Source organism: Adlercreutzia equolifaciens DSM 19450, assembly GCF_000478885.1.
GTDB lineage: Bacteria > Actinomycetota > Coriobacteriia > Coriobacteriales > Eggerthellaceae > Adlercreutzia > Adlercreutzia equolifaciens.
In genome coordinates, this window is record NC_022567.1 from 1 (window position 1) to 57,671 (window position 57,671).

Consider the following 57,671-nt stretch of genomic DNA (forward strand, 5'->3'; position numbering starts at 1 on the left):
ATGGATAGCGAGACGCTCAACGAACAATGGGCGCGCATTTGCGCCCAGGTCAAAAGCTACCAGGATATCGACCCCTCCCAGGTTTCCGCCTTTTTCTCGCGGCTCGTTCCCCAAGCCATGAGCGATTCCTTTCTCATGCTCACCGCCGACAACGACTTTATAAAGACATGGGTCGAGCAGCATTACACCGAGGTGATCGTGCGCGCGCTGCGCGATCTCACCGGCGTCGTATTCGCGGTGGCCATTGCCGTCGATCCTACTCAAGAGCAGCGCAAAAGCGCTGCCGTGGCACAACCCTCCCCAGCGGCTCCCCTTTCGGCACCCTCACAACCGATGCCGGCACCAGCACCTGCGCAGCCAGCGGCAACGACGATGGAGCCTCTCCCCTCTCAGCCCATCGCGGCATCTGCTCCCCCACCGCCGGCCTATGGTGCTCCCCTGTCTCAGGCGGCCCCCTTCGAACCATCCGGCATGGTCGCTCATCCCTTGGTAGAGGACGTCGTGGTCGATCACTACGCGCCTCCCGCGCCCGCACCGCTCTCCCAGGAGCCGGTCGCCGAGCGGTCTTCGAATCCCTCGTCTTCCCTCACGTTCGAGAACTTCGTTATCGGGGAATCGAACCGCATGGCCTATTCCATGGCCGTCGAAGTTGCAGAGTCCCCCGGACGGCTTCCCCTTAACCCCCTGTTCATTTACGGGAAGAGCGGCTTGGGCAAAACACACCTCATGAGGGCCATTCAGAACTACATCGAGGAAACGCGTCCCTCGATGCGAACGGTCTATGTGGATGCTCAGGACTTTGTCTCGAAGTACTCAGAGGCCGGCGCCATCAAGGATCAGGAGAAGGTCAGCTTCCGCAACTTCCGCGCCTATTACGAGCAGGCGGACATCCTCCTCCTCGATGATGTCCAGCACCTTCAAGGCAAGAAGGAATCCATGAACATGCTTTTCCAGCTGTTCAACACGCTGACCAGCCAGGGCAAGCAGGTGGTGCTTTCCGCCGACCGCGCTCCCAAGAACATCCAATTCGACGAGCGTCTGAAATCTCGCTTCTACAGCGGCGGCACCATCGATATCCAGCCGCCGGAAGTGGAAACCAAACTCGGCATCGTCAAATCCTTCACCGACGAATTCAGCCGAAGCGAGGGCCTGGGGAACTTCACCCTCTCCGACGACATTCAAATGTACATCGCCGAGAACTCCGGATCCAACATCCGCGAGCTCAAGGGCGCCGTGAATACCGTCATCTATCGCATGATCTACTGCGATCGCAGCGATATCTCCATCGATGAAGTGCGCGAGCTTCTAGCCAACCATTTCACCGGCGGCATGTCACGAAGCTTGACCGTGGAGGACATCCAGCGGGAAGTGGAGAACTTCTTCAAGGTGAGCCATAGCGACATGGTAGGCCCCAAGCGATCCCAATCCATTGTGAGACCGCGACAGATCGCCATCTACCTGTGCCGACAACTGCTCGACCTCCCCTACGGCGATATCGGCAAGAAATTCAATCGCGACCATTCGACCGCCATCCACTCGGCAACCAGCATCGAAGAGCGTTTGAAGACCGATCGCGATACCCAGGAAGAGATTGAGGTGCTGCAGAAGATCATCTGCGAGCTGGACTAGTTTGTTCACAAACTCTTGATAAGAAGGGAAAACCTGCGCATAACAGGACGACTTTTCAACGACAACGGGAGACAGCAGAGGATGGCCGCTAGCGCATGGTTCACAAGCGCGCTCGATAACTCACCAAGCAGTAAGTACGCTAGCAAGCTCCTCACCTGCGGCTATGCCAGTTGTCGACTAATCCACTCGCCTTATTGAGACTACTATTTGGATTCTATTTTTAGAATGCCTCCTCAATGGGGACTACTTTTTAGTTCTGCACAGCCGTTACCGGTACTTCATGGTTTCGCCTCCCTACCGCAACCCCCTTCGCAGCCATCTTCCTTATTCTTCTGTTCGCCCCGTTGACAGTACTTTTTTGCGTTGTATAATTCAAAAGCTACTCTTTAAACCATGAAAGGGAAAGAAACAATGAAACGCACCTATCAACCGAACAAACGCAAGCGCGCCAAGTGCCATGGCTTCCGTGCCCGTATGGCTACCAAGGGTGGTCGCGCTGTTCTCGCTTCCCGTCGTGCTAAGGGGCGCAAGCGTCTCACCGTCTAGGAGATCTTTAGGTGCAGACTATTAAATCCAGCACTGAAATCTCCCAGCTCTTCTCTACGGGGCATCGTCTTCATACGCCATACTTTACCGTTATTGTAGGCGCGCAGGACGACAAGCAGAGCAATCATGAGCGACACGGCCATTCCGGTCGTGTCGCTTTTATTGCGGGGAAGAAGTTGGGGAATGCCGTTTGGAGGAACCGCGCCAAACGCCGCTTGCGAGCACTCTGCATGGAGATGGGTGGGCCGTGGGCCGGCTTTGACGTGATATTTCTGGCAAAATCGGGCCTCACTCGGGCTTCTTATAGTAAAGTGCTGAAAGCATGCGGAAATGTCGCTGAGCGCCTTGCCCAAGGCGAAGGGAAGAACACCGTTGAAGAAGCTGCTCGTACGCATTAAGAGGGTTCCGACTCTGGTTGCTATCGGTCTTATTGTGTTTTACCGAATGGCTCTTTCACCACTCCTTCCCCCCTCTTGTCGCTTCATTCCCACATGTTCTGAGTACGGACTCATCGCGTTCAAGCGGTATGGGTTTTGCAAAGGGTTCGTGCTCACTGCAAAGAGGATACTGCGATGCCGCCCTGGCGGTCCGTGTGGGTACGATCCCGTTCCCTGAGTCGCCGGTGCATTTGGAAAGGTAAGTTATGTGGGATATCTTTAAAGACTGGATCTTCGACATTATCCAGTTCTTCTATAACTTCTGCCATGACTGGGGCCTGGCGATCATCATTGTCACGATTATCTTCCGTATCATCGTCGCGCCCCTCATGCATAAGCAAGCGAAGTCCAATTATGCTATGCAGAAGGTGCAGCCGAAGATTCAGGCCCTGAAAGACCGTTTCCCCGATGATCCCACGCGCCAATCCCAGGAGATGCAGAAGATCTACGCGGAGATGAAGTTCAACCCGCTCGCTGGTTGTCTTCCGATGCTGCTTCAGATGCCGATCTTTATTGCTCTGTTCCAGGTGCTTCGCGAGATGGGCGATCGCATTGGTGAGGGCACGTACTCCTTCTACAACTTGGTGCCGAATCTCGTCACGACGCCCTCCCAGGCCTTCGGCGAGGGATTCGGAACATTTGTTCCCTATCTCATTCTCATGATTATCTTTGCTGGCGCCACCTTCCTTCCGATGGTTCTTCAGCAGTTGAAAACCGAAAACACCCAGCAGAAAAATCAGACGCTCATGATGGGCGCGATCATGTCTCTTATGATGCTTTGGATTTCCTGGGGTTCGCCGGCGGGCGTGTTGCTGTTCTGGGGCGCATCCTCCCTTATCGGTATCGGTCAGAATCAGTTGACGCTTGCGCGATGCCGTGCTGCTGATCGGCGTAAAGAGGAGGAAGAAGCTCTCGTTGTCAAGCCGATAGAGGTTAACGTCACGCGCAAAGAGAAGAAGAAGCGTCCCAAGAAAAAGCGCTAGACCTTACTGATTTTAGGGAGTGTTTCACATGAAACACTCCCTTTGTACGTTCCGCGGCATCATTTCAACCGCGGTGTTTAAGGTTAGGAGCCTGTAATGACTGAAGAGTTCGAGGACATGATTGAAGAGGTAGAAGACGAGGTGGTGGAGGATTCTCAGTCTTCTGCAGACCCCATTAATACCGAAGAGGTTGTTGAAGAGGACGAGCTTATCGTGACGGACGAGATGCTCGATACTATTGCTGACACTGCTATCGCGGCGCTCCAAGATATTCTCCAGTACTTCAATGTCGGCGAAGTGACTATTGATGAATACGAGGGCGACGAGGGCGAACTGATTCTTGATATCAGCGGCAAAGATATGGCTGTCCTTATTGGTCGCCATGGGAAAACTCTTGACGCGCTGCAATTCATTGTGTCGATGATAACGGTACGTACCATTGGCTTCCGTTATCCGGTTATTGTCGATGTTGAGGGCTACAAGAACCGCCAGCGCCAGAAACTCGAGTCGATTGCTCACAGCTCTGCTAATCGTGCTGCTTCTCAGCACCGTAAAGTTGGATTGCGCCCGATGACTCCCTATGAGCGCCGGATTATCCACATTGCCTTGAGAGACGATGATCGCGTCGAGACTGTTTCTGAAGGAGAGGGCCCTTCCCGTCATGTAGTCGTGGTTCCTCTGTAAAAACTGTTCGGATACTTTTAACGTGCTGATGGGACGCGCAAAGCACGTCCCATTTCCTTTATTATGGACACGTTCGCCTATGGGAAGGAGTTGAGATGGCAGAAGATCAGACGATGAGCTTGATGCAACGCTATCTTGATTCAATCCTTGAAGCAAATAAGGTCACGAATCTTACTCGCATTACTGATGGGGAGCAAGCGTGCCTCCTTCATATAGAGGATTCGCTGGTAGGTTTGCCAGAGGTCAATGAAGCTCCTGCTGGTCTCTATGGAGACCTTGGCTCGGGAGGTGGCTTCCCTGGAGTTCCTCTTGCGCTTGCAACAGGAAGAAAGACACTTCTCGTTGACTCGGTGAAGAAGAAAATGGCTATTGTTCAATCTGCCCTCGATGATCTTTCGTTGAGTGAGCAGATTTCTACATCAAGCGAGCGCATCGAGGATCTTCCTCTGGAGTACAAGGAGAAATTTGCTGTCCTCACAGCACGAGCTCTGTCTAAGCTCGTTTCTCTTATAGAGCTTGCTTCGCCCCTTTTGAAAAAAGGCGGTCGCTTAGTGTGCTATAAGGCCCAGCTGTCATCAGAGGAGCTTGAGGAAGCGCTTGCTGTGCAAGACCTTGTTGGTATGAAAATGATCTCTCAGCGTGAGATTTGCTTGAGCGATGGAGAGACTACAAGAACGATTGTGGTGTTTGAGAAAATCGGCAAGCCACGCATCAAGCTCCCTCGAAGAATTGGCTTGGCTCAGAAACAGCCACTTCGCCCTCGAAGCTGAATATAGTATGTGATCGTGTTTCACGTGAAACACGATCAATTTGAATCCTTCTGTCGAACATCGCCTGAACCGGCTTGAGGCGATGATATACTGTGCTCCAATCAAGGAAGGAGGTTCCTGTGGGATTCTTTGATGGTCTTAAACGAGACACAAAACAAGCCCGGACTGTCGAAGAGGTTGATCGACCTCAGACTCAGGAACAAGAAGTGGTAGTCGCTGAAGAGAAACTCGTTGACGATCCTGAAAATATTGAAGTGGTTGTCAGAGAGGTTGAGGATTACGCAGCTCCTGTGATTTCTCAAGAACCTTTGAAGAGCTATAAAGACAAGGAGCCGGTGCGTCATGTTGTCGGACAGACGAAGATCATCGCCATCATTAACCAAAAAGGTGGCGTAGGGAAGTCGACAACGGCAATCAACCTTGGAGCTGCACTGGGAGAGATGGGCAAACAGGTGCTTCTTGTCGATCTTGACCCTCAGGGAAATTGCTCCAGTGGCCTTGGCGTTGAGAAGAGTCTCATACAGCAGTGCATCTACGACGTTCTCCTTAATGATGTTCCTCTTGAAGAGGTAATTATTCCTGATATCGCCGAGGGGTTAGACATTGCTCCTGCTACGATTAATCTTGCGGGAGCGGAAGTTGAGCTGGTCTCGGAAATGGCGCGAGAGAATCGCCTCAAGGATGCTGTGGGCGGTATGCGGGGCAAATATGACTTCATTCTCATCGACTGCCCGCCTTCTTTGGGTCTTTTAACAGTCAATGCTCTCGTAGCGGCCGATAAATTGCTTATTCCTATCCAATGCGAGTTCTATGCTTTGGAAGGTGTGACAAAACTTCTCGAATCAATGAAGCGTGTCAAATCCCGCCTTAATCCTACTCTGGATATCTACGGCATTCTTCTTACTATGTACGATAGCCGTACAACGCTCTCGAAGCAGGTTGTCGATGAAGTGCGTGAGTATTTTGGGCGCTTGGTGTTTGCCACGCCTATTCCTCGCACGGTTAAATTGTCGGAAGCTCCGAGTTTTGGGCAGCCGATTACCCAATATGATCCCAAGGGAAGAGGCGCTCTTTCCTATATTGAATTAGCGAAGGAAGTGATTGCTCGTGGCTAAGCCCGAACGTCGTGGAGGACTCGGTCGAGGTCTGGGTTCCCTCCTCCCCGGTTCCTATGAATCACCTGCCCCTGTTTCCCCTGCGCCTGAGCGCCAGAGAGTGACAATTGAGGTAGATGAAGAGGCAGTGCGAGAGGCCCCTATTTCCACACGGCCCGTACGAACGATGGTTGAGCTGGAGGAAGAACCAGTAAAGGTCTCTGAACCCTTTGTGCGAGAAGCCATTATTGAGGAATCAAGGATTGAGGAGGTTCCTGTACGGGAAACTGATGAGGTGGAGATTGATAGAATCGCTCCTAATCCCGATCAGCCGAGAACCCAATTTAAAAAAGAGGAAATAGAAGAACTCGCTGCTTCTATTGAAAAAGATGGTCTGCTTCAACCTATTCTTGTAAGACAAATAGCCGATGGCACTTATCAGATCATCGCCGGTGAGCGCCGTTGGCAAGCCTCTAAGGCTGCTGGCCTTAAGAAGGTTCCCGTTCGTATAAAAGAGGTTGATGACGACCAGGCTCTCGAGCTTGCGTTGATCGAGAACATCCAGCGCTCTGATTTGAACCCGATAGAGGAGGCCTACGGATACCGTCGGTTGATGGAGCGGCGCTCGATGACTCAGGCAGAAGTGGCGCAGGCAGTTTCCAAGGGTCGTTCGACTGTCGCCAATGCACTTCGACTTCTTGATCTTCCTGAAGAGGCTCAGCAGCTTCTGTTTGAGGAAAAGATCACGGCGGGCCATGCTCGTGCCATTCTTTCAGTGCCCACAGCTGAAGGTCGTCTTTCCTTGACTCAGAAGATTATCGATAATGGTTTGAACGTGCGCGAAGCGGAGAATCTTGCTCGCCTTATGTCAGGCAAAAAGGACAGCTCTGCTTCAGCTCCCCGTGAACCGATGCCTGCGGTTTACAAGTCTGTGGCGAAGACCTTACGCGAGACACTGAAGACTAACGTGCGTGTGAAATCGTCCAAAGGAAAGAATAAAATCGAGATTGAATTCAAGGATGAGGAAGATTTGCGACGACTCTTCAGTGAGCTTGTTGGTGAGTAACTTCCAATAGCATTTAATAACTAAGAAAAGAGTCTGTTTCACGTGAAACAGACTCTTTTCTTTTGTTGAAAGAAGTCGTTATAGACCCTAGTATGAGGTAAGGGAAAGCACTTTACATAACATGCCATTAGTTATCTTTGTTTCACGTGAAACATGAGAAGAGAAAGACGAGTTAACGAAAGGTTTCTTGCGCCAACTTGTTTTTTAACTGACCACATGCTCCGTCGATATCAGCTCCGCGGGATTTTCTGAAACTTGTTTCCACACCATGGTGGCTCAGCGTCTCGACCCAATGCTTTGCAGTTGCTGGTGAGGCGGCTTGTAGAGGAGATCCTTCTACGGTGTTCACCGGGAGAAGGTTGACATGGCAGAGTAGCCCATCGCAGAAGTCGAGAAGTGCTTGAAGATCTTCTTCTGAATCGTTGACATCCTTGATGAGGAGATACTCGAAGGAGATACGACGGTTGGTCGACTGGGTGTATCTCTCCATAGCCTTTTTAAGATCCGAAAGAGGTTGCTTTGTCACTTTCGGCATAAGCTGATCACGCTTCTCCTGTAGAGCCGAATGAAGAGACACGGCGAGCGTGAATTGTTCTGGCTCTTGGGAGAGACGATCGATCCCATCTATGATGCCGCAAGTAGAGAGCGTGATATGTCTCGCTCCGATATTAAAATCGTCCCTGCTGTTTAGAATGTGCAAAGCAGCAAGAACTTCATCGTAGTTAAGGAAGGGTTCCCCCTGACCCATAACAACGACATTGCTTACCCGTTCTTGGAAATCCTCTTGGACGAGAGCCACTTGGGAGATGATTTCTGCAGCCGTGAGATTCCGTGTAAGGCCTTCGCGGCCAGTTGCACAGAACTGACAGGCCATAGGACATCCTACTTGAGAGGAAACGCATACTGATAGCCGATCAAGAGAGCCGTCTCGATGGTAGACGGGCATGCCCACCGTCTCAACTAATGAGCCGTCGGCCAGGGTCACAACATATTTGCGTGTCCCATCTAAGGAAACTTGTCGGTCAAAAATTTTTACCATCTCCAGCGGAAAAAACTCAGAAAGTTTCGCCCTGAGGTCTTTCGGAAGGTTGGACATGGCATCGAAAGAAGCCGCATGATGGCGGTGAACCCACTCGTGGATCTGTTTTGCGCGAAAGCGCGGGTATCCCCACGAGGTAACAAGATCCTCGAGTTCGGCTTCTGTAAGCTTTATCAGTTCGTTATTCATAGGTTCATTATAGACGGTGGCGTTGCTCTGATATACTGCCTCCAGAGATTTACCGTCTGGAAGGAATGCTCCATGGCAGCAGTAGTTGAACCCGCAAAATGCCGCGTCGCCCTCTTAGCTGGAGGAACCAGTGGGGAACGCGAAATTTCCCTTGCATCGGGCAAAGGTGCCGGGGAGGCGCTTCGTGAAGCGGGGTTTATTGTTCAGGAGTTGGATCCGGCGAAGAAGGATCATTTGAAAAAGCTCATTGAGGAGCCCTTCGACGTTGCCTTTCTCTGTCTTCACGGAAAAGGCGGCGAGGATGGCGTGCTCCAGGGATTTCTGGAAACGATCGGTCTTCCCTACACGGGACCAGGTGTGTGGTCAAGCGCGACGGCGATGAACAAGGCCCAATCCAAGCTCTTTTACCAGCGCGAAGGCATTGCTACCGCTCCCTATCAATATATCAAGAAAGGAGAGGAATATTCCGTTCATGAGCTTGCATTGGCTATGGGCGGAACCTGTGTCGTGAAACCGGCTACCGAAGGCAGCGCTTTGGGCATTTACATCGTGGAAGGCGAAGAAGCTATTGCTGATGCCATCGAGCGTGTGTTCGAAATTGACGAGCTTGTTGTCGTTGAGAAGTATATTCAAGGTACCGAGCTCACGGTTGCCGTGTTGGGAAGCAGGGATCCTTTCGCTTTACCTGTCATCGAGATTGTTCCTAAAGCTGACTTCTATGATTTTGAATCGAAATATGCGCCCGGCGGTTCGCAGCATATCTGCCCGGCACCTCTCGATGAGGAGAAAACCAAGCAAGTAATGGACGCCGCTGTCGGCGCCCATAAGGCATTGCAGTGCAGTGGCGTGTCGCGTTCCGATTTCATTCTCGACGAGGATGGCATCCCGTGGATTCTGGAGACCAATACCATCCCTGGCATGACGGCGACTTCGCTTCTTCCCGATGCGGCCCGGGCGGCAGGCATCAGCTTCCCTGAGTTATGCACGAAGCTCATTGAATATGCTTTCGAGGAGGGAGAGTAAGCGCTTGCGGCCGAGGGGCGACCAAGGTCGCCCCCTACGGTTACCGATTAGATAACTAAAACAAGTGTTCTCGTTTTAGAACACTCCGCAAGATTTCAGGCCGATGATGATGGCGGCAACGAGGGCAAGGAGAAAGGCCCAGCTGAGAATATAGCAACCTTTATTGCCCGTGCGTCCAGCCTCCACGAGGCCGTCGATGAACCCTCGGCGCGTTTTGAGCAGCGCCATGCCTCGTTGTTTCTCGGGGAGAGGCTCGCGCTCGCTCGGAAGCCATGTGCCGTTCGAATTGATGATCTCGTCGACAGCTGGCCCCTTCAACGCCAGCTTCGGGCGAATGCCCTTACCGATAAGCCCGCAGACGCCGTCGATGAACTGGTTGAATTCTTCTGCGTAATGGGGGCTGTACCCGACAACTGCGGCTTGTCCCCAATATTCACCTGGCTCAGGTGTTTCCGTGAAGGCGACAAAGGAGAGGATTCCCACGAGTTCCAGACCTTCCGCTGCAAACAGGCTCAGTTCGCGTGAGAAACTGTCGTCGAAGTAACCGATAGTTTCGTTGAACTTGTTGATAAGCCAAGCGCGATGGACACCCTCGTCCATAGTGAGATTGATGCGGTATCGGTCTCCCACGAGGGTGTTGGAACCCATAAGCACCGCCGCATCTTTCTTTGAGACCGTTCGAAATGTTTGATATGTACCGAAATACCGTTCCATGAATATTCTCTCCGCCCTGGCTGATACAATACCGTGAGTTGTCGAGAACACCATAACCGAGCCCGATGAATCAGGGAACACTCGCTAGGCCGAGGTTCCTTTTTTTCACCACCAAGGGCGCCGCGAAAGATAGGCTGCGCTATGTCACGTGACACCACCCCCCTCGAAAGACAGCTGAAGAACTTTATCAGCGACGGAACGCCGTCGGAGATTATCGCGCGCTACGAGTCGCTGCCCGAACGGGCCCAAAAGAGCGATTTTGGCCGGTTCGATAATAATGTCGTTGTTTTGGATACGGAAACCACGGGATTCTCTCTCGCCCATGATGAGTTGACGCAGATTGCAGCGGCACGGGTGGAAAACGGCGAGATTGTCGACTGGTTCGTTACCTTCGTGAACCCGGGAAAGCCCATTCCTGAGGATGTTGCCCATCTCACCGATATTCACGATGAGGATGTGGCTGACGCTCCCTCGGCGTCCGAGGCCCTAGCCGATCTGGCCGCTTTCGTAGGAGACGCCGTCGTCGTGGCCCATAATGCCGAGTTCGACCGCAATTTCACGACGAAGCATCCGACGGGCTATCCGCTGCTCGAGAACACTTGGGTCGATTCCCTCGATTTGTCCCGCATCGCGCTGCCCCGCATGAAATCCCATCGACTCATCGATCTCGTGAAGGCCTTCGGTGCTCCTCGGTCAACGCATCGGGCTGATGAAGATGTGGCGGCGACCTGTGCCCTCCTGCGTATTCTGCTTGCTGCTGTGGAAGCCATGCCGACTATGTTGCTGCGGGAAATCGCCTCTATGGCGGAACCGAACGATTGGCCAACGGTTGTGGTGTTCAAGTATTTTGCCGAGCGCGCGGTTGAGACGAGCGAGGAGAAACCGCTTCCTTTCTCGCTGCGCACCCTGCGTCGCGAACGTGTAGGAAAAACCGATCTAAGACCGCTCGTGGATGCCGATGAAATCGCCGCCGATCCAGGACGATCTCTCTTGCTCCCCACGGCCGATGCTGTGGCCCAAGCGTTCACCGCTGAGGGCGTAGTAGGTTCCCTGTACGAAGAGTACGAGCAGCGCGGCGAGCAAGTGGCTATGGCCGAGGCAGTGCGCAATGCGTTTGCCCGATCGCGCAATCTTATGGTGGAGGCAGGAACAGGCGTGGGCAAATCCATGGCCTATCTTTTGCCGGCAGCCATCATTGCCCGAGATAACGGTATTAATGTCGGCGTAGCTACTAAGACGAACGCTCTCCTCGACCAACTGGTCTATCATGAGCTTCCCGCTCTTTCGGAGGAGCTCGGTGCCGACCTCACCTATGCTGCTCTCAAGGGGTTCTCCCATTATCCCTGTCTGCACAAGGTGGAGCGCCTCGTTGTGGAAGGCCCCGGCATGCGCACCGTGGGGAAGGAGCAAAAACCTCAGGCTCCGGCCCTTGCCGCCTTGCTTTCCTTCATTGAGCAGACGGCTTACGACGACATCGACGGCCTGAAGATCGACTACCGCACGCTGCCGCGCTGGATGATCACCACCACGAGCCACGATTGCCTGCGTCGCAAATGCCCGTTCTTCGGCACGTCCTGCTTCGTCCACGGTTCGCGCCGCAAGGCCGAGGCCGCCAATATCGTCGTTACCAACCATAGCCTCCTGTTCTGCGATCTTGCCGCCGACGGAGGCTTGCTCCCGCCCATCCGCTATTGGGTGGTGGATGAGGCACACAGCGCCGAAAGCGAGGCACGGCGCGCATTTTCCCTTGAGTTGGCAGAGGAAGACATTCTCTCCCTCGCGCGCCGCGTAGCTTCCGAGGAATCTCGGCGCAACGTCTTCGTGCGGGCGGAGCGCACCGTTGTCATGCCGGGCAATGAATCCTCGACGACGCTGTTCTATGGGCTCACGGGGAAGGCGCGCCGTGCGGGCGCTGAATTCGGCGAAGCGGCCCAGGCGTTCTGCAAGGCGCTGCCCGACCTGTTCTTCTATGACACCAATAAGCGCTCGAAGGGCTACGAGACGGTGGATCTTTGGTTGAATGACGAGATTCGCCACGGCTCTCTCTTCCAAAACATTGCCCGTCTTGGTCGCGCCATGGCCGAGCGCGCCGAGAAGATGGTGACGGTTTGCCAGGAACTCGTGGGTTATTTGGAGGACGTTGAAGGCGCCGCCGTCATTCAGCGCGAAATTGCCTCCATTGCGATGGAGATGAAGGAGATCATTCAGAACGTCGAGGTCATCTGCACGCAATGTCCCGAGCGCTATGTGTATGCGGCGAGCTTAAGTCGCAAGACCGATCGTCCGCAGAACAAGCTGGAGGCCTTGCTCGTATCGGTGGGGGAGACGCTGAACGAGACCTTGTATGCGCGGACCCATTCGGTGGTTTATGCGTCGGCCACGCTGACCGTTGACGGCAGCTTCAACAGCTTCTCCCAGGCCATGGGGCTGAACGAGAGCGAGTTTTCCGTTGCCGACGAGCTGCTGCTTGCCTCAAGCTACGACTTCGACAATCAGATGGTTGTCTATGTTGTCAACGATATGCCCGAACCCAATGATCCGAGTTATCTCGGTGCTCTGCAGCGCCTGCTCATCGACGCTCACCGTGCCCAGAACGGGTCGATGCTCACCCTGTTCACGAATCGCCGCGAAATGGAGAAGTGCTTCGAAGAGGTGCAGCCGGCTCTGAAGGGAGACGATTTGCGCGTCGTGTGCCAGAAGTGGGGCGTGTCGGTGAAGGGCCTGCGCGATGACTTCCTCGCCGACGAGCATTTGTCCCTTTTCGCCCTAAAGAGCTTCTGGGAAGGATTCGATGCGCCGGGCGCCACGCTGAAGGGTGTCGTGATACCGAAATTGCCCTTCTCGAAGCCGACGGATCCCCTTTCTTGCGAACGGGCCGCTCGTGACGATGCCGCCTGGCGGCGCTATGTCCTGCCAGCGGCAGTGTTGGAAACGAAGCAGGCAGCAGGCCGTCTTATTCGCAAAGCTGATGACCGGGGCATTCTGATCCTTGCGGACAAGCGTCTTATTACGAAGGGCTACGGCAAGACGTTCCTGAGATCACTTCCCAGCCAGAATATCCGATTCCTATCGGCGGCTCAGATCGTCGACGAGATAGCAGCGCGCCGCTAGGGGAGCATTCTGGTTATGGCAGCGAAGAGGGCGCATCATCCGATGCACATAAAGCGGCGCACGCGGGGGTCTTCCAACGAGATTTCCTTCAGCGTGCTCGATGCCGCCCGTGAGGCTCGCGATGCCGAGGAGCGCGATCGGCGCGAGGGAGGCTCGGGCGGCCCTTCTCTTTTCACATTGGGGAAAGGGAAGAAGCCTCGGCCAACACCGGTCAAAGGGCAGTCCATCGTCTTGTCTGGCGAAGCTCCCGCATCTCCATCAGCCTCTTCTTCCGCTGTTGATAGAAAAATGAGGGGCATCGTGCCCGTGTTCGTGGTGGTGTGCGCCCTTTTGGTCATCACGCTGGTGGGCGGCCAAGCTCTTATGTCGATGAGGGAGCAGCAGAAGTCTCTGCTTGATACCCTGAATGATCAGGTCGACATCATCAAGAGCTGCGATGAATCCCTTCTTCCCTTTGACGAACTGGTTATTGAACAGTGCGATGCCAAGCGCCTTTCCCCCTCGGCGACGGGAGACGCCGCGCCTTCCGCAGAAGCGCTGAACGAGGGGTATCGTGCCGTTGTCGCGGAGATCGCCCCGATGAGAGCCCAGTTAGAGGACTCTATCGCATCCATGGAGACGCTGCAGTCGTCGCTGAGCGACAATGACGATAAGGAGGCGGCCTCTCAGGTGGTGACGGCCGCTCGCTCGCGCCTTAATATGCTGGATGCGGGGGTCAGTATCATCGAGGAGTCGATGATGGCGACAGAGGCGTTCCTCAAAGCCCGATCGGGGTGGAATGCCGTGATAAACGCCGATGCGGCTATTCGTGAAGCCACGGCGTTGGCTGAAGAGATGAGCAAGGAGAACATTCTTGCCTCGCAGGCTAAGGGCAACGAGGCTCTGGCGTTTTTGGCAGAGGCTCAACAGGATTTCTCTCAAGCCGAAGCGGCCTATCCCGGCCTCGATTTGTCGGCCTTTAAAGCCTACGTGGCTAAAAGAATAGAATCGCAGCAGGCAGCCCTTGCTGCCGACGAGGCCTATCTTTCCCGCAACAAGGAAGAGCTCGAGGCTCAGAACAGCCGCTATAACGCGTTGGAGGAGGAAGCGGCCGCCTTGGCCCAAAAACTCGGGGAAGATGACCCGGAGCAAATCGTTGCTCTTCGATTCTACGAGGAGATCGAGGCCGACCAGGGCGCCTATGAAGCCGAGCGCCTAAAAGCGGGAAATGCTGACGCCTTTCTTCGTGAATATCTCGGAACGGCCTCGTAATGGCGTATACTTACGATAATTATGTCCATAGAACCCTCTTCACCGAGGAAAGGCAACGTACATGGCCGAATTGAACGAACATGTCGCATATCTGTCTCAGGAGATCGGCCCCCGGCCGGCGGGTACTGAGGAAGAACAGCGTGCGGCTCTTTACATAAGTGAGCAATTTTCCGCCGAGGCCGGTCTGACGACTGCTATGGAAGACTTCCAGTGCAACCCCGACAGCTCGCTTCCTCGAACGCTGTGCAGTGGTGTGGCAGTATTGGTGACGCTGGTGGCAACGATTGTTGGGGCGCTGGCTGTTCCCGCCATCGTGGTGTCCCTCATCTGCGCTGCGTTGGCAGCTGCTGAGGTGTTCGATAAGCCGGTGCTTTCGCGGCTTTTGAACCGTGGTGTGAGTCAGAACGTCGTCGCGCGCTACCTGCCTGCGAAATCGCCGACGCGAGCGAGTCGGAGACGCAAGGTGATCGTGGTGGCGAACTACGATAGCGGTAAGGTGCGACGCGATTTGAACGGCGCGATGCCGGCGGTGCTCCCCATCCTTTATTGGGTTGAGCTGGCGATGCTGGTGGTCATGCCGCTGCTTTTGGCGATTCGAATGGTGCTCGCTCCCGACGGCACCGTGCTTGTGGTGTTCAACGTCCTTCTGGCTGTTGCCATGGTGATAGCGGTTTTGCCGGTTGCGTCGTTTCTGCTTGAGAAGTTCGCGAACTACAACGAGGGCGCAAACTGCAACGCCGCAGGAGTGGCAGTGCTTTTGGAAGTCGCCTCTCGCGTCGCTGCCGCTCGGGATCTTCCCGATGCGCCCGAGCCAACGGTTCATGGCGAGGCGGCCGCCGTGTCGGCGGGACTTGTTCCCGAGGGTGCGGAGATTGTCTACCATACGGGGAATACTTCCGAGGATTTGGGAACCTCCATGGAGTCGGCTGCCGAGCGCCTGGCGGCCGCCAAAGCTGCCGTAGCGGCGTTGTCGGGGAAACCGGTGTCTGCAACGCCTGCTGAGGTGGCAACAGAGGATGAATCTCCGGCGAAGGGAGAGGAAAACGGTACCGTGGAGGTTTCTCCGGAAGAGAGCTTAGCTCCATCCTCTGCCGTGGCCGTCGTCCCTGTTGCTGCTCCTGCCTACGTGGCGCCTGCTGAGCATCAAGTGCCTGAATGGTTCAAAAAGGGTCAGGAGCAAGCCAAGAAGCCTGCTAAGGAAAAGCCCGTGCAGCGGTCGCGGTATGCCACGGCTTTGGAGCGGGCCGAGGAAGAGATTAACGCGCGCGAAGAACACGAGCGTCGCAACCTCGACGAGCTTTCCGAGCGTATGCGTGTTATGCGCGCTTCAGTGCAGGCGGCTTCGGCAGCGGCTGGCGCAACACCCACCGAGATTATGGACAGTGTGGTTGCGGACGAGAGCTCCGATGAGATTTCTGCTTCGCCTTCTGCGTCGGCTGTTAATGAAGAGGCATTGCCCTCGTCGGCCCCGGTATTGCCAGCCATTGAGGTGCCGGCGGTTGAGGCCGATCAATTGCCGTCTCCTTCGAACAACACGGTCTCCGCGATGTTGGCCGACATTCCCGCCATCGCATCCGAGCCGGCCTCTTCGGAAACCGGGACGTCTGCCTCGAAGCCTGTCGTGCCTGCTGTACCGGCTGTACCTGTTGTGCCCCAGCCGACCGATGACCCCGATGTGACGGTGCGAGATGGCCAGCGTCCGTTGACGGGCGCCACTGTGGCGGTTCCTCCCATTGATCTTTCGACGCCTGATGCTTCTGCTGCGCCTGCGGGCGGGCAGCGCGTGGTGGTGCCCTCGGTGGGAGAAGTGGCCGAGAATCCGGCTCCAGCTCCGGCCGCTGCCCCCCGCCGGCGCCGTGCTATTACGCTGCCCAATATCGGCATCTCCCAAGAGCTTCCGCGCATCTCCATGGATGATTGCCAGCAAGCCGCTCCTCTTTCAGAGGATCGCCCCGAGCATGATGGTCGCGTGCATGACTTGAGCGCCGTCATCCCCTCGGTGACGACGCCCGAGCCGTCGCCGGCCGTTTCAGGCACGCGGGAAGCGGCGCTGCTCGACGCGCTGCCGTCTTTGGGAAGGACGACAACGACGACTGATCCAGCGCTTTCCGGCAGCATCAGTCTTGCGGGCACGTTTTCTTCTATGGGGGCGACGGGAGCGGCCGCGCCTATCGGCGATGAGCTTTTGGAGAATGCCTCCGAGAACGATATGTATGTCGAAGATGTTGATGACTCTGCTTATGTGGAGCAGATCACCGAGACGGGAGCCATGGCTGGTCCTGGTTATGTGGAGATGCCCAAGAGCCGCTTCGGCGGTATCTTCGGCAAATTCCGCCGCAAGAAGCGTGAGGAAGCATCCAGTCCGCAGGAATGGCTCGATGTCGAGGAGAGCTTCGATGCCCGCGAAGTTGGAGCAGCGCGCGGCGGCTGGGAGAGTTTCCGCGAAGAAGGCGATATCCAGGCTTACGACGAAGAGTATTTGGACGCCGACGCAACGACAGCGTTTTCTCCCGAATTTGACGACGATTTTGCCGAGGACGGCTTCGATGCACCTCGCTCTTCGCATCGCCGCGGCCGCCATTTCGAGGGTGGGGCGTTCTCCCGTGATCAATTTGACGATGAGTCCGAAGGCGAAGAAAACCAGACAAGTGCCGCCGATCCGTCCAGTGTGTTCGGTGAAGGCCTGCCCGCCGATTTCGTCTTTGAGCCGACGCCGGAAATCGAGCAGATCGAGCAGTTCCACAGCGACCGCATCGATATGGAAGTGTGGTTCGTGGCGCTCGGATCCGAACTTGCCGGCAATGGCGGCATGAAAGCGTTTATGGCTGCTCATGAGGCTGAGCTCAAGGGCGCGCTTATCGTGGAGCTGGAGGCGTTGGGTGCCGGCGAGCTGACGCTGATCGACAAAGAGGGCACCTATGTTCCCAAGAAGGCCTCGAGCCGCATGAAGCGCTTGGTTCGCAAGGCCGGTCAGGCCACCGGGCTGAAAGTGCCCGAGGCTACGATGGAGTGGCGCAACAGCGCATCGGCCTACGCCTTGAAGCACGGCCAGCAGGCCCTGCATTTGGCGGGCATGGATGGCAGAAAGCCGGCATTCTTCGCCGAAGAGGACGATGTCATTGAAAACATCGACAACGACATGTTAGCCTTGAACAGCGATTTTGTCATGGAAGTGCTCAAACATATCTAGCGACGAAATCCAGATATCCGCCCCCGTAGCTCAGCGGATAGAGCGTCGGTTTCCTAAACCGTGCGTCGGAGGTTCGAGTCCTCTCGGGGGCGCCATGATGTGAACGGCGGAGCTTCGGCTCCGCCTTTTTTGCGACGCCCATACGGTCGGCGCGAGGAACGAAACGGGACATTCCCGCGTCATTTTTACGGTTCGCTTGGTTTACCATGGCCCCAGCGACCGAGGCAATGTGTGCTTACCGTGATGGAGAAATGCAGGTTCAACCGCAGCGGGGAAAGCTCTGCTAAGATAGCAAGGCTATTCCTGCTCCGGTGTGTGCCTTCACCAGCCCGGAGCCGTAAAGTCCAAAGGAGGTGAGCTGATGAAGGCGTATGAACTGCTGTTTATTGTTGCTCCGACGATTGACGACGAGACGCGCGCTGGCGTTATGAAGCGCATCGAGACGACGATCACTGACGCCCAGGGCGTGGTGGACAACGTCGACAATTGGGGCAAGCGTAAACTCGCTTATGAGATCAACGGTCTGTCTGATGGCGACTACACTCTCATCGATTTCCATACTGACCCGCAGAGCATTGCCGAGCTCGATCGCGTGCTGCGCATCAACGATGCCGTTGTGCGTCATATGATCGTCGCCCGCACCGATCGCGACTAGTTGGAAACTGAGCGTTCTTAAGCGCTCACCATGAGAAGAGGTAGAAATGAGCATTAATCGAGTGATCATCAGCGGCAATCTGACCCGCGACCCCGAGCTGCGCAGCACCCAGTCCGGCATGGACGTCATGAGCTTCGGCGTGGCCGTGAACGACCGTCGTCGTAACCCCCAGACCAACGAGTGGGAGGATTATCCGAACTTCGTTGACTGCACCATGTTCGGCAATCGGGCTCGCAGCTTGCACCAGTACTTGTCCAAGGGCACCAAGGTGGCCATCGAGGGCAAGCTTCGCTGGAGCCAATGGGAGCGCGATGGTCAGAAGCGCAGCAAGCTCGAAGTCATCGTTGACGAGCTCGAATTCATGTCGAGCCGCAACGGTGGCGGCGCTCAGTCCTACGGCGGCGATTTCGGCGGCAACCAGGGCTATGCTCCGGCGGCTCCGGCCTATAGTGCTCCGGCTCCCATGCCCGCACCGGCTCCGGCGCCCGCGCCCATGCCCGCTGCACCGGTTATCGACGCTTCCTCTTCCGTGTACGATGATGACATTCCGTTTTAAGCGAAACGAAAGAGGTTAATATGGCCGATTACGCTAAGCAGCCTCGTCGTAAGTATTGCCAGTTCTGCAAGGACGACGTGGAGTATATCGATTACAAAGATACTCAAATGCTGCGCAAGTACGTTACCGATCGTGGCAAGATCAAGCCCCGTCGCGTGACCGGTGCCTGCACCCAGCACCAGCGCGACATCGCGGAAGCTGTTAAGCGCGCCCGCGTCATGGCTCTCATGCCCTATGCCGTTCCCGCTGTCAGCGGCCGTGGCGATCGCCGCAACCGCTAGGCGAAGGGAGGAGAACCATGAAAGTTATTCTTCTGAAGGAACTCCAGGGCAAAGGCGGCGAGGGCGACGTCATCGACGTCAACCGCGGCTTTGCCAACAACTTCCTGCTGACCCAGGGCTACGCCGTGAAGGCTACTCCGGGCAACCTGAAGCAGCTTGAGGAGCGCAAGAAGAACATCGCCAAGCGCGAGGATACTCGCATTGCCGATGCCAACGCTCTGGCCGAGAAGCTGAACGACGCTACGGTGCGCGTTATCGCCCAGGTGGGCGAGGAGGGCGTGCTCTTCGGTTCCGTCACTGCTCCTCTGGTGGCCGACGCCATCGCCGAGCAGCTCGACATCGAGATCGATCGTCGTCGTGTGGAACTGGGCAAGCCCATCAAGATGACCGGTACCTACCAGGTGCCCGTGTCGCTGTACCGCGACATCAAGGGCACGGTGACCGTGATCGTTGCTGGCGAGTCCGAGGCCGAAGAGGCCATCGACGCTATCGAAGAGGCTATCGATATCGCCGAGACTCCGGCCGACGAGATGGTTGAAGTTGACGGCGAAGTTGCCGCCGACGGCACCGTCGAGGTTGAGGTGACCGAGACCGAGGAGTAGTCCTCGTCTTGCGAGACCCTTTGATGGCCCCTCTTCGGAGGGGCCATTTTCTATAATGAGCCTGTTTCCCGTGAAACAGTGGCGGTAAGCCGAGTTCCGGCGTTCGCGGGAAGAAACGCGATACAATAGGCGCACCGACGACGCGAAGGATGTTTCATGCCCTACCAGCCTCAGCCTCCCATGGATGCCAACAATACGCCCGGACTTGCGCCCCGCGCGCAGTTGCCTCAGAACATCGAGGCCGAGCAATCGGTGCTCGCCGCCTGCCTGCTCAACGGGGAGGTGACCGAAGAGGCGGTCATGCGGCTGCGTCCGGAAAACTTCTTCCGTCCGGCCCATCGCATCATCTTCGAGGCTATCATCAGCCTCACGAACCGCCATATCCCCGTTGATCCCATCGCTCTCGCCGACACCTTGAAGTCCACGGGACAGCTGGAGGCCGTGGGCGGCCGCGCCTATCTGGCCGAGCTGGCCGACAACACCTTCTCGCTCACCAGCTGGGAGCGCCATGTCGACATCGTCAAGCGCCAATCCATTTTGCGCGAGCTCGTGTTCGCCGCCACGCAAATTAACGCTCTGGCCTACGACGCGCCCGATGATTTGGATCAGGTGGTGGAAGAGGCGGAGAAGACGCTCTTCAACGTAACCGAGAAACGCGTCAGCTCGTCGTTCCGCAAGATGGATGAGTTGGTAAGCGACGCCTACGAGGAGATTTCCCGTCTCGCCAATCAGAAGGACAAGATGGCCGGCGTTCCCACGGGCTTCAAGGACGTCGATGAGCTGTTTCATGGATTTCGCGGCGGCGACCTGGTTATTCTGGCGGCGCGTCCCGGTGTTGGCAAAACCTCCTTCGCTTTGAACCTGGCCACCAATGCGGCGAAAGCCGGCGCCGCTGTGGCGTTCTTCTCCTTGGAGATGGGCGCCGAGCAGCTGGTTCAGCGTATCCTGTGCTCCGAGGCCCGCGTGAATCTCTCGAAGCTGCGCAGCGGATTTATTGCCGAGGGCGACTGGGGCGCTTTGGCCGAAGCCTCGGGCAAGCTCTCCCAGCTGGACATGTTCATCGACGACACCCCGGGCCTTTCGGTGCTGGAGGCCCGCGCCAAGGGGCGCCGCGAGCTGCATGGCCTGAAAGAGGGCCAAAAAGGTCTTATCATTGTGGACTACCTGCAGCTCATGCAGCCGGGCCCCATGACGGCCAACAAATCCACCAACGACCAGGTGAGCGAAATTTCCCGCGGACTCAAGATCCTCGCCAAGGAAATGAACATGCCGGTGCTTGCCCTGTCGCAGCTGTCCCGCGCCATCGAACAACGCGGCAAGGACAAGCGCCCCATGCTTTCCGACCTGCGCGACTCCGGCGCCATCGAGCAGGACGCCGATATCGTCATGTTTATCGACCGCTCTATGAACGAAATCGAGGCGGAAAGCGAATCGCGCCCCGACTTGGGCATGGCGAAGCTCATCGTCGCGAAGCACCGCAACGGTGCCACCCGCGACATCGACTTGGCCTTCAATCCCGAGTTCACAAAGTTCATGGACTTCATTGACGACTCCCGCGTGGGCAGCTTCTAGGGTCTGTTCGTGCCGGAGACGCTGACATTCATTCACGCTGCCGACCTGCACATCGGCGCGCCGTTTCGCGGCCTGCGGGCGCTGTCCGACGAATGGGCGCGCCGTTTGGTCGACGCCATTCCCGGCGCGTGGGATCGCGTGGTGGAAGCAGCCGTGTCGCGCAAGGTTGATTTCATGGTCGTTTCCGGCGACATCTTCGATTCGGTTCGCGCGTCCTATCGCGACTACCTGCGTTTCTTCGACGGGCTGAACCGCTTAGACGCGGAGGGCATTCCTTCCTACCTGTGCACCGGCAACCACGATCCGCTGAGTCTTTGGCAGCAGGATTTCTTCGCGTTGCCCCCGTCCGCCACGATGCTCGCCGCAGATCGTCCCGATTTCGCCCTGTACGAGCGCGACGGGCATCCCCTTGCGGTCATCGGAGGCCGCGGCTACCCGAACAAGGTGTGGTCGCCCAACGAGAACATCGCCGAGGGTATCACCCGCGCCGCCGCCATTCGGGCGCTGGGGCCGCGTGCCGCCGAGGCGCCTTTTGCGGTGGGCGTGCTGCACACCGGGCTTACGTTCGATCCTGTGAAGGCTCCCACCGACCCCGTGGCATTGCTGCGCGCCGGGTTCGACTACTGGGCGCTCGGGCATATTCACAAGCGGTGGGTCAACGACGAGCGCGCGCCGCGCATTGCGTTTTCCGGCTGCATTCAAGGGCGCGATGTGCGCGAAACGGGTCCGCGCGGTGTCAACCTCGTCACGCTGGCGGTTGACGCGCCGCCGAAGGTGAGCTTCATCCCCACGGCCTCGGTGGTGTGGGAAAAGGTTCGCATCGACGTCTCCGATTGCACGAACATCCCGGCTCTGGTGTCCAAAACCATGCGGGAGCTGTTCGCGGTCAACGGCGACGCCTCCTGCGAGATGATGGTGTCGCGCATCATTCTCACCGGAGCGACCTCCCTTCACGAGGTGCTCGGCCGCCCCGGGGTGCTGGAAGAGGTGCGCGCCTCTTTGAACGATGCGTACTCGGAATTCTACTGCGATAGTCTCATCGACGAGACAACGGCTCCCATCGATGAAGAGGCGTTGCGCGCCGAAGGGCTGTTCCCAGCGGTGTTTCTTCGCACCGTTGATCGGCTCTCCGAGGATGTCGAAGGGCAGATCGACTATTTGCAGGAAGAATACCTCGCGCGCAACGTTCCCCTTACGGCGGCGCTTTCCGAGAAGAAGGCGCGCCAGCTCACGGACGAGGCCGCCCGGCTTGTGCTCGACTTGCTGCTGCAAGGGGGCGACGACCGATGACCGAGCCGCGCATCTACCTCCGCTCTATTCACTTGGAGCGCTTCGGCCGCTTTCACGATACCGTGGTCGGGCCCTTCGGCGATCGCATGAACATTGTCCTGGGCGCCAACGAGGCGGGCAAGACGACGGTGGCCTCCTTTGTGGGCGGCGTGCTGTTCGGTTGGGAGGAGGCTCGAGGAAACCGGAACACCTACAAGCCCGAGGGGGCCGAGCGAGCGGGCTCGCTGCTTTTCGCGCGGTCGGCGGGGGCGGACGCGAGCGCGGGTGCGAGGGAAGACGAGGAGACGTTCGTGCTTTCCCGCGCCCGCAATGCCGACGGCCTGCAGGGAGACACCTTCCTGGTGGAAGACATCGACAAGGACACCTATCGCACGATGTTTTCCCTGAACAGCGATGAATTGCGCTCGCTGCGCAACACGACGGACACGACGGCGAAGTTGCTGACGGCCGGTTCGGGCACAGGCTCGTCGCCGGCCCACGCCCTCGCTCATGTGAACGAGCGCTTGGCGGCATTCACCTCCCGCGCCGCCTCGGCCGAGCAGTCGATCCCCCAGCTTCTGGCCCGGCGCAACGCCCTGCGCGCCGAGCAGCAAAGCGCGGCTGACGTCGCCGATGCCTATCGCGCCCAAGATCGCGAGCTGCACGAGCTGGAGCCCGAGCGCGCCGCCATGGGAGAGCGGGTGGAAGAGGCCAACCGCATGATTGAGGCGCTCACCATGGCCAAAAGTTCTCTGGCGGCCCTGGATGCCGAACGCGACAAGCTTAAAGGGGATGTCGCCCGGCTGGCCAAGAGCGAGGAGGAGGCAGCCAGCAACTACGAACTTCACGAGCGCTCCTGCGGGCGGCGCCTCGCGCGCCTGACGGCCTCCGACGAGCGGGCCTTGCGTGGTCGCTTGGAAAACCTCGCGACCCGTCAATCGCGGCAGGCCCATGCCGTGGAGGTGGCTCGCGCGAACTACACGTCTTCCGTGGCGGTGTACGAGGCGCTGCAGGAAACGGCCGACGATGAGGCCGATCGCCGCAGCGAGCGATCGAAGAGACGCATTCAGGTGGCATTCTGCGTGGTCATTCCCGCCGTGCTGTTTCTTCTGGGTGTCCCTCTTTTCATCGAGGGTCGTGCCCGCGGTGCCCTCAGCTATATGGCCATCGGATTTCTCCTCTCCGTCTTCGCGGCGCTTATGGCCACCGGCGGCTTCGCCCTGTTGTTCCGACCGAACAAGGAGGAAGGCGCCCGCAAGGCCCGTTTCGACGACGCCCATTGGGTGATGATCCAGGATAAGAAAAAGCTGGAAGCGTGCCAGGCTGAGGAGGAATCGGTGGCTGCGCAGGTACGCGAGGCGCTGGATGAGGAAGGGCTGGGCGAGGCCCAAGGGTCGGTGCGCCAGGCCCGGGCGCTTCTTGACGAGGCCCGCGAGGCGCGTCAGGCCATGGCGCTGTGTCGCCAGCGCCAGCAAGCGGCGGCGGCGCGGCGAGCGGATGCCGAGCATCGCCTTCAGGAAATCGCCTCTGAACGAGCGGCGGCGCTTCAGCGCGCCGGATTGTCGCCTGAAAGCGGGGTAGGCGATGTCGAGGAGGAGCTCGAGCGGCGCGTTCGCCAGCGCACGGGGCTCATTGAGGCGTTGGAGTCCATGAACCAGCGAGCAGGGGAATTGGCCGCCGTCCTCGCCCAAGCCGAAACGGAGCGCGACTTCGATCGCATCAAAATTGAGGTGCAGGAAGTGACCACGCGCTTGGAAGAGGCGCGCACCGATTTCGCGCGATTGCTTCTAGCCAAGCACATGCTGGAGGCGGCTATTGCCACCTGGGAATCGAAGCGCCAGCCAGAGGTGTATCTGCGGGCGAGCCGGTTGCTGTCCCTCATGACCGAAGGGCGGTGGACTCGCGTGAGCCTTACGCGCGAGGGCACTCTGGAGGTAGCCGACGCCCTTGGGCGCACGCGCCAGCCGGTGCATTTGTCCCTCGGCACGTGCCAGCAACTGTATCTGGCCCTGCGCATTGCGCTGCTCACCTGCGCCGATAACGTGGGGCGGGCCATTCCCATCCTCGCCGACGACATTCTCGTGAATTTCGACGAGCAGCGCCGGCTGGGGGCGGCCCGCGCTTTGGTGGAACTGTCGGAGCAGCGCCAGGTCATTCTCTTCACCTGTCACGAAGGGGTCGCGAGGGCCTTGAAGAAGGCTGCGAAGCAATCAGGACGCCCGGCGACGGTGATCAACCTATAGATTAAACGGGTGTGGCTGCATGAACTCAGTCACCAGAAAGACCACGAAGGACAGCACGAGCAGAATCCCCACAACGATGCTGAAGATGCGCCGGTTGCGCTGCAGGCGTCGCAGTGCCGTGCGCCTTACGAAGGCCCGATCGCCCTCGGGCGTGCCCAGGGGAGGATCTGCCGCAGGGGGCGTGCGGCGCGGTGGCTGGTTGTCGGTCATGTAGGGTCCTTCGCAAGCGGAAGCGTCTTAACTCCGTAAATCTTAGCACGAAGCCCTCCATTCCGAAGCATTAGCCTGTGCGGCTGGTATACTGAGCCCTTGCGGAATGTCGTTTTCAGGGCATTCCCCGCCCAACGTCGAAAGGACTTGAAGATGCCCAGCACAGTGCTCGTCGGCGCCCAGTGGGGCGACGAAGGCAAGGGTAAGATCACCGACCTCATCGCCAGCGACTACGATTACGTGGTGCGCTTCCAGGGAGGCAATAACGCCGGCCACACCGTCATCCACGGCGACAAGAAGCTGGCGCTGCACCTGATGCCCTCCGGGGTCATGTACGAGAACGCCGTGCCGGTCATCGGCAACGGCGTCGTGGTAGACCCGGGCGTGCTCGTGAAGGAAATGGCCATGCTCGAGGCCGAGGGCATCTCCTGCAAGAACCTGAAGATTTCCAACGACGCGCACCTCATCATGCCGTACCACAAGGATCTCGATGGCGCCGACGAGAAGAGCCTCGGCGACAAGAAGATCGGCACTACCAAGCGTGGCATCGGCCCCTGCTACCAGGACAAGATGGGCCGCAAGGGCATCCGCATGCAGGACTTGCTGGACGAGAAGATCTTCCGCCTGAAGCTTGAGGCGGTGCTGGCACAGAAGAACCCCATCTTGGAGAAGATTTACGGTCTGCACACCTACACGGTGGAGGAGATCTGCGACGAGTACCTGCCCTATGCGCGCATTCTGGCTCCCTATGTGTGCGAGTCGGCCCATATGCTGAACGAGGCGCTGGGCGATGGGAAGTCCATTCTTTTCGAAGGCGCCCAGGGCACGCTGCTCGACATCGACCACGGCACCTATCCGTTCGTGACGTCTTCCAGCTGCTGTGCGGGCGGCGCTTCCACGGGCACCGGCGTCGGCCCCAAGGCCATCGACCGCGTGCTCGGCATCCAGAAGGCCTATGTCACTCGCGTGGGCGAGGGCCCCTTCCCCACAGAGCTGAAGTTCCCCGAGAACGGCGGCACCGGTCAGGATGCGGAGGACGGCGAGCTTCTGTGCGCCGCCGGTCATGAGTTCGGTGTCACCACGGGTCGCAAGCGCCGCTGCGGCTGGTTCGATGCCGTCATCGGGCGTTACGCTGCCGAGGTGAACGGGCTCACCGATGTGGCCCTCACGAAGCTGGATGTGCTTTCGGCCTTCGATACCATCAAGGTGTGCGTGGCCTACGAGTGCGACGGCGTGCGTTACGACTACTTCCCCATGCAGCAATCGGTGTTGCATCACGCGAAGCCCATTTACGTGGAGCTGCCCGGCTGGAAAGACGAGGACATCACCGGCTGCCGCACCTACGAGGAGCTGCCGGAGAACACGCGCAAGTACATCGAGTATTTGGAAGAGGTGTGCGGCGTGCCCATGAGCATCATCTCGGTCGGGCCTGATCGCGACCAGACGATTATCCGCATGTCCTGGCTGCGAGACGAGTAGCTTCTCTGCTCGTTCGGGGCTGTTGGCGGCGGAGGGGCGCCGTGCTCAGACAGTCCTCGCTCGGTGGAACAGTCCACTGGACTGTTCCATTCGCTGCGGAACTCCGCGCGGACCCCTCCGCCGCCAACAGCCCCTGCTTTTCCGAGAAAAGTAGCACTGACGTTACGAACGACCTGTGATTTCTTAGAAGAAATTACTGAAAGGAACGAATGTGAACATTCTGCTGATCGGTTCGGGTGGGCGCGAACATGCCATCGCGTGGGCGCTGCAGAAGTCTCCGAACACCGACGTGCTGTACGTGGCGCCGGGCAACGGCGGCACGGCGGAAATCGCCGAGAACGTCGACCTGGATATCGCCGACGGCGAGGCGCTGCTGAGCTTCGTGCATGAGCGCAACATCGGGCTTGTGGTCATCGGCCCCGAGGCACCGCTGGTCGATGGCGTGGCCGATCTGCTGCGCGCCGACGGTGTCCCGGTATTCGGGCCCAACGCCGACGGTGCTCAGCTGGAAGGCTCCAAGGCCTATTCGAAGGCGTTCATGGAAGCCAACGACATCCCCACGGCCGCTTACGGGCGCTTCGACGACGAGGCCGCCGCGCTTGCCTACGTGCGCGAGCAGGGCGCTCCCATCGTCATCAAGGCCGACGGTCTGGCGGCGGGCAAGGGCGTTGTGGTGGCCGAAACTGTGGAAGATGCCGAGGCTGCCGTGCGCGCCTGCTTCGACGGCGCCTTCGGCGATGCCGGCTCCACGGTGGTTATCGAGGAGTGCATGACGGGCCCCGAGTGCTCGCTTCTGTGCTTCGTCACGGCCGGGCAGTCGTTCCCCATGGCTCCGGCGCAAGACCACAAGCGCGCCTACGATGGCGACTTGGGCCCCAATACCGGCGGCATGGGCGTGTACTCGCCGGTGCCCATCGTCACCGACGAGGAAATGGCCGCCATGGTGGCCATCATGGAGAAAGCGGCCGCCGCTACGGCCGTCGCTCCCTTTACCAGCGACTACCGCGGCACGCTGTACGGCGGCTTCATGCTGACTCCCGAAGGCCCGAAGATCGTGGAGTTCAACGTGCGCTTCGGCGACCCCGAGACGCAGGTTGTGCTGCCCCGCTTGGAAAGCGACCTGGTTGAGGTCATGCTCGCCGTGGCCGAGGGTCGTCCCGAGGACGTGCAGCTGGAGTGGTCCGACGATTGGGCTGTTTCCGTGGTGCTTGCCAGTGAGGGGTACCCGGGCGCTTACGAGAAGGGCAAGGTCATTCTGGGTATTGAGGAGGCCGAGGAGCTGCCCGGCGTGACGGTCTTCCATGCGGGTACTCGCCGCAACTACGACGGCGAGCTGCTCACCAACGGCGGCCGCGTGCTGAACGTGGTGGCTAAGGGCGACAGCTTCGAAGAGGCTCGCGAGCGCGCCTACGAGGCCTGCGATCTCATCAACTTCGAAGGCAAGATGTTCCGTCACGATATCGGCAAGAAAGCTTTGCAGGGCCGCAGCGCCTGGGATCAGTAGCCGCTGCCTAGAGGTTCAGCGCATGGGATAGATTCCGTAGGGGCGGACCTTGGTCCGCCCTTCTCAACCGAGGTAACCAGCCAAGAAAGAAGGAATGCACGATATGCTTTCAGAACGAATGCTTTCCAAGGTGGTGGAGGCGTGCACGGCCAACTACCTGCAGCTTAAGCCCTGCGACGAGGCGTTCATGCCCTCGCCCAACCCGGGGCAGCCTTATATGCTGTACATGCATGTGCCGTTCTGCGAGCGTCTGTGCCCCTACTGCTCCTTCAACCGCTTCCCCTTCCGCGAGGATCGCGCGAAGCCCTATTTCGAGAACATGCGCCGCGAGATGCGCATGCTGAAGGATCTCGGCTACGACTTCGATTCCGTCTACATCGGCGGCGGCACGCCCACCATCATGATCGACGAGCTGTGCGAGACCATCGATATGGCTCGCGATCTGTTCTCGATCAAGGAAGTTTCTAGCGAGACGAATCCGAATCATCTCACCCACGAGTATTTGGAGAAGCTGAAAGGACGCGTGCAGCGCCTTTCTGTGGGGGTGCAGTCCTTCGACGACGATCTGCTGCGCCAGATGGATCGCTACGAGAAGTACGGCAGCGGCCAGGAGATCCTCGAGCGCATTCAGGAAGCGAGCCCGTATTTTATCTCGATGAACGCGGACATGATCTTCAACTTCCCGGCGCAAACCGAGGACACGCTCATTCGCGACATCGAGATGGTAGTGGCCTCCGGTGCGAGCCAGACGACGTTCTATCCGCTGATGGCCTCGCCGTCGGTGCAGCGCTCGCTCGCTGCCACGGTGGGCAAGGTTGACTACAACCGCGAGCGTCGCTTCTACGAGATCATCTGCGATCTGCTGCTGGGAGATTTGCCTGGCGGGCAGCCGGGCCTGTTCGAGCTGGGCAGCGCCTGGACGTTCAATCGCCGCGGCACCGGTGCGGCCGGCGAGGACGCCATGATCGACGAGTACGTGGTCGATTACGAGGAGTACCCGGCTATCGGCAGTGGCGGCATCACCTATCTGGGCGAGAATTTGTACGTGAACACGTTCTCGGTGCGCGAGTACAACACGGCCATCGAGGCGGGGCATATGTCCATGATGGGCAAGACCACGTTCTCGCTGCGCGACCGCATGCGCTACCGCTTCATGATGCAGCTGTTCGGTCTGCGTCTCGATAAGCGCCAGTTCGAGCGCGATTTTGGTATGTCGGTGGAACGCGGTCTGCCTGTGGAAATGGGCTTCATGCGCGCGTGCGGGGCTTTTGCCACCGACAACGCCGACGAGCTGACGCTGACGCCGAAGGGCCGTTATCTGGTGGTAGTCATGATGCGCCAGTTCTTCATCGGCGTGAACAACCTGCGCGATCAGGCTCGCGCGGCGCTCACTGGCGAGGAGCGCGAGCTTATCTTCGGCGACGGGAAAGATTGCGGAAAAGTGGTGGCCAAGCCGGCATCGGCCGACGCTGTCGCGGCGGAGATTGCTCGGGAAGAGGCAGCCTCGGCGATTCTCGATGGCACTCAAGCCGTGGCTTCGGAGGAATAAACGGCGCCGATGACTTATGTTTCCGTCATAACGCTGGTCACATACGCCCTCGTGCTGGGTCTGCTAGCCGTCGTATCCGTTATCGATGTGCGGTCGCGGCGCGTGCCCAATGTGCTGGCCGGCGCGCTGGGGCTTCTGTGGCTGGCTTGGCGCGTGGTGCTTGGGTTTGCGGGAGCGCACATGGGCTTGGGTTTCCGGGCTGAGTTTCTCGGGCCCGCGCCCGATGTGCTAGTACCCCCCGGCTTGGAAATTGGCGGCATCTCGTTTGCAAGCGGCATCCTAGGTGCCGTGGTGTTCGGTGGAGGCTTGCTTGTTCTGACGACGGTATACGAGCTTGTCCGGCGCAAGGAGGCTTTTGGTGGCGGCGACATTAAGCTTATGGCCGTGCTCGGGCTGTTTCTCGGGCTGGAGCGAGGAATCGTTTGCCTGTTGACGGCATGCGTACTCAGTGTCGCCTACGTGCTCGGCCGTGAGCTCGGTCGCCGAGTGATGGGGCGAGGGCGCCGCGATTGCAACACGGGCGCTGCAACGACTTCCGCCGGCGAGCCTTTCCTAAGTGGGGCGATCCGGGAGGTTTCCGCCGAGCAGGATCGCGATTCTCTCCTCGCCGGCACCATGCCCTTCGCGCCTTTCATCGCCCTCGGCACCCTCGTCGCCTTCGTAGCGTAAACTGAGTCAAAAGGCCGGCTAAGACAAAAAAGTTCTTGCATCTGGGCGGCATACCCGCTAGAATATATGCTCGCGTCGAAACGGAAACCGTTTCCGCGTATCCGGTCGGGTAGCTCAGTTGGTAGAGCAGCGGACTGAAAATCCGCGTGCCGAGGGTTCGAGTCCCCCTCCGACCACCATCGAGATGAAAGGCCAGAAGCCATCAGGTTTCTGGCTTTTTTCATTACGGGACTCATATTTTGATTCCTTCCTGAAGAGAGATCTGGTATAATACAAATGTTCTAAATTTCTAGTTGAGTAGGGATGTATCGATTTGAATAGATCTTTCAAATACCGTATTTACCCTACTGCTCAGCAAGCGCTTCTCATCGCGAAGACGTTTGGGTGCTGCCGAAAGATCTGGAACTTGATGCTCGATGACAAGCTTCAAGAATATCGGGCTGGACGAAAGATGAGTCGTCAGACGCCGGCGCAGTATAAAAAGGACTATCCCTACTTGAAAGAAGTTGACTCAATGGCTCTCATAAATGTTCAGCTGCATTTAGAAGAAGCCTTCCGGTCGTATTTTCAGCAACCAAGAAAAGGGCTGCCGAGGCATAAAACCCGGAAGCGTAGCTCGCGAAGGTACACGACTAACCTCATCAAGAACAATATTGAGATTGGCCGCAACTGGATTAAGCTTCCGAAGATGGGAAAGGTAAGGGCAAAGATCCATAGGGCATTGCCGCTAGGAGCACACATCAAGAGCGTGACCGTCTCTCAAGATGGGTGCGGAGATTATTATGCGGGGGTGTTGGTGGAGATTGATCCCTTAAAAACTAAACAGAATATAGATAGGCTAGGGGCAATTGAAGGTACCGCATCGATCGGTCTCGATTATTCTATGCCTTCTTTCTTTGTGAGCACGTCTTTCCCCGCTTCTCATCCTCGCCCAATGAAAAAGAACCAAGAACGATTGGCTCGGGCTCAAAAATCACTGTCACGCAAGCGTCGAGGTTCGGCCAATTATCGACGGCAACAAAAGAGGGTGGCCCGCATCTATCGAAAAATCGCCGACCAGCGACGCGATTACATACATAAGGCATCAAGGGAGATAACCAATCGCTTCGATGTCATTGGAATTGAAGACATCAATATGGTTGCGATGTCGCGCGTGCTTCACTTTGGGTCGGCGGTTTTCGACAACGGCTGGTCATTGTTCGTCCATTGTCTAACTTACAAAGCAGAAGAGCAAGGAGGGATAGTTACTAAAGTCGGGCGCTCTTACCCATCCACGAAACGCTGCTCGCAGTGTGGGATAGTGAATCAGGAGATTCGCTTAGGAGATAGATCTTGGACTTGTCCCAATTGCGGCGCCTTTCATGATCGAGATAAAAACGCAGCGGAGAATATACGGCAAGAAGCTGTGCGCATTATGATGTCGAGACAACCGCAGGGCATGCGGGGCTAGCCTGTGAACGCTTGGGGCTCTAGCCCCATCGAGCAGGAAAAGAGAACGGGGTTCGCTCCGGAAAGCCAATAGCCTGTGAAGGCATGCTGGCAGTCACGTCCCCCTCCGACCACCTTGAACCGGAGGGAGTGGAAGATAAGGTTAGAAGATCAAAGTTCAGTCATGCCGGTTGTTTTAGCTGCTGGTCTATGCTGGCTCATGCAAGAAGCGAAGGAGTCCAAGAGGTAGTTTTCTCTGCATCCTTTCGATACACAAGCCAGCGATCGTCATTAGCGGCGGAAATCACTCTTATATGTTGGGTCGCAAGGTCTACAAGAGGGGGCACAAGGTTAAAAAGCATGCGCGGCAAACCGATGTTGATAAGGTTCGCTACTTCGAAATAATCTTGAGGTTGACCAAGAACAGGTCACGACTGCTGATCTAAATGGATCTGCTCCATTTAGATCAGAGCGTTGCCTATTACGAAATTTCTTAATTGGTGAAAAGGACGGCCTGCGTGTTGTGCGCAAGGGGAAGAGCTTGCGCTACGCGTCTTCTCCAAGATGAATCTCAGGATTCTGAGATTCTCCCGAGGTCGATGGATGGCGTAGGCAAATTGCCTTGGCGTTGCGTTGGTTCCATGGCCTGTTCTGCTTGTAGGGGCTGACCTTGGTCAGCCCTTCTCAACCGAAGAGCGGGCGCAGCTCCACGGTGCCATTGTCCCAAACGGCGTAGCTGGCGGAGCCGTCTTTGGGGTGGCCGATACTGCCGGGGTTGACGAAGGTGACTGAGGGCTGTGCGGACAGCGCGGGGCAGGCTTCGGCTGCTCCTTCTTTGCTGCCGGATTCTGCGGCCCCGGCGTCCTTCACGAATGCGGGTGCCACTTCCGGCCCGATGCCCTTCACGTGGGTGTGGCCCGAGAGCACGAACGACCCTGCGGGAAGCCCTGCGACAACCCGCGACAAATCCAGATGCCCATGGGTGAGCATCAGCGTAGTGTCTGCGTCCACCACCAGCGCGTAATCGCCCAGGCAGGGAAAGTCCAGCACCATCTGATCCACCTCGGCATCGCAGTTGCCACGCACGGCTGTAATGCGGTCGGCGTATCCGTTCAGCAGCTTCGCCACCTCAGCCGGTGCGTAGCCTTCGGGCAGGGGATTGCGCGGCCCGTGGTACAGCAGGTCGCCAAGCAGCAGCAGTCGGTCGGCGCCTTCTTCGTGAAAGCGAGTCGTAAGCGCTTCGGCTGCCGGTAGCGCGCCGTGGATGTCGGAGGCGATGAGATAGCGCATAAGGTTCTCCTATCGAAAGGGGTACGCGTAAGGGGTACCCCGTCAATACTGCGTCGTCAGTATAGCAGCGCTTCTCGAAGCAGTGATGCTCGCTGCGGGCTGGCGATAGCGTGCGCCGTTGGCTCCCCTTCTCGCAGCAAATAATTACATATGAGGGAGGAGTTGTTGCAGCAAGGGGTTTCCGGATGCGCTAGCGGTGGTATGATCGTGGGGAAGCAATGAGACGTGGGGGGTCGCGGCTGGCGGCTTCCCATTGGTAAGAGGTACGTAAGGGGCTGGTTATGACGGTCTTTCATCGGGTGACCGAGGGCAAGCTCGGTTCTCATGACGGGTGCACGATTGAAGATGAGGTATCCCAGGAGTTCCTCGACCGCATTCCCGGAGGCCTGTTTCGCTATCGCGCCGATGACGAGGGGGGCACGATCGACTACGTAAGCCGCGACGTGCTGGAGCTGTTCGGTTGCGCCACCTACGAAGAGTTCTGCTCCATTACGGGCAACAGCTTCATCGGCATGGTGCACCCGAACGATCGTCAGCGGGTCACCGAGGAGATAACCTCTCAAATCAAGTGTGGCAACACTGACGCAGTCACCTACCGGCTGAACCGTCCCGACGGCGCTGAGGTGTGGGTGGATGACCGCGGCCGCTACGTGGTGGACGACGAGGGTCAGGCCTGGTTCTACGTCACCATCATCGACATCACCGAGAAGATGAGCTATCAGCGCAAACTGGAACGGGCTGAAGAGCGGGTGGAAATGCTCACGGTGCTCTCGCGCGACGTCATTTTCGATATCGACTGCCAGGCACAGACCGGCGAGATCTTCGGCGATTTCGAGGCGCGGTTCAACCGCGAGCCGCAGTCGGACGACCTCATTTTGCAGAAGCGTTGCGACAAAGAATGCTCTATCGATCTGGAAGTGCACGACATCGAGCGCATTCGCGACATCGTTGCGCAAGGCGACTTCATCGATATGGAAACCTCGCTACCCAATGCGGAGGGCGACCCCATCTGGTGCCGCTACCAGTCTTTCGTGCTATTCAACGGCGTCGGTTGTCCCGTTCGCCATGTGGGTCGTCTTCTGGACACCCACGATATGGTTATGCGCGAGGCCACGCTGCGGAAGAAGGCCGAGCTGGATGGGCTCACGGGCGTTTTCAACCGCGAGGCGGCTATGGCGCGCATCGAGAAGGCCCTGGCCAGCGAGGATTGCTCGCACGGTTGCAGCCTCTTCCTCGTGGATGTGGACAACTTCAAGCAAGTGAACGATGGCTTCGGCCATCCGGAAGGCGACCGCGTGCTGAAAGAGATCGCCGCGTTCCTCGGGCGCAACATGCGTAAGGACGATGTCGTGGCTCGCCTCGGCGGTGACGAGTTTGCCGTGTTCGCTGCAGGCCTCGTGCCAGGTCCGGCGTTGGAGCGCGTGCTCGCCCAGCTCTCCGGTGGCATTTATGCGCGCAATCCGCGTCCGGCCGACATGCCCGAAGACTTGCAGCCTTCTATCTCGATCGGCGCTGTGGTCTGTACGCGCACCTCCGTCACCTTCGATGACTTATATCAGGTAGCTGATGAGGCCCTCTATGTGGCCAAACGCGGCGGCAAGAGCCAAGCGGCCTTACGGCGTCTCGACTAACGCCGGTTTCTCGGTGAGCACGACGACGGCCCGGCTGTCTCCCTGTTTGGGGAATTCAGCCGGGCCGTCGTCATTTGAACGGGATGAGTTAGTCTATGGTGTAGAACGCGTACTCGGCCTCGCCCTGGGGGAACGTCGCCTTCACCTCGTAGAGGTAGTTCGGCTCGATGCGCAGGGCCGCAGTGCCGTCGTCGCCCAAGGTGCAAGGTACGTCCTCGCCATCGCTCTGCGGGTCAATCTTGGCGGTTTCGCCCTTCACCAGGGGCTGACGCTCGATTTCCAATGACGTGGGATTCACTGAGAAAGCGACGAATGCATCGACAGCGTTAGGGATGCGCGCATCGACGATCGTTTCGTTCAGGGTTCCGTTTCCGTCAGCGGCGGAGCCGTCAACCTGGGACGTGCTGGTTTGGCCGTCTTCCGTTTGCCACTGCCAATCGAAATCGTAGGGATTCAAAACGACGGAGGTGTCGGCCTGATCCGTCTTGTAACTGAGGCTGCCGACGGGTACCTGGCTTTGGTCGGGCGCCGCGAACACGGTGTCCACGATGTCGGCGTACTGCTCGGCGTCGGCGGGGCTGCCGGTTTCTATGACTTCGACTTTAGTGATGCCAGGATACTGTCCCGGGTAGCTTTCCAGCATGATGCCGTTGCCCGTGACCTGTACGATATTGCCCGCCACCAAGGCCTCTTCGTCGGTCTGCTGCCCGTCGACGATGATGGTCGCATCATCAATTTCCGTAGGAATGTAGGGAGTCTGCGTCTCCTGGTCGACGAAAAGCACCTGATCGCCGTTGGCGTAGGCAACCATGGCCGTGCTGACGACGTCGCCCAGGGTCGCCTCGCTTGCTCCGTCAGCAGAGCGATTGCCCACGGCATCGGGTTTGCCAGGCGAGTCGTTGGAGCCGCCGGCGCAGCCTGGCAGAATGAGCATAAAGCTTGCGGCGGCGAGGGCCACTATAAGCAGGGTAAGGGAGGTGCGAATATGTTTCCTCATGGCAAAACCTTTCAACGAGGAGCAAAGAGGCATTTCGAAAGGGCGCCTTGCTCTGCTTCGGGAGAGCCCTTCCGTAACGCGATTGGCCTTTCATAATAAGGCAAGGAAAAGCGGGCGCGAACCCTGCACAGCCGAACTGTTCCTGGGCTGCTACGCAATTCCACGCAGTCTGCACGGCTTGAACGGTGGCTAGAGGGCTTTCGCCTTTTCCACGCAGGCTGAGATGGCATTCATGACCGATGCGCGGAAAGCGCCTTCTTCCAAGGCCCGCACGCCCTCGATGGTGGTGCCGCCCGGAGAGCAGACCATATCCTTCAGGTCGCCCGGATGACGCCCGGTTTCCAGCACGAGTTGGGCCGATCCGGCGACGGCCGCCGCGGCGAATTCGTACGCTTGCGCGCGGGGCATCCCAGCGGCCACGGCGCCATCGGCCAGGGCCTCGATGAACATGAAGACGAAGGCGGGGGAGGAGCCGGCCGTGGCGCTTGCGGCATCCATCAGCCGTTCGGGAATGACGATGGCCCGGCCGAAGCTTTCCATGAGCCGTAGGCAGAGAGCTTCGTCGGCCTCCGTCGCCCCGGGCCCCGGTACGACGGCGGTGCACCCGGCGTTCACGAGGGCCGGGGTGTTCGGCATGCAGCGAATGAGCCGCATGGCGGTAACGTTGCGGTCGAAAAGGCCCGCGATGCGCTCGAGTGTGAGACCGGCGGCGATGGAGATAACCAGGGTGTTTTCGCTCACTGCGTCGCGGATCTCGGCGATCACTTCAGGAAAGAACTGGGGCTTCACAGCGAGCACCAGCACATCGGCGGCTTCGGCAACCTCGCGATTGCTGGCGGTGACGGCGATGCCGAATTGTTCGGCCTTAGCCCGACGCGTGGCCTCGGTTTTAGCCGAGCCGATGATGTTGGCGGCGGTGATCACAGTCGCGTTGCCGTCTTCGCTGCTGAGCGTTGTGTCCTCGCGCAGCAGGCCTCCGATAATGGCCGTGGCCATGTTTCCTAATCCGATGAAACCGATCTTCATGGGAATCCTCCCCTTTCCTTTCCGCAAGGACCAGCAAACTGATTCCATCATTTCGCGCGTCCAGAGGTATTGAGTTCTCTCAAAACTCCCATCTATTTCTTGTTCGTCCCTCGAAACTCCCATCTATTTCCGATTTCTATTTACTTATTTGACCTGGGAAAATGTAACGAACCCCCCTGGTCAGCTCATCGGAAATAGATGGGAGTTTCGAGGCTGAATCTAGTATACAAGAAGAGCCCCCAACGTTGTCGGGGGCTCGAAAGATGCCGTGCGCTACGGCGGGCAAAGTTGCTGGATCTGCAGGAACGCCGCCTACACTTCCAGGTTCTTAAAGGCATCGGGCACTTCCTTGAAGCCCTTGGAAATGACCGCGGCAATGATGAGGCCCACGATGAACCAGCTGACGCCCACGCCATAGGTGAGTAGATCGAAGCCGGTGAACACGTAGATCAGGATAAGAATGCCAATCCAGGGACAGATGAGGTAGCGCAGAACGGCCTTTCCGCCGCGCTGCTTCTCCTTGCACCAGAAGTACCAGAACACGCCGAAGTTCAAAACGATGAAGGAGGCCAGCGCGCCGAAGTTGACCATGGGGGCGAGTACCGTCATGCCGCCGAACTGGCCGGCGGTCAGAGTGAGGACCAGAGAGAACGCGCCCAGGAAGATAGCGGCCACCCAGGGGGTCTGGTACTTGGGATGCACCTTGCCGAGCACGCGGGGCAGCACGCCGTCGCGGCCCATGGAGAACAGCAGGCGCGAAGAGGCGATCTGGGCATTCATGATGTTGGCGATGCCGATGGCGACGATGTTGATGACCAGCATGAAGTTCTGCAGCAGCAGACCGCCGGCAGCGTAGCAGGCGTCGAAGAAGCCCATGTCGGGATCGGTGTTCGCCCAGTCGGGAAGAATGAGCGCGGCCACATAAGTCTGAGCCACGAACACGACGATCATGATGCACAGCGCGATGAGGATGCCCTTGCCGATGTTCTTCTCGGGCTTATAGGTTTCCTCGGCCAGGGTGGACATGCCGTCGAAACCGAGGAACGACAGGCAAGCCAGGGATACGGCCGTGGCCACAAAGTGGAGGTCGACCTCTCCGGGCTTGTAGAACGGCTCGGTGGAGAACTCGCCGTAGCCGCCGCCGCCGGAGACATACATGCAGCCCACAGCGATGAACACGATGAGCGCCAGGATCTCCACGGCGAAGATGATCCAGTCAACGCCTTTCGACATGGTGATGCCGCGCACGTTCACAAACGTGTTGAAAGCGATGAACACGACCACCCAAAGCCACCAAGGCGAGCCGGGCACGAGGGTGGTTCCCCAGTTGGCGACCATGACCAGCAGAAGCGAGGGCACCAGGATGTAGTCCAGCAAGATGAGCCAACCGGACATGAAGCCCACGTGCGGGTTGATGGCGCGCTGCACGTAGGAGTACACCGAACCCGCGATGGGAAACTTGCTGGACATCGCGGCGTAGCTCAGGGCCGTGAAGCTGATGGCAACGAATCCGATGATGTACACGAGCGGGGTCAGGCCACCGGAATCAACCTGCAGCGATCCCCAGATGGACTGCGGTGCGATCAGCACCATGAACAAAACGCCGTACAGAACGACGTCGTGAAGCTGAAGGCCGCGCCTCAGCTCCTGCTTGTAGCCGAACGCCTCGATGTCCTCGCCGAGGCCGATAGTCGGCTCTTGGATGGGTTGTGACATAGACGTCTCCTCTCTATCCCTTCCAAGTCTTCTCCTCGTGAATCGTGCGGCCCGTGATCCCTCCCAACACGGGTCGGGCGATTCCCCTTTCCTGCGCTTTTGCGCGGCCATAGTTTACCATTTTGCACAGCATTATGAAGCGTAAGCGGCCCGTATTCCGCCAAGGGAGAAGGTGCAGAGACCAAAAAGAAGCCGCCTTCCCAAGCGGCTTCTCGAGCAGAGCGGTGACGGCGGTGACGGCGCCGCGGCGGCGCTGCGGCGCGGGCAGGGGAACGCCTACCCCACCAGCGGCGGGAACTCGGTCAGCTTCGGGGTGCCGATGCGCAGGGACAGTTGCACCTCGCAGGGCTTGCAGCCCTGGCTGATCTCCACGTCGGACTGCACCGACATGTACATGTAGGTTTCCACGGCATCCCAGCCGGTGATGTTCATGAGCAGGCGCTGCATCTCCTTCGATGCGCACACGAGCGCCTCGTTGTACTCCTGGGCACTGGCGTTCACGTACCACTTGCCCGCCGGGCCGAAGGTCTCCAGTACCGGCCAGTTCAGCTCGAAGTTCTTCAGCACGTTCACGCGGACGGTGATCTGCGCGGCAATCTCGATGCCGGTGCCGCACAGTTCGGCGTCGCCCATGGTGGCGTGCACGTCGCCCATCTGCAGAAGCGCGCCGGGAACGCGCACGGGAAAGTACAGGCGCGTACCCTTGGTGATGAGCTTGTTGTCCATGTTGCCGCCGTAGTTGCCCACGAAGCCGTCGGCGGGGGCTCCCTCAGCGGGCGCGGTGCCGATGACGCCGATCATGGGGTTGATGGGGAAGCGCACGCCGTTGAAGTCGGCCATGCCGCCCTCGATCTTGATCTTCTTCGTGCGGTAGTCGGTGCCCTCGAACAGAGGCCCGCAATGGTCGTCAGTGGCGATGGTGCCCTCGTCGGCCACCTGAATGTCGTAGATGTCCACGACAAGAACGTCGCCCACCTCGGCCCCTTCCACGTACACCGGGCCGGCGGCGGGGTTGGTGATGTTGTAGGAGAAGTCCATGTCCTTCATGGTGACCGTCTCGTCGGTCAGGCGGCCCGAGAAGCAATCGAGCGTGTTGAACTGCAGCACCTCGCCCGGCTGGGCGGTGTAGCACGGCGGGTTGTCCTTTGAGAACGCGTACACCTTGTCTTCGATGATTTGCACGGTTTCCTCCTCTGATTGCACGATGGCGCGCCGCTTTTTTCGCGCGCCGGTTCCATCATACCCCGCCTGAGTCAAACCGCAACCCACGCCGTATCTTCTTGTTTGTTCCCATAGGGGGAGTGCCCTTGATCGCAGGAATAGTCCGTAGGGGGCGACCTTGGTCGCCCCTTTTCAAGTACCGTTACCTCTCCTGATGAGGGCTGACCAAGGTCAGCCCCTACGGAAGGGCGCGCAGGGCCTACTCGTGCAGCCGGGCCTTCGCGGTTATCTCGGTCGGGGTGATCTTCCACATGAGCGTGCGTGATAGCTCCTCAGCCAGGGCGGCCTCGAAATGTCCGAGGTTCTCGGCGGCGTAGCGCTCGGCGATGGCCCGCAGGGCGGCAATGCGCTCGGCATCGTCGGTCACCTCGGCGACGGTGCCCCGCATCACGGCGCTGGCGTACTCGGTGGAGTACGCCTCGGGCAGCGGCACCACATCGCGCACGCCGACGAGGCACACATCAGGGTGCTCGCGTAAAAGCTTCGATTTCGTGCCGTGCTTGGCGGAATGGAAGTAGATGACGCCATCGAGCACGGCGGGGGACACGGGAATGCTGTAGGGGAGTCCCGTCTCGTCGGTCGTAGAGAGCACGGCGTAGGGGCACGTCTCAAGCACGCTCCAACCGAACTCCTTGCTCTGCTCGCGGTCTTTCCTGCGCATGGAAGCCCCTTTCTTCGGGTCGGTGGATTCCGCATCGGCGGACGCTGTCCGCATTATAGCGCGGACGATCCTTGGAAAGAACGCAACAAATTCGGTGTGAAATAATCATCAATGTTTAAGTTATGGAACGGGGTTGGCCTCGCGCTTTTCATAGGGATAGATGATTGAATACCTATCCCAAGTTTAGTACAGTACGTATGTAAGTCTAGTTAACAACTAGACATTTATGAGACCAAGGAAGCCGGCTTTCGGCCGGTGCTGACAGAAAAGAGTTTCACGTGAAAACGCTGCTTGCTTTTGCTTCGCGATCTTGTGCTGCGCTGAAAGGTCGCCTTAGCGTGCCGGTGATGGCCGGCGTTCTCGCCCTTGCCCTTGCTGCGGCACCGCTTCCGGCGATGGCCGATGAGGAGGCGACGCAAACGGTCACCATCTATCATTTCGAACTTGTGCACTACGACGATCCGACGCTCGAAGATTGGGGCGTTCCTGAGCTGACCGGTACGCGTCTGCTCGGCACCACGACGGTGGAGGGCTTGAAGCCGGGCGACGTGGTGAAGGCATGGGATCATGTGGGCACCAATCCCGGATACGCTTTCTTCGACGGCTGGCCGCGCGAGCTGACCGTGTCGGAAGATCCGTCGAAGAACGCCATTCGGCTGAATTACTTCCGCCAGTCCAGCGATGTGACGGTGAACTACTACGAGGCGTCCTTGCTGGATGCCACGGCTTCGATGCCGCTGTACAGCCACACGGTGGTCGAGACGATCGGCGATCATACGGTCGGGTTCACGAAGATGGGCAGCGAGGTACGTAGCAACGAGCTGTTCGCCGATGTTCTAACGGGCGACGAGCTGGCCGAGGCGACTGAACCCGTTGATGGCCTAGCCTATGTGGGAAGCTACCCCGAGGACGTGTTCGTGAACATGGATTCCTCGAAAAATGAGATCAATCTTGTCTACACGCGCCCTGTCGTGCGGCCCGATGAGATTGAAGTGGGAACCGAATCGGCGGATACGCCCGACGGTCCGGGTGCGGGCGAAACGCCTGATGCTCCCGAAACGCCCGAAACGCCGGGAACGCCGGACGTGACGCCCGACGGGCCCTCGAACGGTGACGCGGACGATGGGAGCAATGCACCGGGCACGCCAGGTGGCTCCTCGAGTGGCAGTTCGGATGCGAGCAAGCCGAATACGGGAGCGACTTCCAACGGCGGCAGCCAAGGCACCCAAGTGATCGATGAGGCTGCGGCGGGGAATGCTAATCACGCCGAAGCGGAGGCTGCTTCCAAAGACGGCGTGCTGACGCTTCCCCAGACGGGCGATGAGAAGGGCCTGGTGTTCGCCGTGATCCTTCTTGTGAGTGGCGTTGCCGCTGTTGGGGCTGCCATGGCGTTTCGCAAGATTCGCCGTTAACACGCATCCCTTCGTTGTACACTCTGGGAGGCAATCTTATAAGAGGAAGCAATGATGACGGTGACGAATCAGGCGCGCTGCGTGCAACATTACGAGCAACGCTATGAGCAATGGGCGGCTCCTCTTCGGGGCCGCCCTGGCGTTGTTCGGGCACTCAACATCGTCAACCGCGGCATCGTGGTGGTGTTCTACGGGGCCTATGCGCTGTTGCTCGGGTGGGCCTGCGTGAGCGATCCGTGGAAGCTGGCTCCCCTCGTCGGCGTCACCGCCGTGGGGTTCGCCGCAGTGAGTTTCTTCCGGAGGCGGTTCAATGCGCCGCGGCCCTACGAGTGCTGCTCCATCGCGCCGCTCATTGCTCGCGATGGCGCGGGCAAGTCGTTTCCGAGCCGGCATACCTTCTCGGCCTTCGCCATTGCGGCAAGTTGGTTCGTGGCCAGCGTGCCCGTTGCCGTCGTGCTGCTGGTCGCGGCCGGTGCGCTCGCGGTTTGCCGCGTTCTCGGCGGCGTGCACTTTCCGCGCGACGTTGTTGCCGGTGCCTTCATCGGCTCTGCTACGGGTGCGCTTGCTGCTTTTCTTGCGGCGCTGCTCTAAAGGCTTGACCTGGGGTTTGCAACCAGAAGGCGCTTGCGCGTTGCGAAAATTGATGCCGAAAGTTGGTAGAATGCACCCTGAGTGACAGGTAAAGTGGTCGTTGTTGATCAACCGAACTTGTCCTTTGGGGAAGGCGACGACTGATGGCACGGGCTCCTTCGTGGAGCCCGAAGACACAGGGCAGCGGTCTTCCCTCGTTCAGAGAAAGTAGGCCCACCATGAGCTTCCGCGATAACCTTCAACATCTTCGCGCTACCCATGCGATGACCCAGGAACAGCTGGCCCTCATGCTCGGCGTCAGCCGTCAGTCCGTCACGAAATGGGAGGCCGAGAAGTCCTATCCCGAAATGGACAAGCTGCTGAAGCTGTGCCAGATATTCGACGTGACGTTGGACGACCTTGTGCAGGGCGATCTGACGACCGGCGTGCCCACGGCCGCTGTGCAAGCGCGCGCCGCCGTTCTGCGCGAGGCCGCCGGTGGGCCGCCCCAAGATGTGTGCGGCTACGATGAGCACATGCGCGCCTTCGCATGGAAGATCGCCTGGGGCGTGTTCGCTATTCTCATCGGTGTGGCGCTTCTCATGGCCGTGGCCGGTTGGGCCGAGGCGACAGCGCCCTCTCTTGCGGGCGCGAGCCTCATCCCCCTGTTCGCGGGCATCGCCGTCGGTCTCGGCCTTATCGTAACAGCTGCTTTTCAACATACGGAGTTTCAGCGTAGCCACCCCTTCATCCAGGATTTCTACACGGTGGAAGATCGTCAGCGCACCCAGCGTCTTTTCGCGTGGCTGCTTGTAGCGGGCATTGCGCTCGTTTTTACGGGCATCGTGCTTACGGCTTTGACCGACTCCTTGAGCGAATTTGTTCAGACCGAGGCGGCCGCGCTCATGATGGGGCTCATTGCGGTCGGCGTGTGGTGCATCGTATACGGTTCCATGATGCTCGGCCGGCTGAACATCGCCAACTACAACGATGCGCGCGAGCAGGCGATTGCTGAAAGCGACGAGGGTAAAGTCATTGTGAACTCCGACGCGGCGGCCCTGCGCGCGATGTACACCGACGAGCAGATCTGCGCGCTGCTCGGCGTGCCCGAGGCGTCCGATGAGGAGATCGAGCGTGCCCGCGCCCGTATCGAACGCAAGCGCCGCAAGGATCAGCTTACCAGCGGCTTGTGCGCCTGCATCATGATCGTCGCGACCATTGCCGGCTTGGTCATGCTGTTCGTGCCCGAGTACGAGACGCCGTACTTCTGGCTCGCGTGGGCCATCGGCGGCCTGCTGTGCGCCGTGGCTGCCATCGCGGTCGGCTCCTTCGTGAAGGATCAACCGAGCCGATAGAGCTCGCGTTCCCCGCTGCATCCCCCCTATCGCGCATCCCACTGTAGGGGCTGACCTCGGCCTGCCCTCCCAGTCCCCACCGTAGGGGCTGACCTTGGTCAGCCCTTCCGAGCGCGTTTTGCTCACACGACAAAAGAGGGGCGACCAAGGTCGCCCCCTACGGAAGATATGGAAAACGAACAGGGTGCGAGTGCCCCTTCGAAACGGTTTACAGCGCGGCGGCGATGACCTCGCCCAGGCGCTGGATGCCGTCGCGGATGGTCTCCTCGTCGGCGTTGGTGAAGTTCAGGCGCATGGTAGAGCGCGCGCCCGGCTCGGGGTAGAACGGGTCGCCCGGCACGAAGGCCACGTTGCGCTCGAGCGCCTTCGGGAACAGCTCCATGGTGGAAATGCCCTCGGGCAGCGTCGCCCAGAGGAACATGCCGCCCTCGGGTTTGGTGAAGCTCACCTCGGCGGGGAAGAACTCGGCCATGGCGTCGGTCATCGCGCGGGCCTGGGTGCGGTACAGTTCGCGGATCTTCACCAGGTGCTCGTCCAGGTCGTTGTGGCGCAGGTAATCGAGCACCACGAACTGAGCGAACACGTTGGTGTGCAGGTCGGCGGCTTCCTTGGCGGTGTTGAGCGCCTTCAGCAGGTCGTGATCCTTCGTGAGGAGGTACCCCATGCGGAAGCCGGGGGTGACTGTCTTCGAGAACGAACCCATGATCACGCCGTGGGGCAGCGCGGTGCCGCCGATGTAGGGCAGCGAGTCGCCCTCGAAGCGCAGCTCGCCGTAGGGGTCGTCTTCCACTACCACGATGTTGCGGCCGGCCAGCACCTCGCGCACCTGCTCGCGATTCTCGGCGGTGTAGGTGAGGCCCGTGGGATTCTGGAAGTTCGGGATGAGGTAGATCATCTTCGCGCCGGCATCGAGTGCCGCGTTCAGCTCGTCGATGTTCAGGCCCTCTTCGGTCAGTTCCACCTCGCGGAAGACGGGCTGCTGCAGCGCGAACGCCTGAATGGCAGCCAGGTACGTGGGCTTTTCCACGATGACGCCGTCGCCCTTGTCCAGCAGCACCTTGCCGAGCAGGTCGAGCACCTGCTGCGAGCCGGTGGTCACGAGCACGTCCTCTTCGGTGTAGTCGGTGCCGAAGCGGTGGTTGTAGCGCTCGGCGATCCAGGCGCGCAGCTCGGGCACGCCGGCGGTGACGGAGTACTGGAAGGCCTCCGGGCCGCGCTCGGCCACCACGCGCTGCATCGATTCCAGCAGCTTTTCCTGTGGGAAGGAAATGGGGTTCGGCAGGCCGCCGGCGAAGGAGGTCACCGCAGGATCGGACGCGGCGGCCAGAATGGCGCGCACGAACGACGGCGGCGTGTTGGTGATGCCGTCAGACAGAAGCTCGTCGATGGGGAATTCCCCGACGGTCTCGGTGGTTTCGGTCGCGATGGTCTCGTTGGTCATGGTTGTTGCCTCCGCTCGGTTGAAAGCGCTTCGTCGATGGCGTTGCGTTCGTTGACTAATCTGCTCTTCCATTTTTCCACGAACCGGTCCGCGTGCAACCATTATTTCGGCTTACGTGTAGAAGTGCTCCGCTTTGGGCAGCTTCACCGCCGTCCTCGCCGATCACGCCTTCACCGCCCGAGTCAGCGAACGCATGCTCCTTGGCACTTCATAAAGGACAAAGCATGAAGCGGCGACAGAGGCCGTCTTTTGCCATGCAAACGTAATCCCTCGAAGGAGTGGGCTCACTTCCGCCTCGGCATGGGCTTGGGATCCTAGAACGTCTCCCAATGCACCTTCCCCAGCAGCGCTTCGTCGAAGGGGCGGCGCGGGGCTTCGGCTTCGGGCATACCGAGGGAGAGGATGGCCTCCAGCTGGTAAGGGGCCGGCACCTTCAGGAGGTTCGCGACGAACTCGTGGGTCGAGCGCCCGTCGGCCACCTGGCGCAGGCGTCCCTGAATCCAGCAGCTGCCCACGCCGGAGGCCGCCGCCTCCAGCTGCATGTTCGCCATGACGATGGAGCAGTCCTCCACCCAGGTATCGGCGAGCGTCGGGTCGGCCACCACGACGATGGCCGCGTCGGCTCCGGTGAGCATGGCCGCGCCCTGCTCGCGGCATTCGGCCAGATCGTCCAGCATGGCTCGGTCGCGCACGACGATGAGTTCCCACGGCCGCCGCGAGCGCCCCGATGCCGAGCGCAGCCCCGCCTCCAGAATGCGGTCGAGCAGCGCTTGCGGCACCGGCTCGCCGGAATAGCGGCGCAGGCTGCGGCGGCGCGCCATGGCGTCCAGCACGTCCACGCCGGCCTGGGGCGCGAACTCGGCCTTATTCGGCAGAATTTCCAGCCAGCAGCCGTCGGGGTCTTCGATGAAGTACAGCCCCATGGCCTCGTTCACGTGGCAAATGCAGCCCATCTCCTCATGCAATGCGCGGGCCGCTTCGTAGTCGTCGACGGTGAAGGCCAGATGCGAGTCGCGGCCGCCGTTGTCGTAGGGTTCGGTGCGCTCGCGGTTCCAGGTGAGTTCCAATTGGAAGCCCGAGGCGTCGCTGCCCATGAACACGTTGGTCCACGAGCCGTCCTCGGGCCCCATGCGGCGAATCTCGGTCATGCCGAGCGCCTTCTCGTAAAACGCGATCGACTTCTCCAAATCCAGCACATGCAGGCACCGGTGAATAGCTTTCCCGTCCATGCGATTCCTTTCTCAAGTGTTCGCGAAGATATGAGTCCGCTGGCATTTTAGCCTGAGGATTGGCTCTCTACGACTTCGTCGTGAACTGGTTGCGGCACTTCGGGCACGTGATCTTCAGCGTGCCCTTGCCCTTGGGCACCGAAAGCGACTGGCCGCACTGCGGGCACTTCAGGAACTTGGTCGTCTTGCGCTGATCCCACCGCGTGTTGAAACGAGCCCAGGCAGCGCGTGGTTTGGCCGTGAGTGCGATGTAGCGGGCGTTTTCCCGAGCGCGGGCGGTAATGTTGCGCGAGAAGCAGCGGAACATGAAGTACAACAGGAACACCATGCCGATAAGCGAGCAAATGCCCAGGCCGGTGATGATTTCCAGGAACGTGAACAGCACGCCCATCCACAGCGACGCGCGCGCCAGCGCATCCGGCCCGTTGCGCCCCGCCATGAAGTTCGCCAACTTATACGGCAGATTTTGGAAGAAGTTGCTCATGGGTGCCTCCTTGGCTGTTCGACAGGCACCTTATCATGGGCGCAAATGGTTGCATGAAACAATTATTAAACTGGCATAACTGCAACATCTCTTGATATCGTGCTGCTGAGAAGGCTTTATTGCTGGGCCGTCGAAACCCCGTAGGGGCGGACTTTAGTCCGCCCTCGTGTTCCGATAGTGGCTACGTCTGGGGTCGGGGGGGGGTGACCAAAGCCGCCCTTTGCGTCCTCTGCGGGAAGACCGATCAACCATGTCGAAATATGTGTTTCTTCTCGAACGGGAAAAGGTGCGCTATAATTCGCTTCACGCATGCGGGCGTCGCCAAGTGGTAAGGCCCAAGCTTCCCAATCAATTTCACGCCCGATTTTTCAGGAAACTCACAAAACAGACAATCACAAAAAACCAGTTCAAAGGCGTACTTTTCGACACGCCTTTGTTTTTCAATCCGTTCGGGAAACAGGAGAAACGCGCGTTTTTGACGAACTTTTGACGAACGTGCGCATTCTCGACCCCGCCGGACCATGCAACAGGGGCTTCGTTTGTGTTCGTTTCGTGGCCGCATCGTCGCTACCTGCCCTGCGAACCATTGGAGACCGCCTATGAGCAGGTGCAAAGTCGTAGCGATAGCAAATCAGAAAGGCGGCACGGGCAAGACGACCACCGCCGCAAGCCTCGGCGTGGCGCTCGCCATGAGCGGGAAGCGCGTTCTGCTAATAGATGCCGACCCGCAGGGCGACCTCACCGCATCGCTCGGCTGGCGCAATCCCGACGAGCTGGAAACCACGTTGGCGACCCATTTGGAGGCGGTCGCCCGCGACGAGCCGCTGGAACCCGATGCCGGGATATTGAAGCACCCCGAGGGCGTTGACCTGATGCCCGCGAACATCGAGCTGTCGGGCACAGAGGTGGCGCTCGTCACCGCCATGAACCGCGAGCGAACGCTCAAAGCATGGCTCGACGAGGCCAAGCGCGGCTACGACTACGCCCTCATAGACTGCATGCCGTCCCTCGGCATGCTCGCCGTCAACGCGTTGGCCGCCGCCGATTCCGTCATCGTGCCCGTGCAGGCGCAGTATCTTCCCGCGAAGGGCATGACCCAGCTCGTCAAGACGATAGGGCGCGTGAAGCGGCAGATCAACCCACACTTGGAAATCGAGGGCGTGCTGCTGACGCTCGTTGACGGCAGGACGAACCTCGCCAAGCAGATCGAGGCCTCGCTGCGCGAAGGCTACGGGAAGACGCTGCGCGTGTTCGGCGCCACCGTGCCCTTGGCGGTGAGGGCTGCGGAGACGAGCGCCTACGGAAAGAGCATCTTCCAACACGACGCGAAAAGCCCCGTCGCGGCGGCCTACGCGAAGCTGGCGGAGGAGGTGCTCGAAGATGCCCAGAGAAAGCGCGATACCCATCGACCTGCCGTCGCTCGATGACCTGTTCACCACGCAGGCCGAGCGCGACGAGGTGGGCTGCGAGAAAGTGGGGGTCATCCCCCTCTACATGATAGATCCCTTCCCGGACCATCCCTTCCGCGTCGATGACGACGCCTTGCGCGACATGGCCGAGAGCGTTTCCAGATTCGGCGTGCTCGTGCCCGCGCTCGTGAGGCCGAAGGAGAACGGGCGCTACGAGATGGTGAGCGGCCACAGGCGCAAGCGCGCCGCCGAGATGGCGGGGCTGGAGGCCCTTCCCGCCGTGGTTCGGGAGATGACCTACGACGAGGCGGTCATCGCGATGGTGGACGCGAACATCCAGCGCGAGAACGTGTTGCCGAGCGAGAAAGCGTTCGCCTACAAGATGAAAATCGACGCTCTGAGCCGGCAGGGGTACCGCTCCGACTTGACTTGTGCCCCAGTGGGGCACAAGTTGGCCAACGCACGCTCGCGCGACATTGTGGCGGAACAATCGGGGGAGAGCAAAAGCCAAGTACAGCGCTACGTCCGCCTCACGCACCTCAACCCCGATCTGCTCGACATGGTGGACGGCGGGTCGATGGCCATGCGCCCCGCCGTGGAGATCAGCTATCTGTCCGAAAGGGAGCAGGACGACCTGCTCGACGCCATGGGGATGGAGGCGTGCACGCCGTCCCACGCCCAGGCGATCAGGATGCGCAGGCTCTCGGAGCAGGGCGCGCTGTCGCGAGAAGCCATGGCGTCCATCATGGGCGAGCGCAAACCCAACCAGGTGGAACAGTTCCGCATCCCCCGCGAGAAGATAGAGCGTTTCTTCAAGCCCGGCACGAGCAGGGAGGCCGTGGAGGCCCGCATAGTCAAGGCGCTCGAGCTCTTAGAGCGCCACGAGAGGAAGCGCGCCCGCGAGCGCTGAGGCCCACCGACAGGCCAAGGGGGACGTGCGCCCTGATCCAGCATATGTTGCAACCAGGGCGTTTTCCGGGTTTCCCCCTCCCCACACCCCACCCCCTTCCGGGGATTACCAGCCGAAGAAGGGGATGGCAACCAACCTTGCCGGAAATAAAACCTCATACCGGAGAGAAACGAAAACCGAAGGCGGCTCTGCGGGGCCGCCTTCGGTTTTGGAAGGGGGCAGCCAATGAGCGAAGCCGACCACAAGCGACCGAGGCGGAGGGCGGCGGGCTGGCTTCTCGCCGGGATCCTGCTGCTCGCCCTCTGCGGGGCGATGGCCGCCTTCCAGGCATCGACCGCCGGAAGCGCCGCGTCGGTGGTGCCCAACCCCAGGGGGCAGCCGTTCGGAAGCCTGTCAGCGGCAGCGGTTTCCGCAATGGCTTCGAACGAATCGCCCACCGCGGCAGATGCCGAAGGGGTCGATTGGGATTACTGGCGGGTTGTGAACCCCGCGATCGTCGCGTGGGTGAGCGTCGATGGCACCGCCATCGACTACGCCGTCGTGCAGGCGCCGGGCGGCGACCCCGATTACTACCTGAGCCACGACATCTACCGCTCGTGGAACCCCTACGGATGCCCCTACGTGGACGCGGCGTGCGACGGCGTGGGCGGCATGAGCGCGGTGGTGTTCGGTCACAACATGGGCGGCGGATTCGTGGCGATGTTCGCTGACTTCGCGCGCTACTCGGACGAGGCGTTCGCGCGCTCGCATCCGACCATCGAGCTGCAAACTCCCAACGGGGCCATGGAGCTTTCCGTGTCGGCGGTGGACGTGATCGACGGCAGCGAAAACGCCAAGCGGACGGACTTCTCATCCGCCGACGAGATGCGCGCCTGGTACGCGCAACGCTTCGAGGAGTGCGACGTGCGCATATCGAACGACGAAAACGCTTCGCAGCTGTTCACGTTCGTGACCTGCTCGTACACGACCTACGCGAACGAGAGGACGCTCGTGTACGCGCAGCCCGCGGAAAGCTGACGGCCTCAAAGCGAGAGAAGGGAGCACGGAATGTAAGGGCGATCCGAACGTCCGGCACGCAAACGCAGAAAACGACAACGCAAGGAGAAGAACATGAAAGCACAGGCAACCAACGGCCGCGCTGCGGGCAAGATAATCCGCTGCATGCTCGCGGCCCTCCTCGTCGCGGCGGCGGTGTTCGCGGGGCTTCCTTCGCGCAGCCAAGCGGCATACGCGGCAGACGGCTCGCTCAGCGACGCCACTTGGGAGGAAGTGAAAGGCGGCATAGAAGACCTGATGGGCACGCCCTACGTCTGGGGAGGCAAAGGCACCTCGGGCTGGGATTGCTCGGGGTTCGTCGGCTGGGTCATCGCCAACGTCTACGGGCTGAGCTGGCCCGGCGGAAGCCCCGGCAACTGCGGAACGGACGCCATCGCGGCGTTCTGCGCCGCGCACGAGACGTTCCGCGGCTCGTCGGCGGATGACTACAACGCCGCGTTCGCGGCGGGAACCGTGAAGCCGGGCGACGTCATCGTGTTCTCCAACGCGTCGGGTGCCACCGTGCACTGCGCCATCGCGGGCGAAGGCGCAACGGTCTATCACGCATGGAGCGAACACTTCGGCACCTGCAACGTGCGATTCGACTACATGTGGGGCATCGACGGCGGGCACGGCAAGACCTACGCCAGCTTCGCCGTGTACAGGGGGCTGTCCGAGGGCGGCTTCGTCACGCTCGACAAGACGAGCGCCGATGCGTCGGTGACGGCCGGCAACGGCGAGTACACGCTCGCCGGCGCGGTCTACGGCGTCTACCAGGGCGGAAGCCTCGTGGCGCAGTTCACCACCGACGAGAGCGGCCACGGGCAGACCTCCGAGAAGCTGCCCAACGGCGACTACGTCGTGCGCGAGATCAGCGCGCCAGCGGGCTACGCGCTTTCCCAGGAGGAGTTCCACGTGACGGTCGCCGGCGGCAACGTTCACGTGAACGCGCAAGACGCCCCCGTCACGGTGAATCTCACGCTCATCAAGAAAGACGCCGAAACCTTGCTGCCCGAGCCACAGGGAGCCGCATCTCTCGACGGCGCGGAGTACGAGGCCACCTACCTTCACGGCGGCGAATACGTGACCGCGAAGGGCGTCGTGGAGAACTCGAAGCTGGCTTTCGAGGGCATCCCCCTCGGCACCGTGACCATCAAGGAGACGAAAGCGCCCGCCGGCTACCTGCCCGACCCCGAGGCCCACGAGATAACCGTCACAGCGGACATGGCGGGCAGCGAATCGCCCGTTTTCGAACACGAGGTGGCCGACGAGCTCACTGAGCAGGTCATCCGAGGCGACTTGAAACTCGTGAAGGTCGGCGAGGGCGACCAAGGCCGCATGGCCGGCGTGCCGTTCCTCGTCACCAGCGCCACCACTGGAGAAAGCCACACCATCGTCACCGACGCCAACGGCTGCGCATCCACCGCCGCGTCGTGGAACCCCCACACCGCCGACACCAACGGCGGCACGGCGGAGTCCGGCGTGTGGTTCGGCGGCGGGGAGCCCGACGACGCCTTGGGCGCGCTGCCGTATGACGCCTACATCGTGGAAGAGCAGCCCTGCGAGGCGAACGCCGACCGGGAACTCATCCCCGCGTTCGAGGTGAGCGTGTACCGAGACGGCGCGACCATCGACCTCGGGACGCTGGTGAACTCGGACAAGCCGCACGTCTCCATCTCCAAAGCCGACATCGTGACGGGCGAGGAGCTTCCGGGCGCCACGCTCCAAGTGACCGACGCCGAAGGCAACGTGGTGGACGAATGGGTGTCCGGGGAAGAGCCGCACGAGATCGTGCTCGACGAGGGCTCCTACACCCTGCGCGAGGAGATCGCCCCCGAGGGCTACCTGGTCGCAAACAGCGTGGATTTCGAGGTGGTGTCCGGCCAGGTTTCCCAGAAGGTGACCATGGAGGACGACTTCACCAAGGTCGATGCCGAGAAGGTGGACGCGGAAACGGGCGCGCCGCTTTCCGGGGCGGCCATGCAGGTGCTCGACGCCGAGGGCGCCGTGGTGGAGGAGTGGGTTTCCGCCGAAGAGCCCCACCGCATAGAGAAGCTCGCGCCGGGAACGTACACCTTGCACGAGGAAAGCGCGCCCGAGGGCTATGAGCTGGCGGAGGACGTTGAATTCGAGGTCGAGGCCACGGGCGACGTTCAGACAGTGACCATGGAGGACGAGGCGACCCCTGCGCCCGCAGTCGAAGGGGGCGAGCCCTTCGACAAGACCGGCGTGAACCTCGCGCCCTTGGCCGCCGTCTCGGCCGCCATCGCGGCGGCCGGCTTCGGATGCCTTGCCGTCGCTATGAAGCGGTGCCGCGAGAAGGACGCCGAAGAACTCGGCGAGCGCGAAATCCCCGAGATCCGATGAGAACGCGCGCGGCGGGCGGGCGGCCCGCGAGGGCCATTCGCCACCTGCCGGCTAGCGGTAGATGGAATACCCGGAGGTCGCGCTGTCGAGAGCCGAGAAAACGCCGAAAACGACGAGGCAAACGTAGGCGGCAGCCGCCAGAGCGAAAACGGCGGCCACCAGCCTGAGCAGGGCGAGCAGCTTCCTCATGAAAAACTCCCGTCTATTGGAGGATTTGGCCGATTCTAACCAAGGGGCCCGCGGGAAATCACGCCTGCGAGCGAACCTACGAAGCTTCCGAGGAGGTGACGCGTGGCGAGCACGTACCGGACCATTGAAGAACTCTACCGAACGACCCTCGTCGCTTTGAGCGAAAGCCCCGAGGCGTGGAAGGCGTTCCTCGAATCGGCGGGCCGCAACTACAAGCTGCCCTTCCCGGAGCAGGCGCTCGTCCACGCGCAGCGCCCGGACGCCAAGGCGGTGTTGGAATTGGAGCGCTGGGATGCCCTGTTCGGCCGGCGGGTGAAGCGCGGATCAGTCGGAATCGCCGTGTTCGGAGCCCCGGGAACGGGGCGGTTGCGCTACTACTTCGACGTGTCGGACACGGCGCCCGGGCGCGCCGCCCGCCCGCTGCCGCTTTGGGCTGGCGGCCCGGAGCAGGAGGCGGCCATCGTCGGCGCCCTCCATGAATCCTTCGGGGCTGATGCCAGGAAAGGCACCATCGAGGCCATCGCCGAGGCGGCGAGCGCCGCCGTACGCGAAAACGCGGAATCGGCCGTCGCGGCCATCGGGGAAGCGCGCGGCGGAAGCGGCCTGGAACGCCTCGAAGCCCCCGAGGCCGGGGATCTGCTTCTGGAGCTCGCGGCGGCATCTGCCGCCTACGAGGCGGCGTCGCGCTGCGGCATCGAAGGCGGCGCGCTCATCACGCCGCGCGCGGCGGACGCCCTGCCGATGTTCGGCACGGTCCGGGCGATGAACGCGCTCGGCTGCCGCACGGCAAGCGCCGCCGCAGCCGTCCTGCGCACGATAGCCCCCGCGATGCGGGAAAGAGCCCCGGAAGCATCCCATCGCACGTTTGCGCCCTTGGCCGCCGCCGTCCATAATCCGGCAAAAGAGCCCGATGAAAGGAGAGGCGATGGAGATGGCGTACAGGGAGGGCGGTGGTCTTCTGCTGCCGACCCTGGCAACGGAAGAGGAAGCGGCGGCGAACCTGGGGCCGTTCGCGCTGATGAGGGACGAATACCTGAGATCGAGCAAGCCCGAGCTGCGGGCGGACCTGCTGGCGCAGGGGGCGCTGGCGAGGCACCTGGCCGAGACGGAAGCCCTCGCGGAGGCGATGGCGGACGACCTGGCGGCCCGCGTGGCGAAGAGCAGGGGGTTGGACGAAGCGGCGAAGGTGGCGGATCCGGCAGCGTGGGCGGCGAAGATGGCCGAGGCGGCGGCAGCGGCCCGCGAAGCGGCGGCGATGAAGGTCGTGTACGCCTAGAAAAGCAGCGCGGCCAAGAGAAAACCAAGACAAGCCGAAGGGAGGCGGGCGACAAGCCCGCCTCCCGCCGTTCCGAGGCAAAGCCGCCCGAACGGGGCCAGCTGGCTTTCTCGTTCGACGATGGGGCAAATGAGTATCCCGAACAGCTCGCCACCCCGCTCGGGCGGCTGCGCGGCAACATCGCGGCCATCGAAGCGCTCGTCGCCGTCGAGGGGGAAGGCCGCCCGCCCGACGCCGCAGAGCGCGAAGCGCTCGCGCGCTACGTGGGCTGGGGCGGCCTCGCCGACGCGTTCGACGAGGAATCGGGGAAATGGGCGCACGAGAAGGCCCGGCTGCGCCAGCTGCTCTCCGACGGGGAGTACGCGGCGGCGCGCGCCTCCACGCTCACGGCGTTCTACACCCCGCAGGAGATCGCGCGCCCCATATGGGAGGCCATCCGGGGCATGGGGCTTTCGGGCGGCAGGGTGCTGGAGCCGTCATGCGGCACGGGCGCGTTCTTCGCCGCCATGCCGGAGGCGCTTGCGGGCTGCCGCCTCGTCGGCGTGGAGCTCGACGGCCTGACCGCGCGCATCGCCCGCGCCCTCCATCCGTCCGCGGAGATCATCCACGGCGGCTTCGAGCACGCAGACCTCGACGACGAATCGTTCGACGTCGCGGTGGGAAACGTGCCCTTCGGCAGCTACCAGGTCGACGATCCCCGCCATCGGGACGAGGGGCTGCTCGTGCACGATTGGTTCTTCGCGAGGGCGCTCGACTTGGTGAGGCCGGGAGGCATCGTGGCTTTCGTCACGTCCAAAGGCACGCTCGACAAGAAGAATCCCGCCGCCCGCAGAAGGATCGCCGAGCGCGCCGAGCTCGTGGGAGCGGTCCGCCTGCCCAACACGGCCTTCTCGCCGCATGCCGAAGTCACGGCGGACGTGGTCATCCTCCAGAAGCGCGAGCGCGCCGAGGTCTGCGAGCCCGAATGGGCGCACACCGAGCGCGTCGAGGCGGGCATCGACGTGAACTCCTACTTCGCATCCCACCCCGACATGGTGCTCGGCGAGCTCGCCGCGACGACGAACGCCTACGGGCGGGCGGACTCCGAATGCAGGCCGAAGCCCGGCACCGACTTGGAAGAAGCGCTGCGCGAAGCCCTCGGCAAGATGACCGCCCGCATCCCCGAATGGGATGCGCCCGAAAGCGAGCCCGGCGACGCCATCCCCGCAGACCCGGACGTGCGCGACTGGTCCTACGCCGAATCTGGCGGCGCCCTCTACTTCCGCATGGGTCCCCTCATGCACCGGCAGAATCCCTCGAAGGCGGCCGCTGAGCGAATCGGGGGAATGATCCCCCTACGGGATTGCGCCCGACGGCTCATAACGCTCGAAAAGGACGGCGCGCCCGATGCGGAGGTGGAGGCTGAGCGCGCAAGGCTCAACGCGCTCTACGACGCCTACGCGGCGAAGCACGGCATCCTGAACTCGCGCGCGAACGCCGCCGCGCTCAAGCAGGATTCCTCCTACCCGCTGCTGTGCGCATTGGAGATCCTCGACGGCGAGGGGAACTTCGAGCGCAAGGCGGACATGTTCTCCAAGCGCACGATACGGCCCAACGCGCCCGTGACGCACGCCGACGACCCCCAGGCGGCGCTGGCTGCCTCGCTGTCTGAACGCGGACGGGTCGATCTGCCCTACATGGCGAGGTTGACCGGAATGGGGGAAAACGAACTGGCCGAAGCGCTGAAAGGCGCCATATTCCGCGTTCCCACGGCGACCGGAGAGCAGCCCGTCTGGCAGCCCGCCGACGAATACCTCTCCGGCAACGTGCGGGCGAAGCTGCGCATCGCCGAGCTGACGGCCGCGTCCGACCCCTCGTACATTCCCAATATCGAGGCGCTGCGCTGCGCCCAGCCGCCCGATTTGGGGGCGGCCGAGATAAGCGTGCGCCTCGGAGCGACGTGGATCCCCGCCGACGACGTGCGTGAGTTCGTGCTCCACCTGCTCGACCCGCCCTACTGGGTCCGCGAACAGGTGGCCGTGAGGTATTCCGCCGCCACGGCGCAGTGGCGCATCGAGGGCAAGGGCCGCGACGGCTCGAACGTGCGCGCGCTGTCGACCTACGGCACGCGCCGCATGAGCGCCTACCACATCATCGAGGAGACGCTCAACCTCAAGGACGCGCGCGTGGTCGATTACGTCGAGGACGAAAACGGCAAGAAGAAACCCGTCCTCAACAAGAAGGAGACGGCGGTGGCGCTCGCCAAGCAGGAGGCCATCAAGGCGGCCTTCAAGGAGTGGGTGTTCTCAGACCAGGCGCGCAGGGAGAGGCTGGTCGCCGCCTACAACGAGCGGTTCAACGCCATCCGCCCGCGCGAGTTCGACGGCTCGCACCTGGCGTTTCCCGGCATGAACCCCGAGATAGAGCTGAGGCCGCACCAGAGAAACGCCGTCGCCCGCATCCTCTACGGGAAAAACGCGCTTCTCGCCCACGAGGTGGGAGCGGGCAAGACATTCACCATGGCGGCGGCCGCCATGGAATTGCGGCGCATAGGGCTTTGCTCCAAGCCCCTGTTCGTCGTGCCGAACCACCTCACGGGGCAGTGGGCGTCGGAATGGCTGAGGCTCTACCCCGCCGCCAATTTGCTGGTGGCCACCAAGCGCGACTTCGAGCGGCGCAACCGCAGGCGCTTCTGCGCCCGCATCGCCTCGGGGGACTGGGACGGCGTGATCATGGGGCACACCCAGTTCGAGAAGATACCCGTATCGGTGGAGCGTCAGCGAGCGTTCATAGAGAGCCAGATCGCCGAGCTCTCCGACGGCATAGCCGAGATCAAGGCGCAGCACGGCGAACGGTTCAGCGTGAAGCAGATGGAGATCACGAAGAAGCGCCTGAACGTGAGACTCGCCAAGTTCGCTGACCAAACCGACAAGGACGACGTGCTCACGTTCGAGGAGCTCGGCGTCGACCGGATCTTCGTGGACGAGGCCCACTACTACAAGAACCTGTTCTTCCACACCAAGATGCGAAACGTCAGCGGCATCGCCCAGAGCGAGGCCATGAAGTCTTCCGACCTGTTCATGAAGTGCCGCATCCTCGACGAGCAGACCGGCGGACGCGGCACGGTGTTCGCCACGGGCACGCCGGTGTCCAACTCGATGGCGGAGCTCTACACCATGCAGCGCTACCTGCAATACGGCGAGCTGGAGCGCTTGGGGTTTTCCCACTTCGACTGCTGGGCGTCCACGTTCGGCGAGACAGTGACGGCATTGGAGCTGGCCCCCGAAGGCACGGGCTATCGGCAGAAAACGCGCTTCTCGCGCTTCTATAACCTACCCGAGCTCATGTCCATGTTCAAACAGGTCGCCGACGTGCAGACGGCGGACACGCTGGCGCTTCCCACGCCCAAGGTGCATCTGCGCAACGTGGCGGTGCAGCCCTCCCCCGTCCAGCGCGAGCTGGTGGCGGGGCTCGCCGAGCGCGCCGAGGCGGTGAGGGCGGGCAGTGTGCCCGCCGAGAAGGACAACATGCTCCTCATCACCAACGACGGCCGCAAGATAGCCCTCGACCAACGCCTCGCCGACCCCGCGCTGCCCGACTTCGAGGGCAGCAAGGTGAACGCTTGCTGCGAGAACGTGCTGCGCATATGGCGCGACGGCGCCGAGGAAAGGCTCACCCAGCTCGTGTTCTGCGACCTCTCCACCCCGAAGGGCGACGGGTCCTTCAACGT

The 57,671-nt window shown here is 60.3% G+C and carries 48 protein-coding genes and 2 tRNA genes (1 of these 50 running past the window's edge); 37 read left to right on the plus strand and 13 right to left on the minus strand.

Translation table 11 applies throughout. The features are described from left to right. The 9 genes from dnaA to AEQU_RS00035 all read left to right on the plus strand — a co-directional run bounded on the left by dnaA (position 1) and on the right by AEQU_RS00035 (position 7,209). Positions 1-1,629, plus strand: coding sequence for a chromosomal replication initiator protein DnaA (gene dnaA / locus AEQU_RS00005; RefSeq protein WP_022737974.1), 1,629 nt, complete (start codon positions 1-3; stop codon positions 1,627-1,629). Between the two features lie 411 nt (positions 1,630-2,040). Beyond that, on the plus strand, positions 2,041-2,175 hold the full coding sequence (gene rpmH / locus AEQU_RS12175) for a 50S ribosomal protein L34 (RefSeq protein ID WP_022737978.1): 135 nt from the start codon (positions 2,041-2,043) through the stop codon (positions 2,173-2,175). An 11-nt stretch (positions 2,176-2,186) separates the two neighbouring features. After that, the gene (gene rnpA, locus AEQU_RS12180; RefSeq protein WP_084280241.1) at positions 2,187-2,573 is read left to right on the plus strand and encodes a ribonuclease P protein component; all 387 of its coding nucleotides are present in this window, start codon (positions 2,187-2,189) and stop codon (positions 2,571-2,573) included. Further along, entirely contained in the window at positions 2,506-2,790 is a 285-nt protein-coding gene (gene yidD, locus AEQU_RS12815) for a membrane protein insertion efficiency factor YidD (protein WP_084280243.1), read from the plus strand. Before rnpA ends, yidD begins: the two co-directional genes overlap by 68 nt. Positions 2,791-2,818: 28 nt before the next feature. Further along, on the plus strand, positions 2,819-3,595 hold the full coding sequence (locus AEQU_RS00010; protein WP_022737989.1) for a YidC/Oxa1 family membrane protein insertase: 777 nt from the start codon (positions 2,819-2,821) through the stop codon (positions 3,593-3,595). Between the two features lie 96 nt (positions 3,596-3,691). Next, positions 3,692-4,279 (plus strand): Jag family protein, encoded by a 588-nt coding sequence (locus AEQU_RS00015; protein ID WP_022737993.1) that lies wholly within the window; start codon positions 3,692-3,694, stop codon positions 4,277-4,279. Positions 4,280-4,374: 95 nt separating this feature from the next. Continuing rightward, positions 4,375-5,049: a 16S rRNA (guanine(527)-N(7))-methyltransferase RsmG gene (rsmG, locus tag AEQU_RS00020; RefSeq protein ID WP_041714217.1), complete on the plus strand. Its 675-nt coding sequence runs from the start codon at positions 4,375-4,377 to the stop codon at positions 5,047-5,049. Positions 5,050-5,168: 119 nt separating this feature from the next. Further along, positions 5,169-6,164, plus strand: a complete 996-nt coding sequence (locus AEQU_RS00030; RefSeq protein WP_022738001.1) for a ParA family protein — start codon at positions 5,169-5,171, stop codon at positions 6,162-6,164. Beyond that, positions 6,157-7,209, plus strand: coding sequence for a ParB/RepB/Spo0J family partition protein (locus AEQU_RS00035; protein WP_197536798.1), 1,053 nt, complete (start codon positions 6,157-6,159; stop codon positions 7,207-7,209). Before AEQU_RS00030 ends, AEQU_RS00035 begins: the two co-directional genes overlap by 8 nt. A gap of 172 nt (positions 7,210-7,381) precedes the next feature. On the opposite strand, the gene rlmN is transcribed toward AEQU_RS00035, so the two are convergent. Beyond that, positions 7,382-8,437, minus strand: a complete 1,056-nt coding sequence (gene rlmN / locus AEQU_RS00040; RefSeq protein WP_041714223.1) for a dual-specificity RNA methyltransferase RlmN — start codon at positions 8,435-8,437, stop codon at positions 7,382-7,384. A 72-nt stretch (positions 8,438-8,509) separates the two neighbouring features. Between rlmN and AEQU_RS00045 the strand changes: the two genes are divergently transcribed. Beyond that, a complete protein-coding gene (locus tag AEQU_RS00045) occupies positions 8,510-9,460 on the plus strand; it encodes a D-alanine--D-alanine ligase family protein (protein WP_022738009.1) in 951 nt (316 codons plus the stop codon). A 75-nt stretch (positions 9,461-9,535) separates the two neighbouring features. Here AEQU_RS00045 and AEQU_RS00050 read toward each other — a convergent pair whose 3' ends face one another. After that, positions 9,536-10,174, minus strand: coding sequence for a hypothetical protein (locus tag AEQU_RS00050; RefSeq protein ID WP_022738013.1), 639 nt, complete (start codon positions 10,172-10,174; stop codon positions 9,536-9,538). Positions 10,175-10,315: 141 nt separating this feature from the next. Between AEQU_RS00050 and AEQU_RS00055 the strand changes: the two genes are divergently transcribed. From AEQU_RS00055 to AEQU_RS00105, 11 genes are all read left to right on the plus strand, one after another. Continuing rightward, positions 10,316-13,285 (plus strand): helicase C-terminal domain-containing protein, encoded by a 2,970-nt coding sequence (locus AEQU_RS00055; protein ID WP_022738017.1) that lies wholly within the window; start codon positions 10,316-10,318, stop codon positions 13,283-13,285. Positions 13,286-13,300: 15 nt separating this feature from the next. Beyond that, on the plus strand, positions 13,301-14,536 hold the full coding sequence (locus AEQU_RS00060) for a hypothetical protein (protein ID WP_022738022.1): 1,236 nt from the start codon (positions 13,301-13,303) through the stop codon (positions 14,534-14,536). Between the two features lie 61 nt (positions 14,537-14,597). After that, complete coding sequence (locus AEQU_RS00065; protein ID WP_022738026.1) at positions 14,598-17,726, plus strand: hypothetical protein; 3,129 nt, start codon at positions 14,598-14,600, stop codon at positions 17,724-17,726. 19 nt (positions 17,727-17,745) lie between these two features. Continuing rightward, positions 17,746-17,821 (plus strand) — tRNA-Arg (locus tag AEQU_RS00070). Positions 17,822-18,087: 266 nt separating this feature from the next. Next, the gene (gene rpsF / locus AEQU_RS00075) at positions 18,088-18,381 is read left to right on the plus strand and encodes a 30S ribosomal protein S6 (RefSeq protein ID WP_022738031.1); all 294 of its coding nucleotides are present in this window, start codon (positions 18,088-18,090) and stop codon (positions 18,379-18,381) included. A gap of 46 nt (positions 18,382-18,427) precedes the next feature. Then, positions 18,428-18,937 (plus strand): single-stranded DNA-binding protein, encoded by a 510-nt coding sequence (locus AEQU_RS00080; RefSeq protein WP_041714233.1) that lies wholly within the window; start codon positions 18,428-18,430, stop codon positions 18,935-18,937. 20 nt (positions 18,938-18,957) lie between these two features. Next, positions 18,958-19,218 carry a 30S ribosomal protein S18 gene (rpsR, locus tag AEQU_RS00085; RefSeq protein WP_022738039.1) on the plus strand — a complete coding sequence of 87 codons (261 nt, stop codon included), beginning with the start codon at positions 18,958-18,960 and terminating at the stop codon, positions 19,216-19,218. A 17-nt stretch (positions 19,219-19,235) separates the two neighbouring features. Then, positions 19,236-19,820, plus strand: a complete 585-nt coding sequence (gene rplI, locus AEQU_RS00090; protein WP_022738040.1) for a 50S ribosomal protein L9 — start codon at positions 19,236-19,238, stop codon at positions 19,818-19,820. A gap of 180 nt (positions 19,821-20,000) precedes the next feature. Further along, positions 20,001-21,392: a replicative DNA helicase gene (gene dnaB / locus AEQU_RS00095; protein WP_041714730.1), complete on the plus strand. Its 1,392-nt coding sequence runs from the start codon at positions 20,001-20,003 to the stop codon at positions 21,390-21,392. 9 nt (positions 21,393-21,401) lie between these two features. Beyond that, entirely contained in the window at positions 21,402-22,682 is a 1,281-nt protein-coding gene (locus tag AEQU_RS00100; protein WP_022738048.1) for a metallophosphoesterase family protein, read from the plus strand. Further along, on the plus strand, positions 22,679-24,904 hold the full coding sequence (locus AEQU_RS00105) for an ATP-binding protein (protein WP_022738053.1): 2,226 nt from the start codon (positions 22,679-22,681) through the stop codon (positions 24,902-24,904). Before AEQU_RS00100 ends, AEQU_RS00105 begins: the two co-directional genes overlap by 4 nt. Here AEQU_RS00105 and AEQU_RS00110 read toward each other — a convergent pair. After that, positions 24,899-25,114, minus strand: a complete 216-nt coding sequence (locus AEQU_RS00110; protein ID WP_022738058.1) for a hypothetical protein — start codon at positions 25,112-25,114, stop codon at positions 24,899-24,901. The two genes, AEQU_RS00105 and AEQU_RS00110, sit on opposite strands and share 6 nt — an antisense overlap. A 153-nt stretch (positions 25,115-25,267) precedes the next feature. Here AEQU_RS00110 and AEQU_RS00115 point away from each other — a divergent pair, with 153 nt between their 5' ends. From AEQU_RS00115 to AEQU_RS12190, 6 genes are all read left to right on the plus strand, one after another. Beyond that, positions 25,268-26,593 carry an adenylosuccinate synthase gene (locus AEQU_RS00115; protein WP_022738060.1) on the plus strand — a complete coding sequence of 442 codons (1,326 nt, stop codon included), beginning with the start codon at positions 25,268-25,270 and terminating at the stop codon, positions 26,591-26,593. 211 nt (positions 26,594-26,804) lie between these two features. Further along, complete coding sequence (gene purD / locus AEQU_RS00120; RefSeq protein ID WP_022738063.1) at positions 26,805-28,097, plus strand: phosphoribosylamine--glycine ligase; 1,293 nt, start codon at positions 26,805-26,807, stop codon at positions 28,095-28,097. Between the two features lie 103 nt (positions 28,098-28,200). Beyond that, positions 28,201-29,646, plus strand: coding sequence for a coproporphyrinogen III oxidase family protein (locus AEQU_RS00125; RefSeq protein WP_022738066.1), 1,446 nt, complete (start codon positions 28,201-28,203; stop codon positions 29,644-29,646). Positions 29,647-29,655: 9 nt separating this feature from the next. Next, positions 29,656-30,315, plus strand: coding sequence for a prepilin peptidase (locus AEQU_RS00130; protein WP_022738069.1), 660 nt, complete (start codon positions 29,656-29,658; stop codon positions 30,313-30,315). 103 nt (positions 30,316-30,418) lie between these two features. Continuing rightward, positions 30,419-30,494, plus strand: a tRNA-Phe gene (locus AEQU_RS00135). A 134-nt stretch (positions 30,495-30,628) separates the two neighbouring features. Then, positions 30,629-31,765, plus strand: a complete 1,137-nt coding sequence (locus AEQU_RS12190; RefSeq protein WP_022738073.1) for an RNA-guided endonuclease InsQ/TnpB family protein — start codon at positions 30,629-30,631, stop codon at positions 31,763-31,765. 662 nt (positions 31,766-32,427) lie between these two features. Here the strand turns inward: AEQU_RS12190 and yfcE are convergent. Further along, positions 32,428-33,033 carry a phosphodiesterase gene (gene yfcE, locus AEQU_RS00140; RefSeq protein WP_022738076.1) on the minus strand — a complete coding sequence of 202 codons (606 nt, stop codon included), beginning with the start codon at positions 33,031-33,033 and terminating at the stop codon, positions 32,428-32,430. Positions 33,034-33,314: 281 nt separating this feature from the next. Between yfcE and AEQU_RS00145 the strand changes: the two genes are divergently transcribed. Then, positions 33,315-34,664 carry a sensor domain-containing diguanylate cyclase gene (locus AEQU_RS00145; RefSeq protein ID WP_022738079.1) on the plus strand — a complete coding sequence of 450 codons (1,350 nt, stop codon included), beginning with the start codon at positions 33,315-33,317 and terminating at the stop codon, positions 34,662-34,664. Positions 34,665-34,752: 88 nt separating this feature from the next. Here the strand turns inward: AEQU_RS00145 and AEQU_RS00150 are convergent, their stop codons facing one another. The 5 genes from AEQU_RS00150 to AEQU_RS00170 form a co-directional block, all read right to left on the minus strand. Further along, positions 34,753-35,661: a hypothetical protein gene (locus tag AEQU_RS00150; RefSeq protein WP_041714235.1), complete on the minus strand. Its 909-nt coding sequence runs from the start codon at positions 35,659-35,661 to the stop codon at positions 34,753-34,755. 189 nt (positions 35,662-35,850) lie between these two features. Beyond that, positions 35,851-36,687 (minus strand): pyrroline-5-carboxylate reductase, encoded by an 837-nt coding sequence (gene proC / locus AEQU_RS00155; protein ID WP_022738085.1) that lies wholly within the window; start codon positions 36,685-36,687, stop codon positions 35,851-35,853. A 312-nt stretch (positions 36,688-36,999) separates the two neighbouring features. Then, entirely contained in the window at positions 37,000-38,403 is a 1,404-nt protein-coding gene (locus AEQU_RS00160; protein WP_022738089.1) for an APC family permease, read from the minus strand. Positions 38,404-38,679: 276 nt separating this feature from the next. Next, positions 38,680-39,585 carry an acetamidase/formamidase family protein gene (locus AEQU_RS00165; protein WP_041714237.1) on the minus strand — a complete coding sequence of 302 codons (906 nt, stop codon included), beginning with the start codon at positions 39,583-39,585 and terminating at the stop codon, positions 38,680-38,682. A gap of 238 nt (positions 39,586-39,823) precedes the next feature. After that, positions 39,824-40,285, minus strand: a complete 462-nt coding sequence (locus AEQU_RS00170; RefSeq protein WP_041714243.1) for a pyridoxamine 5'-phosphate oxidase family protein — start codon at positions 40,283-40,285, stop codon at positions 39,824-39,826. A gap of 338 nt (positions 40,286-40,623) precedes the next feature. Between AEQU_RS00170 and AEQU_RS00175 the strand changes: the two genes are divergently transcribed. The 3 genes from AEQU_RS00175 to AEQU_RS00185 all read left to right on the plus strand — a co-directional run bounded on the left by AEQU_RS00175 (position 40,624) and on the right by AEQU_RS00185 (position 43,622). After that, complete coding sequence (locus tag AEQU_RS00175) at positions 40,624-41,697, plus strand: LPXTG cell wall anchor domain-containing protein (RefSeq protein ID WP_041714245.1); 1,074 nt, start codon at positions 40,624-40,626, stop codon at positions 41,695-41,697. A 51-nt stretch (positions 41,698-41,748) separates the two neighbouring features. Beyond that, positions 41,749-42,288 (plus strand): phosphatase PAP2 family protein, encoded by a 540-nt coding sequence (locus AEQU_RS00180; protein WP_244874828.1) that lies wholly within the window; start codon positions 41,749-41,751, stop codon positions 42,286-42,288. 218 nt (positions 42,289-42,506) lie between these two features. Further along, entirely contained in the window at positions 42,507-43,622 is a 1,116-nt protein-coding gene (locus tag AEQU_RS00185; RefSeq protein WP_022738107.1) for a helix-turn-helix transcriptional regulator, read from the plus strand. 208 nt (positions 43,623-43,830) lie between these two features. On the opposite strand, the gene AEQU_RS00190 is transcribed toward AEQU_RS00185, so the two are convergent. The 3 genes from AEQU_RS00190 to AEQU_RS00205 all read right to left on the minus strand — a co-directional run bounded on the left by AEQU_RS00190 (position 43,831) and on the right by AEQU_RS00205 (position 46,776). Further along, positions 43,831-45,063, minus strand: a complete 1,233-nt coding sequence (locus AEQU_RS00190; protein ID WP_022738111.1) for an aminotransferase-like domain-containing protein — start codon at positions 45,061-45,063, stop codon at positions 43,831-43,833. Positions 45,064-45,377: 314 nt separating this feature from the next. Continuing rightward, positions 45,378-46,292 carry a nitroreductase family protein gene (locus tag AEQU_RS12715; protein WP_022738118.1) on the minus strand — a complete coding sequence of 305 codons (915 nt, stop codon included), beginning with the start codon at positions 46,290-46,292 and terminating at the stop codon, positions 45,378-45,380. A 67-nt stretch (positions 46,293-46,359) separates the two neighbouring features. Further along, entirely contained in the window at positions 46,360-46,776 is a 417-nt protein-coding gene (locus AEQU_RS00205) for a hypothetical protein (protein ID WP_022738122.1), read from the minus strand. 599 nt (positions 46,777-47,375) lie between these two features. Between AEQU_RS00205 and AEQU_RS00210 the strand changes: the two genes are divergently transcribed. The 4 genes from AEQU_RS00210 (at position 47,376) to AEQU_RS00225 (ending at position 52,497) form a co-directional block, all read left to right on the plus strand. Further along, complete coding sequence (locus tag AEQU_RS00210; protein ID WP_009305540.1) at positions 47,376-48,203, plus strand: ParA family protein; 828 nt, start codon at positions 47,376-47,378, stop codon at positions 48,201-48,203. Next, positions 48,157-49,095: a ParB/RepB/Spo0J family partition protein gene (locus AEQU_RS00215; protein WP_009305539.1), complete on the plus strand. Its 939-nt coding sequence runs from the start codon at positions 48,157-48,159 to the stop codon at positions 49,093-49,095. The genes AEQU_RS00210 and AEQU_RS00215 overlap by 47 nt, the downstream gene beginning before the upstream one ends. 225 nt (positions 49,096-49,320) lie before the next feature. Continuing rightward, a complete protein-coding gene (locus AEQU_RS00220) occupies positions 49,321-50,112 on the plus strand; it encodes a class B sortase (protein WP_009305538.1) in 792 nt (263 codons plus the stop codon). A 93-nt stretch (positions 50,113-50,205) separates the two neighbouring features. After that, positions 50,206-52,497 (plus strand): SpaA isopeptide-forming pilin-related protein, encoded by a 2,292-nt coding sequence (locus tag AEQU_RS00225; RefSeq protein ID WP_009305537.1) that lies wholly within the window; start codon positions 50,206-50,208, stop codon positions 52,495-52,497. Between the two features lie 51 nt (positions 52,498-52,548). Here the strand turns inward: AEQU_RS00225 and AEQU_RS12670 are convergent, their stop codons facing one another. Next, positions 52,549-52,686 carry a hypothetical protein gene (locus AEQU_RS12670; RefSeq protein WP_009608915.1) on the minus strand — a complete coding sequence of 46 codons (138 nt, stop codon included), beginning with the start codon at positions 52,684-52,686 and terminating at the stop codon, positions 52,549-52,551. Positions 52,687-53,617: 931 nt separating this feature from the next. Here AEQU_RS12670 and AEQU_RS13095 point away from each other — a divergent pair. Further along, complete coding sequence (locus tag AEQU_RS13095; RefSeq protein ID WP_223901146.1) at positions 53,618-53,962, plus strand: TnpV protein; 345 nt, start codon at positions 53,618-53,620, stop codon at positions 53,960-53,962. A gap of 263 nt (positions 53,963-54,225) precedes the next feature. Continuing rightward, positions 54,226-57,671, plus strand: partial view of an N-6 DNA methylase gene (locus AEQU_RS00230; protein WP_367619601.1) — the 5' portion only. Its footprint extends 1,159 nt past the window's final position; 3,446 of the gene's 4,605 nt are visible here — the first part of the coding sequence; it begins with the start codon at positions 54,226-54,228; its stop codon lies beyond the right edge, outside the window.

Excerpts from the sequence above, each read along its gene's own strand:
- AEQU_RS00055 (WP_022738017.1), top strand. The coding sequence starts at position 10,316 with ATGTCACGTGACACCACCCCCCTCGAAAGACAGCTGAAGAACTTTATC.
- AEQU_RS00080 (WP_041714233.1), top strand. The coding sequence starts at position 18,428 with ATGAGCATTAATCGAGTGATCATCAGCGGCAATCTGACCCGCGACCCC.
- rpmH (WP_022737978.1), top strand. The coding sequence starts at position 2,041 with ATGAAACGCACCTATCAACCGAACAAACGCAAGCGCGCCAAGTGCCAT.
- AEQU_RS00170 (WP_041714243.1), bottom strand. The coding sequence starts at position 40,285 with ATGCGCAGGAAAGACCGCGAGCAGAGCAAGGAGTTCGGTTGGAGCGTG.
- AEQU_RS00210 (WP_009305540.1), top strand. The coding sequence starts at position 47,376 with ATGAGCAGGTGCAAAGTCGTAGCGATAGCAAATCAGAAAGGCGGCACG.
- AEQU_RS00190 (WP_022738111.1), bottom strand. The coding sequence starts at position 45,063 with ATGACCAACGAGACCATCGCGACCGAAACCACCGAGACCGTCGGGGAA.
- AEQU_RS00220 (WP_009305538.1), top strand. The coding sequence starts at position 49,321 with ATGAGCGAAGCCGACCACAAGCGACCGAGGCGGAGGGCGGCGGGCTGG.
- yidD (WP_084280243.1), top strand. The coding sequence starts at position 2,506 with ATGTCGCTGAGCGCCTTGCCCAAGGCGAAGGGAAGAACACCGTTGAAG.
- AEQU_RS00060 (WP_022738022.1), top strand. The coding sequence starts at position 13,301 with ATGGCAGCGAAGAGGGCGCATCATCCGATGCACATAAAGCGGCGCACG.
- proC (WP_022738085.1), bottom strand. The coding sequence starts at position 36,687 with ATGAAGATCGGTTTCATCGGATTAGGAAACATGGCCACGGCCATTATC.
- AEQU_RS00125 (WP_022738066.1), top strand. The coding sequence starts at position 28,201 with ATGCTTTCAGAACGAATGCTTTCCAAGGTGGTGGAGGCGTGCACGGCC.
- AEQU_RS00150 (WP_041714235.1), bottom strand. The coding sequence starts at position 35,661 with ATGAGGAAACATATTCGCACCTCCCTTACCCTGCTTATAGTGGCCCTC.
- dnaB (WP_041714730.1), top strand. The coding sequence starts at position 20,001 with ATGGATGCCAACAATACGCCCGGACTTGCGCCCCGCGCGCAGTTGCCT.
- AEQU_RS00045 (WP_022738009.1), top strand. The coding sequence starts at position 8,510 with ATGGCAGCAGTAGTTGAACCCGCAAAATGCCGCGTCGCCCTCTTAGCT.
- AEQU_RS00185 (WP_022738107.1), top strand. The coding sequence starts at position 42,507 with ATGAGCTTCCGCGATAACCTTCAACATCTTCGCGCTACCCATGCGATG.
- AEQU_RS00205 (WP_022738122.1), bottom strand. The coding sequence starts at position 46,776 with ATGAGCAACTTCTTCCAAAATCTGCCGTATAAGTTGGCGAACTTCATG.
- AEQU_RS00110 (WP_022738058.1), bottom strand. The coding sequence starts at position 25,114 with ATGACCGACAACCAGCCACCGCGCCGCACGCCCCCTGCGGCAGATCCT.
- AEQU_RS12670 (WP_009608915.1), bottom strand. The coding sequence starts at position 52,686 with ATGAGGAAGCTGCTCGCCCTGCTCAGGCTGGTGGCCGCCGTTTTCGCT.
- AEQU_RS00215 (WP_009305539.1), top strand. The coding sequence starts at position 48,157 with ATGCCCAGAGAAAGCGCGATACCCATCGACCTGCCGTCGCTCGATGAC.
- AEQU_RS13095 (WP_223901146.1), top strand. The coding sequence starts at position 53,618 with ATGGCGTACAGGGAGGGCGGTGGTCTTCTGCTGCCGACCCTGGCAACG.
- AEQU_RS00180 (WP_244874828.1), top strand. The coding sequence starts at position 41,749 with ATGATGACGGTGACGAATCAGGCGCGCTGCGTGCAACATTACGAGCAA.
- rpsF (WP_022738031.1), top strand. The coding sequence starts at position 18,088 with ATGAAGGCGTATGAACTGCTGTTTATTGTTGCTCCGACGATTGACGAC.
- AEQU_RS00065 (WP_022738026.1), top strand. The coding sequence starts at position 14,598 with ATGGCCGAATTGAACGAACATGTCGCATATCTGTCTCAGGAGATCGGC.
- rlmN (WP_041714223.1), bottom strand. The coding sequence starts at position 8,437 with ATGAATAACGAACTGATAAAGCTTACAGAAGCCGAACTCGAGGATCTT.
- AEQU_RS12715 (WP_022738118.1), bottom strand. The coding sequence starts at position 46,292 with ATGGACGGGAAAGCTATTCACCGGTGCCTGCATGTGCTGGATTTGGAG.
- rsmG (WP_041714217.1), top strand. The coding sequence starts at position 4,375 with ATGGCAGAAGATCAGACGATGAGCTTGATGCAACGCTATCTTGATTCA.
- AEQU_RS00050 (WP_022738013.1), bottom strand. The coding sequence starts at position 10,174 with ATGGAACGGTATTTCGGTACATATCAAACATTTCGAACGGTCTCAAAG.
- AEQU_RS00130 (WP_022738069.1), top strand. The coding sequence starts at position 29,656 with ATGACTTATGTTTCCGTCATAACGCTGGTCACATACGCCCTCGTGCTG.
- AEQU_RS00160 (WP_022738089.1), bottom strand. The coding sequence starts at position 38,403 with ATGTCACAACCCATCCAAGAGCCGACTATCGGCCTCGGCGAGGACATC.
- dnaA (WP_022737974.1), top strand. The coding sequence starts at position 1 with ATGGATAGCGAGACGCTCAACGAACAATGGGCGCGCATTTGCGCCCAG.
- rplI (WP_022738040.1), top strand. The coding sequence starts at position 19,236 with ATGAAAGTTATTCTTCTGAAGGAACTCCAGGGCAAAGGCGGCGAGGGC.
- AEQU_RS00010 (WP_022737989.1), top strand. The coding sequence starts at position 2,819 with ATGTGGGATATCTTTAAAGACTGGATCTTCGACATTATCCAGTTCTTC.
- AEQU_RS00105 (WP_022738053.1), top strand. The coding sequence starts at position 22,679 with ATGACCGAGCCGCGCATCTACCTCCGCTCTATTCACTTGGAGCGCTTC.
- AEQU_RS00145 (WP_022738079.1), top strand. The coding sequence starts at position 33,315 with ATGACGGTCTTTCATCGGGTGACCGAGGGCAAGCTCGGTTCTCATGAC.
- AEQU_RS00015 (WP_022737993.1), top strand. The coding sequence starts at position 3,692 with ATGACTGAAGAGTTCGAGGACATGATTGAAGAGGTAGAAGACGAGGTG.
- AEQU_RS00115 (WP_022738060.1), top strand. The coding sequence starts at position 25,268 with ATGCCCAGCACAGTGCTCGTCGGCGCCCAGTGGGGCGACGAAGGCAAG.
- rpsR (WP_022738039.1), top strand. The coding sequence starts at position 18,958 with ATGGCCGATTACGCTAAGCAGCCTCGTCGTAAGTATTGCCAGTTCTGC.
- AEQU_RS00225 (WP_009305537.1), top strand. The coding sequence starts at position 50,206 with ATGAAAGCACAGGCAACCAACGGCCGCGCTGCGGGCAAGATAATCCGC.
- yfcE (WP_022738076.1), bottom strand. The coding sequence starts at position 33,033 with ATGCGCTATCTCATCGCCTCCGACATCCACGGCGCGCTACCGGCAGCC.